Annotated in this window: 48 protein-coding genes (2 of these 48 running past the window's edge); 26 read left to right on the top strand and 22 right to left on the bottom strand. The window is 65.0% G+C overall.

What is annotated here, in order from left to right; all coding sequences use genetic code 11:
- Window positions 1-2,121, top strand: the 3' portion of a protein-coding gene (locus tag NKH95_RS18620) for an autotransporter domain-containing protein (RefSeq protein WP_352892419.1). The gene continues 1,446 nt to the left of window position 1, outside the view; the window shows 2,121 of its 3,567 coding nt (coding positions 1,447-3,567); its start codon lies off the left edge, out of view; its stop codon occupies window positions 2,119-2,121.
- A gap of 112 nt (window positions 2,122-2,233) precedes the next feature.
- Here NKH95_RS18620 and NKH95_RS18615 read toward each other — a convergent pair whose 3' ends face one another.
- The 7 genes from NKH95_RS18615 to NKH95_RS18585 form a co-directional block, all read right to left on the bottom strand.
- Complete coding sequence (locus NKH95_RS18615) at window positions 2,234-3,115, bottom strand: EamA family transporter (protein ID WP_031213978.1); 882 nt, start codon at window positions 3,113-3,115, stop codon at window positions 2,234-2,236.
- A 215-nt stretch (window positions 3,116-3,330) separates the two neighbouring features.
- The gene (locus NKH95_RS18610; RefSeq protein ID WP_352892414.1) at window positions 3,331-4,413 is read right to left on the bottom strand and encodes a sensor histidine kinase; all 1,083 of its coding nucleotides are present in this window, start codon (window positions 4,411-4,413) and stop codon (window positions 3,331-3,333) included.
- A 158-nt stretch (window positions 4,414-4,571) separates the two neighbouring features.
- Window positions 4,572-6,062, bottom strand: coding sequence for an efflux transporter outer membrane subunit (locus NKH95_RS18605; protein ID WP_352892412.1), 1,491 nt, complete (start codon window positions 6,060-6,062; stop codon window positions 4,572-4,574).
- Between the two features lie 12 nt (window positions 6,063-6,074).
- Window positions 6,075-9,218: an efflux RND transporter permease subunit gene (locus NKH95_RS18600; protein WP_352892409.1), complete on the bottom strand. Its 3,144-nt coding sequence runs from the start codon at window positions 9,216-9,218 to the stop codon at window positions 6,075-6,077.
- 3 nt (window positions 9,219-9,221) lie between these two features.
- On the bottom strand, window positions 9,222-10,493 hold the full coding sequence (locus NKH95_RS18595) for an efflux RND transporter periplasmic adaptor subunit (protein ID WP_502895259.1): 1,272 nt from the start codon (window positions 10,491-10,493) through the stop codon (window positions 9,222-9,224).
- A gap of 242 nt (window positions 10,494-10,735) precedes the next feature.
- Window positions 10,736-10,984 (bottom strand): hypothetical protein, encoded by a 249-nt coding sequence (locus NKH95_RS18590; protein ID WP_352674162.1) that lies wholly within the window; start codon window positions 10,982-10,984, stop codon window positions 10,736-10,738.
- A gap of 140 nt (window positions 10,985-11,124) precedes the next feature.
- Window positions 11,125-11,844, bottom strand: coding sequence for a hypothetical protein (locus NKH95_RS18585; protein WP_352892287.1), 720 nt, complete (start codon window positions 11,842-11,844; stop codon window positions 11,125-11,127).
- Between the two features lie 210 nt (window positions 11,845-12,054).
- Between NKH95_RS18585 and NKH95_RS18580 the strand changes: the two genes are divergently transcribed.
- From NKH95_RS18580 to NKH95_RS18555, 6 genes are all read left to right on the top strand, one after another.
- Window positions 12,055-12,783, top strand: coding sequence for a response regulator (locus NKH95_RS18580; RefSeq protein WP_352793275.1), 729 nt, complete (start codon window positions 12,055-12,057; stop codon window positions 12,781-12,783).
- Complete coding sequence (locus tag NKH95_RS18575) at window positions 12,780-14,021, top strand: ATP-binding protein (RefSeq protein WP_352441812.1); 1,242 nt, start codon at window positions 12,780-12,782, stop codon at window positions 14,019-14,021. Before NKH95_RS18580 ends, NKH95_RS18575 begins: the two co-directional genes overlap by 4 nt.
- A gap of 559 nt (window positions 14,022-14,580) precedes the next feature.
- The gene (locus NKH95_RS18570; RefSeq protein WP_352892405.1) at window positions 14,581-15,747 is read left to right on the top strand and encodes an acyltransferase family protein; all 1,167 of its coding nucleotides are present in this window, start codon (window positions 14,581-14,583) and stop codon (window positions 15,745-15,747) included.
- The gene (locus NKH95_RS18565) at window positions 15,744-16,850 is read left to right on the top strand and encodes a glycosyltransferase family 2 protein (protein WP_352554576.1); all 1,107 of its coding nucleotides are present in this window, start codon (window positions 15,744-15,746) and stop codon (window positions 16,848-16,850) included. Before NKH95_RS18570 ends, NKH95_RS18565 begins: the two co-directional genes overlap by 4 nt.
- Window positions 16,851-16,854: 4 nt before the next feature.
- A complete protein-coding gene (locus NKH95_RS18560; RefSeq protein ID WP_352892401.1) occupies window positions 16,855-17,889 on the top strand; it encodes a glycosyltransferase family 2 protein in 1,035 nt (344 codons plus the stop codon).
- A 9-nt stretch (window positions 17,890-17,898) separates the two neighbouring features.
- Entirely contained in the window at window positions 17,899-19,683 is a 1,785-nt protein-coding gene (locus tag NKH95_RS18555) for an ABC transporter ATP-binding protein (protein ID WP_352774038.1), read from the top strand.
- Window positions 19,684-19,964: 281 nt separating this feature from the next.
- Here the strand turns inward: NKH95_RS18555 and NKH95_RS18550 are convergent, their stop codons facing one another.
- The 6 genes from NKH95_RS18550 to NKH95_RS18525 form a co-directional block, all read right to left on the bottom strand.
- Window positions 19,965-21,431 (bottom strand): coiled-coil domain-containing protein, encoded by a 1,467-nt coding sequence (locus NKH95_RS18550; RefSeq protein WP_352892399.1) that lies wholly within the window; start codon window positions 21,429-21,431, stop codon window positions 19,965-19,967.
- Window positions 21,432-21,757: 326 nt separating this feature from the next.
- Window positions 21,758-23,962 carry a sensor domain-containing diguanylate cyclase gene (locus tag NKH95_RS18545; protein WP_352892396.1) on the bottom strand — a complete coding sequence of 735 codons (2,205 nt, stop codon included), beginning with the start codon at window positions 23,960-23,962 and terminating at the stop codon, window positions 21,758-21,760.
- A 295-nt stretch (window positions 23,963-24,257) separates the two neighbouring features.
- Window positions 24,258-24,530, bottom strand: a complete 273-nt coding sequence (gene minE / locus NKH95_RS18540) for a cell division topological specificity factor MinE (protein ID WP_023813379.1) — start codon at window positions 24,528-24,530, stop codon at window positions 24,258-24,260.
- Entirely contained in the window at window positions 24,527-25,342 is an 816-nt protein-coding gene (minD, locus tag NKH95_RS18535; protein WP_013530671.1) for a septum site-determining protein MinD, read from the bottom strand. Before minD ends, minE begins: the two co-directional genes overlap by 4 nt.
- 73 nt (window positions 25,343-25,415) lie before the next feature.
- Entirely contained in the window at window positions 25,416-26,231 is an 816-nt protein-coding gene (gene minC / locus NKH95_RS18530) for a septum site-determining protein MinC (RefSeq protein ID WP_352892394.1), read from the bottom strand.
- Between the two features lie 230 nt (window positions 26,232-26,461).
- Complete coding sequence (locus NKH95_RS18525; protein ID WP_352611126.1) at window positions 26,462-27,355, bottom strand: LysR family transcriptional regulator; 894 nt, start codon at window positions 27,353-27,355, stop codon at window positions 26,462-26,464.
- A 141-nt stretch (window positions 27,356-27,496) separates the two neighbouring features.
- On the opposite strand from NKH95_RS18525, the gene NKH95_RS18520 reads away from it, so the two are divergent.
- The 6 genes from NKH95_RS18520 to NKH95_RS18495 are packed head-to-tail and all read left to right on the top strand — an operon-like array spanning window position 27,497 to window position 32,335.
- Window positions 27,497-28,696, top strand: a complete 1,200-nt coding sequence (locus tag NKH95_RS18520) for an MFS transporter (protein WP_502895258.1) — start codon at window positions 27,497-27,499, stop codon at window positions 28,694-28,696.
- Complete coding sequence (locus NKH95_RS18515; protein WP_352722087.1) at window positions 28,693-29,163, top strand: cyclophilin-like fold protein; 471 nt, start codon at window positions 28,693-28,695, stop codon at window positions 29,161-29,163. The genes NKH95_RS18520 and NKH95_RS18515 overlap by 4 nt, the downstream gene beginning before the upstream one ends.
- Window positions 29,164-29,182: 19 nt before the next feature.
- Window positions 29,183-29,578, top strand: coding sequence for a (R)-mandelonitrile lyase (locus tag NKH95_RS18510; protein ID WP_127296953.1), 396 nt, complete (start codon window positions 29,183-29,185; stop codon window positions 29,576-29,578).
- 25 nt (window positions 29,579-29,603) lie between these two features.
- Complete coding sequence (locus NKH95_RS18505) at window positions 29,604-30,620, top strand: zinc-dependent alcohol dehydrogenase family protein (protein WP_127296952.1); 1,017 nt, start codon at window positions 29,604-29,606, stop codon at window positions 30,618-30,620.
- 60 nt (window positions 30,621-30,680) lie between these two features.
- Window positions 30,681-31,115 (top strand): lipocalin-like domain-containing protein, encoded by a 435-nt coding sequence (locus NKH95_RS18500; RefSeq protein WP_206535327.1) that lies wholly within the window; start codon window positions 30,681-30,683, stop codon window positions 31,113-31,115.
- A 29-nt stretch (window positions 31,116-31,144) separates the two neighbouring features.
- Window positions 31,145-32,335 (top strand): arabinose transporter, encoded by a 1,191-nt coding sequence (locus NKH95_RS18495; RefSeq protein ID WP_352892383.1) that lies wholly within the window; start codon window positions 31,145-31,147, stop codon window positions 32,333-32,335.
- A 464-nt stretch (window positions 32,336-32,799) separates the two neighbouring features.
- Here the strand turns inward: NKH95_RS18495 and NKH95_RS18490 are convergent, their stop codons facing one another.
- Window positions 32,800-33,147, bottom strand: coding sequence for a DUF2934 domain-containing protein (locus NKH95_RS18490; protein ID WP_352611119.1), 348 nt, complete (start codon window positions 33,145-33,147; stop codon window positions 32,800-32,802).
- A gap of 95 nt (window positions 33,148-33,242) precedes the next feature.
- Complete coding sequence (locus NKH95_RS18485) at window positions 33,243-33,851, bottom strand: BA14K family protein (RefSeq protein ID WP_352892382.1); 609 nt, start codon at window positions 33,849-33,851, stop codon at window positions 33,243-33,245.
- Between the two features lie 259 nt (window positions 33,852-34,110).
- Between NKH95_RS18485 and NKH95_RS18480 the strand changes: the two genes are divergently transcribed.
- The 3 genes from NKH95_RS18480 (at window position 34,111) to NKH95_RS18470 (ending at window position 39,370) form a co-directional block, all read left to right on the top strand.
- Window positions 34,111-38,229, top strand: a complete 4,119-nt coding sequence (locus NKH95_RS18480; protein ID WP_352892381.1) for a Pls/PosA family non-ribosomal peptide synthetase — start codon at window positions 34,111-34,113, stop codon at window positions 38,227-38,229.
- A gap of 89 nt (window positions 38,230-38,318) precedes the next feature.
- A complete protein-coding gene (locus NKH95_RS18475; RefSeq protein WP_502895266.1) occupies window positions 38,319-38,729 on the top strand; it encodes a GNAT family N-acetyltransferase in 411 nt (136 codons plus the stop codon).
- Entirely contained in the window at window positions 38,729-39,370 is a 642-nt protein-coding gene (locus NKH95_RS18470) for a 4'-phosphopantetheinyl transferase family protein (RefSeq protein ID WP_352892379.1), read from the top strand. The genes NKH95_RS18475 and NKH95_RS18470 overlap by 1 nt, the downstream gene beginning before the upstream one ends.
- Before the next feature lie 9 nt (window positions 39,371-39,379).
- Here the strand turns inward: NKH95_RS18470 and NKH95_RS18465 are convergent, their stop codons facing one another.
- Window positions 39,380-40,486, bottom strand: coding sequence for a KamA family radical SAM protein (locus NKH95_RS18465; protein ID WP_352892376.1), 1,107 nt, complete (start codon window positions 40,484-40,486; stop codon window positions 39,380-39,382).
- A gap of 366 nt (window positions 40,487-40,852) precedes the next feature.
- On the opposite strand from NKH95_RS18465, the gene NKH95_RS18460 reads away from it, so the two are divergent.
- Window positions 40,853-42,514 (top strand): acyl-CoA synthetase, encoded by a 1,662-nt coding sequence (locus NKH95_RS18460; RefSeq protein WP_352892374.1) that lies wholly within the window; start codon window positions 40,853-40,855, stop codon window positions 42,512-42,514.
- Between the two features lie 296 nt (window positions 42,515-42,810).
- Here NKH95_RS18460 and NKH95_RS18455 read toward each other — a convergent pair whose 3' ends face one another.
- Together NKH95_RS18455 and NKH95_RS18450 are read right to left on the bottom strand one after the other, a co-directional pair.
- Window positions 42,811-43,701 (bottom strand): NmrA family NAD(P)-binding protein, encoded by an 891-nt coding sequence (locus tag NKH95_RS18455; protein ID WP_352892372.1) that lies wholly within the window; start codon window positions 43,699-43,701, stop codon window positions 42,811-42,813.
- Window positions 43,698-43,880: a YjiS-like domain-containing protein gene (locus NKH95_RS18450; RefSeq protein ID WP_352556332.1), complete on the bottom strand. Its 183-nt coding sequence runs from the start codon at window positions 43,878-43,880 to the stop codon at window positions 43,698-43,700. Before NKH95_RS18450 ends, NKH95_RS18455 begins: the two co-directional genes overlap by 4 nt.
- Window positions 43,881-43,940: 60 nt before the next feature.
- Here NKH95_RS18450 and NKH95_RS18445 point away from each other — a divergent pair, with 60 nt between their 5' ends.
- On the top strand, window positions 43,941-44,075 hold the full coding sequence (locus tag NKH95_RS18445; RefSeq protein WP_352556334.1) for a hypothetical protein: 135 nt from the start codon (window positions 43,941-43,943) through the stop codon (window positions 44,073-44,075).
- A 20-nt stretch (window positions 44,076-44,095) separates the two neighbouring features.
- Window positions 44,096-45,007, top strand: coding sequence for a transcriptional regulator GcvA (gene gcvA / locus NKH95_RS18440; protein ID WP_352892370.1), 912 nt, complete (start codon window positions 44,096-44,098; stop codon window positions 45,005-45,007).
- Between the two features lie 265 nt (window positions 45,008-45,272).
- On the opposite strand, the gene NKH95_RS18435 is transcribed toward gcvA, so the two are convergent.
- The gene (locus NKH95_RS18435) at window positions 45,273-45,485 is read right to left on the bottom strand and encodes a tautomerase family protein (protein WP_023813355.1); all 213 of its coding nucleotides are present in this window, start codon (window positions 45,483-45,485) and stop codon (window positions 45,273-45,275) included.
- A gap of 54 nt (window positions 45,486-45,539) precedes the next feature.
- A complete protein-coding gene (locus tag NKH95_RS18430) occupies window positions 45,540-46,298 on the bottom strand; it encodes an SDR family oxidoreductase (RefSeq protein ID WP_352892369.1) in 759 nt (252 codons plus the stop codon).
- Between the two features lie 100 nt (window positions 46,299-46,398).
- Here NKH95_RS18430 and NKH95_RS18425 point away from each other — a divergent pair, with 100 nt between their 5' ends.
- Window positions 46,399-47,292, top strand: coding sequence for a LysR family transcriptional regulator (locus NKH95_RS18425; protein ID WP_352441830.1), 894 nt, complete (start codon window positions 46,399-46,401; stop codon window positions 47,290-47,292).
- A 23-nt stretch (window positions 47,293-47,315) separates the two neighbouring features.
- Here the strand turns inward: NKH95_RS18425 and NKH95_RS18420 are convergent, their stop codons facing one another.
- Window positions 47,316-48,548 carry a flavin-dependent oxidoreductase gene (locus NKH95_RS18420; protein ID WP_352892367.1) on the bottom strand — a complete coding sequence of 411 codons (1,233 nt, stop codon included), beginning with the start codon at window positions 48,546-48,548 and terminating at the stop codon, window positions 47,316-47,318.
- Between the two features lie 75 nt (window positions 48,549-48,623).
- Window positions 48,624-48,800, bottom strand: coding sequence for a hypothetical protein (locus tag NKH95_RS18415; RefSeq protein ID WP_023813351.1), 177 nt, complete (start codon window positions 48,798-48,800; stop codon window positions 48,624-48,626).
- An 83-nt stretch (window positions 48,801-48,883) separates the two neighbouring features.
- Between NKH95_RS18415 and NKH95_RS18410 the strand changes: the two genes are divergently transcribed.
- The 6 genes from NKH95_RS18410 to NKH95_RS18385 all read left to right on the top strand — a co-directional run.
- On the top strand, window positions 48,884-49,900 hold the full coding sequence (locus NKH95_RS18410; protein WP_352892361.1) for a GlxA family transcriptional regulator: 1,017 nt from the start codon (window positions 48,884-48,886) through the stop codon (window positions 49,898-49,900).
- 194 nt (window positions 49,901-50,094) lie between these two features.
- Window positions 50,095-50,955: an FAD binding domain-containing protein gene (locus tag NKH95_RS18405; RefSeq protein ID WP_023813349.1), complete on the top strand. Its 861-nt coding sequence runs from the start codon at window positions 50,095-50,097 to the stop codon at window positions 50,953-50,955.
- On the top strand, window positions 50,955-51,431 hold the full coding sequence (locus tag NKH95_RS18400) for a (2Fe-2S)-binding protein (RefSeq protein ID WP_352773997.1): 477 nt from the start codon (window positions 50,955-50,957) through the stop codon (window positions 51,429-51,431). Before NKH95_RS18405 ends, NKH95_RS18400 begins: the two co-directional genes overlap by 1 nt.
- A gap of 1 nt (window position 51,432) precedes the next feature.
- Window positions 51,433-53,694 (top strand): xanthine dehydrogenase family protein molybdopterin-binding subunit, encoded by a 2,262-nt coding sequence (locus NKH95_RS18395; RefSeq protein ID WP_352892359.1) that lies wholly within the window; start codon window positions 51,433-51,435, stop codon window positions 53,692-53,694.
- 64 nt (window positions 53,695-53,758) lie between these two features.
- Window positions 53,759-54,004 carry a MoaD/ThiS family protein gene (locus tag NKH95_RS18390; protein ID WP_027035223.1) on the top strand — a complete coding sequence of 82 codons (246 nt, stop codon included), beginning with the start codon at window positions 53,759-53,761 and terminating at the stop codon, window positions 54,002-54,004.
- A gap of 972 nt (window positions 54,005-54,976) precedes the next feature.
- Window positions 54,977-57,272: the 5' portion of an autotransporter-associated beta strand repeat-containing protein gene (locus NKH95_RS18385; protein WP_352892357.1), read on the top strand. 245 nt of this gene lie beyond the right edge of the window; the window shows 2,296 of its 2,541 coding nt (coding positions 1-2,296); its start codon is at window positions 54,977-54,979; its stop codon lies beyond the right edge, outside the window.

Genomic DNA, 57,272 nt, shown 5'->3' with positions numbered 1-57,272 from the left:
AACGGCTCCATCGACGCCCGGTTCGGCATCGACGCCGAGAACTTCGGATCGGGCTCGACCACGGTGACCACGGTCGGTCCGGTCACCGCGACCAGCGGGAACGGCATCTATGCGCAGTCGGCCGGCGCCGCCGTCACCATAACGGCGGGCGACGTGGCGTCCACCGGCAACACGGCCATCATCGCCCGGCAGACCAAGGCAGCGGGCTCGGGTGCGGTCAACGTGACCGCGGGCGATGTCTCGGGGACGACCGGCATCCGCACCCTCAACAACGGCACGGGCGCGATCGGCATCATCACCAACGGCACGGTCGAAGGCGATATCGCCGCGATTTCGGCGCAATCGAACAGCGGCAATGCGATCGGCATCACCCTTTCCGGCGCGACGCACAACACCGCCCTGACGGCCGCGGCGCTGGCCATCACTACCTCTGATGGTGCCACGACAATTCTCAATGGCGGTGCACTGACCGGCCGGGTGGAGCTTGGCGGTTATGCCGACCTCCTGACCAACCACGCTACCTGGACAACCGGCGGCACCAGCCTGTTCGGCGCCGGCATCGACACCGTGACGAATACAGCCGCAGCCTCTCTCAGAACCGCCAGCAATGGCGCAACGCAGGAGACCACCACCTTCAGCGGGCTCGAGTTGCTGTCCAATGCCGGACGTCTCACCATGCAGGATGGCGGCGCCGGCGACCGCACGGAGCTTGCCGCCACTGTGGCTCTGGCGGCCGGTTCGACCTACGCCGTCGACATCAACGCCGCACTTCAGTCGGATCTCCTTCACACCACCGGCACTGCCACCATCACCGGCTCGACCCTGGCGGTGACGGCGCAAGGCATCACCGCCGGCCGCTACACCGTGCTGACCGCCGATCTGGGACTCACCGGCGAGTTCGCCTCTGTGACGGGGATCACCAGCACCGCGTTCCTGTCGGTGACGGATGCCTACGACTTGAACAATGCCTATCTCGATGTGCTGGTGTACGGCTTCACCGATATCGGGCTGACACCCAACCAAATCGCCACCGGCGGCGGCGCTGAAAGCCTCGGGGCCGGCAATCCTATCCATGACGCCCTTCTGGCGCTGCCGACAGCAGCTTCTGCACGCGCTGCTTTCGACCAGCTGTCTGGCGAAATCCACGCCTCGGCCAAGGGCATGCTGGTCGAGGACAGCCGCTTCGTTCGCGACGCAGCGACCAGCCGCATCCGCGCCGCTTTCGGCGATGTTGGCGCGGCCGCATTGCCGGTCATGGCTTATGGCGAAGGTGGCCCCGAAATGGTCGCGGCCGACACCGACCGTTTCGCCGTCTGGGGCCAGGCCTTTGGGTCGTGGGGCAATACCGACTCCGACGGCAACGCCGCCGCCTTCGATCGTTCGACCGGCGGCCTGCTGGCGGGCGCCGACACGCTGGTGGGCGGCTGGCGCGTCGGCCTGCTCGGCGGCTACAGCCATTCGAGCTTCGACGCCGACGATCGCAACTCTTCGGGCAAGAGCGACAACTATCATCTCGGCCTCTATGGCGGCACCAACTGGGGCGCCATCGCCTTCCGCACCGGTGCCGCCTACAGCTGGAGCAGCCTTTCGACCAAACGGTCGGTTGCTTTCAACGGCTTCACGGATGGGTTGTCGGCCGACTATGATGCCGGCACCGCGCAAATGTTCGGCGAACTCGCCTACCGGGCCGATGCCGGACAATTCAAGTTCGAGCCCTTCGCCAACCTCGCCTATGTCAGCGTCCATACCGATGGCTTCACCGAAGACGGTGGCGATGCGGCACTGACCAGCGCCGGCTCGAACACCGATGCGACCTTCACCACGCTGGGTCTGCGCGGTTCGACCGATTTCGCGCTCGGCGGCATGAACGCCACGGCGCGCGGCATGCTCGGCTGGCGCCACGCGTTCGGCGACGTCACGCCGACCTCCAGCTTCGCCTTCGCCGGCGGCGATCAATTCAGCATCGCCGGCGTGCCGATCGCCAGGGATGCGGCCGTCATCGAGGCCGGTCTCGACTTCAACATGTCGGCCAACGCGACGCTAGGCCTGTCCTATTCCGGCCAGTTCGGTGGCGGCGGTGTCGACCAGGGCGCCAAGGTCGATCTCGGCATCAAGTTCTGAACAGCAACGAAGCGCGCCGGCCGGACAAAGGCAACGCCCGAACGGCGGTCGGCGACGGGACCGGCTTTACGGCACGATTCCGCATATCCCTCCCACCCTACTCCGCCCCACTTTACTCCGGCGATGGAACCGGCGGCCGTGATGTCAGCGCCGTGCCGAAGGCGGCGACAACGACGGCTGCGATCCCGGCCAATTGCGTTGCGGTCAGGCTTTCATGCAGGAACAGGAAGCCGGCCAGTGCGCCCAGCCCCGGCTCCAGGCAGGTCAGCGTGCCGTAGATGCGCGCCGGCATGCGGGTCAGCGCCACCATCTCCAGGAAGAATGGCAACGCGCTGGAAAACAGGCCGACCAGCAGCGCGCTGACCAGGATCGACGGCGCCAGCAGCGCGGTTCCCGCCTGTGCCACGCCGAAGGGCAGCACCAGCACGGCGGCGATCGCCATGCCGTAGGCGGTGGTGCGAGTGCCAAGCTCCGCGCCGGCCTTCTGGGCCAGCACGATGTAGAGCGCCCAAAACCCGCCGGCCGCCAGCGCCAGCATCACCCCGATCGGATCAAGCGGCGCGAGGGAATGAACGAAGGGCGACAACAGCAGGATGCCGGCCACCGCCAGCGCGATCCAGGCAAAGTCGCTGGCGCGCCGCGAGCTCAAGGTCGCCACCAGAAGCGGGCCGGTAAACTCCAGCGCCACCGCGATGCCGAGTGGGATCCTGGCCAACGCTGCGTAGAACAGGAGGTTGAGCGCGGCGAGCGTCACCCCATAGGCGACCAGCCACGGCATGGTGGCACGCGAGGGCCGCATCTGCCAGGGCCGCAGCACCGCGATCAGCATCAGCGCACCGATGACCAGCCTGAGCGTCGTCGTGCCTTGCGCGCCGATCTGCGGGAACAGGCCCTTGGCGAAGGTGGCGCCGATCTGGATCGACACCATGGCGCCCATCAGTGCCGCGACCGGCAAGGGCGCCGCTTCGCGACTGGCAATCGGCGTCGATGTCACGTGATCCCATCCTCCATACCGCCGGGTCCAAACCCGACCGGCGGCATGGAGATAGGGCGAACCGGCCGGCCTGTCGTGAGGCAGCGGCAACTGGCTGCTAGGGCAAGGACTGCAGGCACGCTATGAGCCTCCCGGGCCGCGAAGCGTTCATTGCCGCGGCGGACAAGGAATAGCTGGAGATGATCCTGTAGGTGTGAGAGCGCAACGACAACGCTTTAGGCGGTGGCAGCCGAGCGCTTGAAGACGATGGTGACCCGCGTACCCTCGGCAGCGCTCGACCTCACGTCGAACTCCGCCCTAGCATTCTCGGTTAGCGAGCGGGCGATCAGCGCGCCGAGCTTGCCGCTCTTGGGCCAGGTCTCGCCGTCCGGCAGGCCGATGCCGTCATCGGCGATCACGATGCGGCAGCCATCACCGTCGACGATGCTGTGCAGCGTGATCGTGCCGCCATCGCGTCCCTGAAAGGCATGTTTGAGCGCATTGGTCAAAAGTTCGTTCACCACCAGCCCGGTCGGCATGGCGACATTGATCGACACCGGATAGGTGTCGACCTTCATGTCGAGGCGGATGCCCTCGACCGCATGCGAGTTCATCACCGCCGACGCGATCTGGCTGAGATAGACACCGAGATCGACCTCATCCTTGCCATCGTCCCCCGACAGCGTCTGGTAGAGGATCGCCAGCGCGTCGACGCGCCCTGCCAGCCTCTCGAAACGCTTCTGGTCCGGTTCGGCCGCATTGCGCGTCTCCATCCGGATCAGTGCGGTGATCATCTGCAGATTGTTCTTCACCCGGTGCTGCAGTTCGCGCAGCAGCGTGTCCTTCTCGCGGATGCGCTCATCGATCGATCGCGCATCTTCGGTTTCGCCATGGGCAGAGACGTCGACCAGCGCCACCAGCCGGAAGCAGGCCTTGCCATTGTCGTCCTCGATGACATTGGAATAGACGTCGACGATCGCCTGTTGGTCTTCCTTCCGCTCCAGCCGGAACGTGCCGATGAAATCGGTGTCCTCGACCACGGCCTCGAACAGCGGCCGGCCCTTCTGCTTGTGCAGGCCGGTGCCGGAAAGCGCCGCCCAGTGTTGCCGAGCGAGCGTCGCCGCCTTGAGGCCGGACAGTTTCTCGAATTCCGGATTGGCATAGACGACACGCTCCTTCGAACCCAGGTCGGAGACGGCAATGGCGATCGGCACCTGGTCGAGGAACTTCTTGAACTGTTCGCTTTCCAGCGCGCTGGCAAGGTCCGGCGTTTCGAGCAGCTGCCCGACCGCTTCGGCCTTCTGTGTATCAGATGTCATCTGCGGCGCCTGTGCTGTGTAATCACCATCAATAACAGCGATACGATCACGCCGCCATCGCCAAAGCACGAGGCGGCATTTCACGCGCCGCCACGAGCGGTGTGTCGCACAATCTCGAAATCTGCGTAGCCGCGTCGAAATACTTGACCGAGGCCCGCTCAGGAGGCCGGCTTCGACGCCAGCCTTGGCGCGGTCCTGACGTCGACGATCTCAGGCTTGGCACTGTCCACCGCGCCGTCCCAACCGCCGCCGAACGCCTTGTTGAGGGCGATGTAGTTGGTCGCCAGCAGGACGCGGCTTTGCAGCAGCGAGTCCTCGGCCGAGTAGAGAGAGCGCTGGGCGTCGAGCACATCGAGAAGGCTTGTCTCGCCGGCCTTGTAGAGCGTGCCTTCGAGACTTGCCGCCTCGCCATAGGACCTCGCCGACGAGGCGAGCTTGCCGATCCGGATGCGCTCCTGCGACAACAGCACCAGCGCATTCTCGACATCCTCGAGCGCCGTCAGCACCGAAGACCGATATGCGATGAAATATTGATCGCGCTGCGCCTTGGCGACCTCGACGGCGGCCTGCAATTGGCCGGCATTGAACACCGGCACGCTGAGCGTCGGCCCGAACGACCAGCCAATCGACGAATTCTTGCCGAGATCGCCAAGCTTCAGCGCCGCCGTGCTGATGTCTCCCGTCAGGCTGACCGAGGGATAGCGGGCGGCCTCTGCCTGGCCGATCTTGGCGGTGTATTGCGCATATTGGCGCTCCGCCATGCGCAAATCGGGCCGCGACAGCAGGATATCGGCGGGAATTCCGGTGGGCATCGGCAGGCGTGGTGCAGGGATCGGGGCGACCCGCTTCAGCCGCTCGCTGAGCGAGGCAGGCGGCCGGCCGGCCAGCACCGCGAGACGATGCACGGCCTGGGCATAGCTTGCCTCCAGCGTCGGCACCGCGGCTTCGGTGCTCGCTGCCTGCCCCATCGCCTTGGCGACATCGGCGGCGGTCGCCGTGCCCGCCTGCGCCATGGTGCGGGTAAGTTCGGCGGTCTGCCTTTGCGACGCGGCCGAGCGCCGGGCGAGCGCGATGCGGGCCTGGTAGCCGCGCGCCTGGGTATAATAGGAAGCGACATCGCCGACCAGGGTGAGAAGCGTCGAGCGCAGTTCCTCCTGCGAGGCGTCCAGCCCGTAACGCGCGGCCTCGACGCCCCTGCGGTTGGCGCCGAACAGGTCGAGTTCCCAGCTGGCGTCAAAGCCGGCCTGATACTCGCTGTAGGTGGCATCAGAGCCAGACGTGGCTTCTGACGACTTGTTGCGGGAGACCGAGCCGGAGCCCTCGGCCGACGGCAGCAACGTGCCTGCACTCTGGCGATAGCTGGCGCGCGCCTCGCGGATCCTGGCCTTGGCGGTGGCGACATCGAGATTGCCGGCAACCGCTTCCTCGACAAGCGTGTTCAACTCGGGATCGCGCAGCCGCTGCCACCATTTCGACAGTTGCGCCGGCTGGGCAGGCTTTGTCGGCTTCTGGCCGCTCCAGCTTGCAGGCATCGCCAATATCGGCGTCTGATAATCCGGACCGACGACGCATCCCGCGAGCAGGACAGTGGTAAGCATAGGCGCAAGGAGCCGCCTCGCGGCCACCGAGCCACGTTCCAAGCCTGTCATGTGAAGTTTTCCTTATTGCTGGTTGGCCGTCACCGGCGTCTCGCCCGTATCTGGTTTGGCCGCCCTGCCCTTGAAGATGCGTCGCACCGTGACGAACAATAGCGGTACCAGGAACACGCCGATGACCGTCGCCGCGATCATGCCGCCCATCACGCCGATGCCGACGGAGTTCTGCGCGCCCGAGCCCGCACCGCTGGCGATCGCCAGCGGCAGCACGCCGAGGATGAAGGCCAGCGACGTCATCAGGATCGGCCGCAGCCGCTGTCGCGCCGCCTCCAGCGTCGCCTCGACAAGCCCCATCCCGGCGGTCTGCCGCTCGATGGCGAACTCGACGATCAGGATGGCGTTCTTGGCGGCTAGACCGATCGTGGTCAGCAGGCCGACTTTGAAATAGACGTCGTTGGACTGGCCGAACAGGCTTGCCGCCAGCAGCGCGCCGAAGATGCCGATCGGCACCGACAGCATGACCGCGAACGGGATCGACCAGCTCTCATAAAGTGCTGCCAGGCAAAGGAACACCACAAGGGCCGAGATCGCATAGAGCGACAGTGCCTGGTTGCCGGAAAGCTTCTCCTGGTGCGACAGCCCTGTCCATTCGTGGGAATAGCCAGCGGGCAGTTGCGCGACAAGCTTGTCGATCTCGTCCATGGCGGCACCCGAGCTGATGCCCGTGGCCGCCGCGCCCTGGATCTCGACCGCCGCCGAACCATTGTAGCGTTCGAGCCTGGGCGAACCGAATGTCCAATGGCTGGAGGCAAAGGCCGAGAACGGCACCATCGCCCCGCTGGCGTTGCGGACCTGCCATTTGTCCAGGTCTTCCGGCTGCATGCGGAAGTTCGGGTCCGACTGCAGATAGACCGGTTTCACCCGCCCGCGATCGATGAAGTCGTTGACGTAGTCGCTGCCCCAGGCGGTGGAAAGCGTGTTGTTGATGTCGGCCAGGCTGACGCCCAGCGCGCTGGCCTTTTCCTGGTCGATGTCGACCGAGAATTGCGGCTGGTCTTCCTGCCCGTTGGGCCTTGTGTTGGCGAGCACCTTGCTCTGCCCGGCCAGGGCCAGAAGCTGGTTGCGCGTCTGGATCAGCGCGTCATGGCCGGCGCCGTTGACGTCCTGCAGGTAGAAGTCGAAGCCGTTGGTGTTGCCGAACCCCTGGATGGCGGGAGGCGCAAGCGCAAAGACCTGAGCATCCCTGATCTTCGAAAACGCGCCCATCGCCCGGCCGGCGATTGCCTGCGCGGCCGAAGCCGGCGATTTGCGCAGGTCGAAATCCTTCAGCCGCACGAAAGCGATGCCGACATTCTGCCCTGCGCCGCCGAAGCCGAAGCCGGAGGCGGTGAACACCCCGTCGACAACGTCCTTCTCCTGGTTGAGATAATGGTCGGTCACCTCTGCCAGGACGCGCTCCGTGCGATCCTGCGTCGCGCCGACCGGCAGCTGCACGCTGGTGATCAGGATGCCCTGGTCCTCTTCCGGCAGGAACGAACTCGGCAGCCGGGCAAACATCCAGCCCACGGCAACGACGATGGCCAGGAACACGACGAGGAAGCGCCAGGACCGGTTGATGATGCCGTGCGAGCCGTCGCGATAGGCAAGCGTGCCGCGATCGAAGACGCGGTTGAACCAGCCGAACGGACCGGTCTGCGTCGCATGGTCCTTGGGCGGCCGCAGGATCGTGGCGCAAAGTGCGGGCGTCAGCACCAGTGCGACCAGCACGGACAGCACCATCGCCGAGACGATGGTCACCGAGAATTGCCGGTAGATGATGCCGGTCGAACCGCCGAAGAAAGCCATCGGCACGAACACGGCCGAAAGCACGGTGGCGATGCCGATCAGCGCGCCGGTGATTTCGTGCATCGACTTGCGCGTCGCCTCTTTCGGCGGCAGGCCCTCTTCCTGCATCACGCGTTCGACATTCTCGACCACGACGATGGCGTCGTCGACCAGCAGGCCGATCGCCAGCACCATGGCGAACATGGTCAGCGTGTTGACGGAATAGCCGAACAGCGACAGCACGCCGAACGTGCCGAGCAGCACCACCGGCACGGCAATCGTCGGGATGATGGTGGCGCGCAAATTCTGCAGGAAGATGAACATCACCAGGAACACCAGCACGATCGCTTCGGCCAGCGTCTTGACCACCTCCTCGATCGACAGCCGCACGAAAGGCGAAGTGTCGTAGGGATAGACGACCTCGACGCCTTGCGGGAAGGTCGAGCTCAGCCGGGCGATCGTCGAGCGCACCGCCTCGGCGGTGTTGATGGCATTGGCGCCGGTCGCCAAATTGACGGCGACGCCCGCCGCCGGCTTGCCGTTGTAATTGGCCTGCGTCGTATAGCTTTCGGCGCCGAGTTCGACGGTGGCGACGTCGTTGAGGCGTACCAGCGAGCCGTCCGTCTGGCTCTTCAGGATGATGTTGCGGAACTGTTCGGCGGTCTGCAGCCGGCTCTTGGCCGTCACGGTGGCATTGAGCTGCTGGCCCTTGCGCGCCGGCAGGCCGCCGAGCTGGCCGGCCGAAACCTGCGTGTTCTGCGCCTCGATCGCCGAGGCCACGTCGCTCGGCATCAAGGCGTATTTGGCGAGCTTGTCGGGGTCGAGCCAGATGCGCATGGCATAGCCGGAGCCGAACAGCTGCGTCGAGCCGACACCCTCGACGCGCTTCAGCGTGTCGTTGACGGTGGCATCGACATAGTCGGCGAGATCGGTAGAGTTCATCTTGCCGTCGGTCGACACGAAGCCGATGACCATCAGGAAGCCGGTCGAGGATTTGGAGACGGTGATGCCATTGCTCTGCACCACCTGCGGCAGCTGCGACTGCACCAGCTGCAGCTTGTTCTGCGTCTGCACCTGGGCGGTGTCGGGATCGGCTGCGGTGGTGAAGGTCAGCGTGATCGAGGCCGAACCGGTCGAGGTCGACGTCGCCGTCATGTAGTCCAGATTGTCGATGCCGGTCATGCCCTGCTCGATGACCTTGGTCACCGAGTTCTCGACCGTCTGCGCGTCGGCGCCCGGATAGGTGGCGCTGATGTTGACCGTGGTCGGCGCGATCTGCGGATATTGCGAGATCGGCAGCGAGGTGAGCGCCAGAAGTCCGCCCAGCATGATCACGATGGCGATCACCCAGGCGAAGATCGGCCGGTTGATGAAGAATACGGACATCGCTCAGTTCCCGGTTGCGGCGGCAGGCGCCGGTTTGGCAGCGTTGGACGCGGCCGGCGCGGCGGAAGTGCCCTGCCCGCGGTCCTTGACCTCGCCTGTCGTCTCGTCGATCGTCACTTCGACGCCCGTCGCGTCGCCGCCGGGGCGCACCAGCTGCATGCCCTCGACGATGACGCGGTCGCCGTCGCCGACACCCGAATCCACCAGCCAGTTGTTGCCGACGCTGTTGCGCACTGCGAGCACGCGCGTCTCGACCTTGCCCTGCGCATTGATGACCATGGCGGTCGCCTCACCCTTGGTGTTGCGGCTGACGGCGCGCTGCGGCACCAGGAAACTGTTCTGGGCGACGCCCTCCTCGACCAGCGCGCGCACATACATGCCGGGCAAAAGCAGGCGGTCGGGATTGGGGAATTCGGCCCTGAGCGCGAAGGTGCCGGTGGTCTGGTCGACATTCGCGCCGGCGAATTCCAGCTTGCCGGTCTGCGTGTAGATGGTGCCGTTCTCAAGCTTCAGCTTGACGCTGACATTGGGGCCGCTGAACTTCAGCCGCCCTTCCGAGATCGCCTGGCGCAGGTTGAGCAGGTTGGTGCTCGACTGTGTGACGTCGACATTGATCGGATCGAGGGCACGGATGGTGGTCAGCACAGTGTCCTGGTTGGCGGTCACCAGCGCACCCGGCGTCAGCGTGGACTTGTCGATGCGGCCGGCGATCGGCGCGGTGATCGAGGTCCGGTCGAGGCTGATGCGCGCCGTCTCGGCACTGGCCTTGGCCGAGGCGACATCGGCTTGCGCCTGCGCCAGCGTGGCGGCGGCATCGTCATAATCCTGTTTGGAAACAACGTTCTGCTTCAACAGACCGGCATAACGGTCGAACTTGGCCTGTGCGGTGGGCACCGCCGCTTGCGCCTTCTGCTGTGCGGCGACCGCGCTGTCATACGACGCTTTGTAGCTCGCCGGATCGATGAGGTAGAGCGGCTGTCCAGCCGCCACCTCGCTGCCCTCCTTGAACAGGCGCTGCTGGATGATGCCGTTCACTTGCGGGCGCACCTCGGCAACCAGCGAGGCCGCCGTGCGTCCCGACAGCTCGGCGGTGATCGCCACCGATTGCGGATGCAAGGTGACGACACCGACTTCCGGTTTGCCGGGCGCGCCCATGCCGGCGGGGGCGCTGCCCTCCTGCGAGCAGGCCGCCAGCAGAAGAGTGGCGGCGAACATCGCGGCCCAGGGCGCCAGACGGCGCGCCGAAAAACGAGGCTGGCTAGACTTGGAAATCATGGCCTGGATCTTTCCCTGGAGTTGCGTACGCGCTGGCAATGGACCGCTTGGTCGAGGGCATGCCGATCCATATGATGATAGGCCGCACCCGTCGGCGGGCGGCGACGAGCAATGCTTCGAAGCGGCTCATGTCGCGCTCCTTCTCGTCGGCCGGAGCTGCTCGAAGGTCGAGTAGCTGGCCGCGATGCCCACCAACATCATTATGCCGATCAGCGAGGACATGCCAAGCGCCTTGCCGGAGTTCACGCGATCTTGCGGTCATGATGTCCATGGTTGTCGAGCGACTGCGAGAGCGGAAGCGACAGTCGCCAGGCGGCGAAGCGCAGGCGGATCGCGCCCTTCAGCGTGTCGGCCGGCAGAGCCAGTGGCAGGCCGCGTCCGGACAGCGGAAGACCGCGTCCGGACAGCGGAAGACCGCGTCCGGCATGGTCGAGTGACAATCTCGGGCTGGCGGACGCGAGCAGCCGCAGCAGTATCATGGCTTCCCACATTGTCGTGCTTCCGTTTGATTTGAACTGGGCATGATTTGAAAAACAGGGATGGCGAAGATACGCCCGCCATCCCTGAAAGAGACCGGCCGGCCCGAGAACGGGTTGGGTACCGGGCCGGCCGGCGCAGCCGGTCAGAGTTCTCAGCCGTTCCCGGGCTGGGGCGGCGGACTGCCATCGTTGGGCAGACCTCGGGGGCCGGCTGCATCATCCGGCGGACCGCCCCAGGGACCGGGGGGTGGTCCGTGGGGACGTTCCGCCGAAGCGAGGATTTCGAGCTGTTCGGGCGTCAGCTTGGCGCGCAGTGCCGCGATCGCGTCTTTCAGCTTGCCGGCCGAAACCGCGCGGGCCGTGACGTCGTCGGCCAGTTTTTCCTGGAAGGCGAAGGGATCGCGCTTGCCGTCAGGGCCGGCTGAGTCGGAGCCCTTCGCTTCAGGACCGCCGGAGCTATCAGGACCACCGGGCCGCCCATGATCGGGCCGTGGCGGCGCCAGCACGGCCTGCAGCGCGCTGGTGTAGTCGCGCCAGGCGTCGAGCTGCTCGGAGCGGATGCCGACGCGGATCTCGAGCGCGGCCAGCCGGGCGGCCAGCATGAATTCCGGCGGCGGACCCATGCGGCGGGGGCCAAAGCCTTCTGGTCCAAAACCTCGCGGGCCAAAACCCTGCGGACCATGCCGCATCGGCCCGTGCGGGCCGGGTCCGGCCATCGGGCCATGATCGGGTCCATCCTGCATTGCCCCACTCTGCTGGGCCATGACCGGTGGCGGCTCGCCGGGGGCGGCACCCGGATCGCGCTGTGCCGCCAGCACGGGGTGAATTGCGGCGACGGAAAACAGGCCGAGCGCAAGAAGTCTGCTTCGCATGACGGTGTTCCTTTCTCTCATGCTTCGGACAAATGAGAGGATAGGAAGCGTGTTTGTCCGCTTCGCGTCGGCGTATTGCCGAAGGTTTCCGCAAGAGGGCAATTTGTAACTGAATGTTTCCCACGGCCTGCCGGAAACATTCAGTTGCAATTTTCCGTGCCGCTTGGACGCGGCTCTCCCTATAATCGCGGCCAAGGCAAGGGCACGGTCATGCAGTCACAACCCCATATCCTCGTCGTCGACGACGACCGCGAGATCAGGACGCTTCTCCAGCGCTATCTCGACAGCCAGGGCTTTCGTGTCACAGCTGCGGCGGACCGGCGCGAATGCGAGCAGAGGCTGGGCGCGGGACAGTTCGACCTGATCGTGCTCGACGTCATGCTGCCGGACGGCTCGGGGCTCGATATCTGCCGGGCCTTGCGTGACCGCAAGCCGCATATCCCGGTCATCCTGCTGACGGCGCTGAAAGAAGATGTCGACCGCATCATCGGCCTGGAACTCGGCGCCGACGACTATCTCGGCAAGCCGTTCAACCCGCGTGAACTCATTGCCCGCATCCGTGCGGTGCTCAGGCGCTCGGCGCCCGAGGAGGCGCCCGCCTCCCCGCGCGCGCGTACCTACCGCTTCGCCGGCTACAGGCTGGAGCCGGACACTCGCAAGGTGACGGATGCACAAGGCGTGGCCGTCGACCTTACGGGCGCCGAGTTCGACCTCTTGCAGGTGTTTCTCGACCGCCCCGGCCGGCTTTTATCGCGCGACCAGCTTCTCGACCTGACGCAAGGCCGCGAGCGCGACCCGCTCGAGCGTTCGGTCGATGTGCTGGTGAGCCGGCTGCGCCGCAAATTTTCCGACACCGGCGACGGGCCGCTGTTCAAGACCGTGCGCAATGGCGGCTACCAACTCACCGCGCGCGTCGACACCGTGGAGAGCCACTCGTGAACTCGCTGCGTCGCCGTCTCATCCTGCTGCTGGTCGCCTCGATCGTCGGCGTCGTCGGCCTGGCGACGGCCGCCGTCATCAGCGTGCGCGGCGGCGGACCGCCGCCGGAACTGACCGTGCCCTGGATTGCCCAACAGATGGAACTGGTGGTGCGGCTTTTGCCGGGGCCGATCCCCGACGTCCTGCGGGTGCAATTCGCCGACCATCCGGCGGGCGGCAAGGTGGCTCGTGCGGAAACGGCGATGCTCAATGACATCCTGCACCGCCGTGGCCTCGACTTTCCGGCGGTCGTCAACGAGAAGACGGACGAACCCGGCCAGATCGCATCGATGCACCTGCCTGACCGCCGCTGGGCGATCATGGAGGTGCCGCATCTCAAGCCGCCAAGGCGCGAATGGCTGGTCTTGGCCGGCTGGATCTCGCTGATCGTCGCCGGCGCCACGGCGGTGTCGGTCTATTTCACCTCGGTGCTGATCCGCCCGCTCGAGATGCTGGAGGCCGCCGTCTCCAAGATCGGATCGGACGGCGTGCTGGCAGCGGTGCCGGAAGTGGGCTCGGCCGAGGTCAAGGCCACCGCGCATGCGCTGAACCAGCTCTCGTCGCGGCTGCGGACCGCCATGGAAAGCCGAATGCGGCTGGTCGCCGCCGCCGGCCATGATCTGCGAACGCCGATGACGCGCATGCGGCTGCGCGCCGAATTCCTCGACGACGAACGCGACAAATGGCTTCACGACCTCGACGAACTCGACCGCATCGCCGATAGCGCCATCCGCTTGGTGCGCGAAGAAGTGAACCAGGACGCCGTCGAACCGGTCGACCTGGCAAAGACGGTGCGCGATATCGAAGCCGAGATGGTATCGCTCGGCCATGCCGTCTCGATCGGGCACCTGGACAAGGTTTGCGTGCGGGCCGGCGCGCTTGGCCTGCGCCGAGCCTTGCGCAACCTGATCGTCAACGCCGCCACCCATGGCAAGGCGTGCCGCATCGACCTGGCCGCAGCCGACAATCGCGCCGTGCTGACCATATCTGACCATGGCCCGGGCATACCCACGGAACTCCTGAACAAGGCGTTCGAGCCCTTCTTCCGCGTCGACCCCGGCCGCCTGCAATCCGTCCCCGGAGCCGGTCTTGGCCTCGCCATCGCCAAGGAAATCATCGAGCGCTACGGCGGCATCGTGACGCTGCAAAACCGCCGGGGCGGCGGGCTGGAACAGACGGTGGTGTTCGAGGCAGTGTGAGGGGCGTTACGTGCGAGTTCCCGTTGGACGGAATGCCTGCCTCGGGAGCAGTGAGCCTTACGGCAAGAAAAAGACGGCGACGATGCTGCACCGCGCAAAGCCAATGGTTCCAGCCCATTTCTCGGCGTAACCAGAGCCAATCCACTCGGCAAAAAACACAGACTCCGAAATTTCGCCTGGTTTAACAAAAGATTAGGCCTATCTTATTGCGTCAGCCTACGACGTCCTCCCAATCAGCCGAAGCAGGAATCTTTAGCGCTTGCTCACATAAGTATTTCATCCCGGTAGATTTTTTGTGTTGCGCCGCACAATAGGGTGGCCGAACCATTCCTTTGGGGTTCGTTTGCGACTGGACATACGCTGTGGAGGATTCCGGCACGTTGACCAACTTGTGCTGTTCGTCCGTCGATTTCGAGCCCGGCCCGATCGGACTCGCCGCGATCGGACCCGCAAAGCGAAGGTTTGACGGTGCCGGTGCCCTGGCGGATCTCGTCCGCCTGGTGCCCGAAACGACCGGCTGGCGGATACGTCGCGGACATCAATGCCGCGGAAGCCGCTGATGGGAAGCGCCCGTGACATCCAACTTGATGCGTTGAGAGCCATCGCCGTAACGATGGTGTTGTATTCCCATTTCTTCGCGGAGGGACCTTCGTTCTGGGGCCATATCGGCGTGCGGCTGTTTTTCGTGCTGAGCGGCTTCCTGATCACGCGCCTGCTGCTGGAGGCGCGTTCGGCCACCGAATTCGAAACCGGCCCCGCGCTGCGCTCCTTCTACATCAGGCGGATGTTGCGGATATTCCCGCCCTATTTTGCCGTCCTGGGTTTCGTCTGGCTGGTTGACCTGGATCAATCCAGAGGATCGCTGGTCTGGCATGCGCTTTATCTGTCGAACTTCTGGTATGCGCAGCACAATAACTGGAACCCTTGGGTGCTGGGCCATTTCTGGAGCCTGAGCATCGAGGAGCAGTTCTATCTTGCCTGGCCGCTGGTCGTCCTGCTGGCCCCACGCCGCCGCTTCGAGGCCATCTGCATCGCCGTCATCGCACTGTCGCTGGCCTATCGCTTCTATTGGCCGATCACTGCCACGCCGGCGCTGGCGCGCGACCTGCTGCCGCCGGCATCCATGGACGCGCTGGCTTCGGGCGCGCTGCTTGCCTGCTGGCATTTTAGGGGCGCCGGCCTGCCGCACTGGATGCGGCTGGGCTGGCCTGCCTTCGCCGCCGCATTCCTGGCGATTGAGTGGTTAGTCCCAGAGCCCGCCGATCCGACATTGGAATGGGCCCGCTGGGTGCTGCGAGAAGTCCTGCCCCTGGTGCCACTGATGGTCATCGTAGCCGCCTGTTCGCGCGGCCTTGGCGGCATCCTGGGCAGGCTTGCCGAACTGCCGCCGCTGCTTGGCCTCGGCCGCATCAGCTACGGCGTCTATCTCTATCATCCGATATTGCTGTCGCTCGCCGTCAAGGCGCAGCCCTGGATTCCGCTCAACGTCTCTGAGCAAGGGCCAGGGCGATTCCTGGTCGCGGGCGCCGCCACGATTGTCGCGGCCTGGATTTCCTGGGTGGTTTTCGAGAGGCCGCTCAACAGCCTCAAGCGCCACTTTCCCTATGTCGCGCGCACCCGCCCCGCACAGGGCAGCCATGGCGGCTGGCTCGCGACGGCGGCCGTCGGACCGCCGGATGACCGCACACCGGCGCTCGAACTCCAGCGCACGGATACAAGACGATGACCGCCGCGCCGCTCGTCTCCGTCCTGTTGCCGGTCTACAATGCCGGCCCCTATCTCGCCGCCGCGCTGGGAAGCATCCTGCGGCAGGATTACGGCCGCCTGGAGATCATCGCGATCGATGACGGTTCGACCGACAATTCGCTCGAGATACTCGAGCGCTGCCAAAAGGCCGACAGCCGCATTTCGATCGTCTCGCGTGAAAACCGCGGCCTTGTCGCGACGCTCAACGAAGGGCTGGCGCTCGCCCGGGGCGAACTGGTCGCGCGGATGGACGCCGACGACGTCGCCTATCCCTGGCGTTTGTCGCGCCAGGTGGCGCTGTTCGAGCGGCGGCCCGAACTGGGCTTCTGCGGCGCCGGCGTCGACATGTTGATCCGCGGCCGCATCGCCATCGGCAGGCCGGATCCGGTGTTCCAGTTCGGCCGCATCCCTGTATTGGCGATGTTCTTCACGATCTTCATGCACCCGACGGTCGTCTACAACAGGAAGGTCATCGACGACGGCGTTCTCCACTACGACCAGACCTACAGGCACGCCGAGGACTTCGATCTTTTCAGGCGGCTGGCCAGCCGCTACCCGGCAGCCATGATGCCCGAAAACCTGGTCGTCTACCGCGTCCATGAGGCAAGCGTGACCAGCCGGCACGTCAAGGAGATGCGCAGGACGCATTTGCGCATCGTGGCCGAGAACCTCGAGCGCGAGGGCCTGGCGCAGGCCACGCGGGACCTGCGCGACATCGGCGATGCGGTCAGCCACGACACGGTCGCCCGTGCGGCCAGCTTCATCGTCGCGCTGGAGGAGGAAATCCGCTCGCTGCCGGCGGCGACGCGGCCGAGCTTCGAGGCTGGCGCGCTGAACCTGTTCTATTTCCTTTACCAGCTTGTGGCCGACGAAAAGCAGCCCGCGCTGACGCATGAATTGCTGACGCGGACCGCGAAATGGAATGCCATCCGGCGCCGCGAGCAATATGCGCTGCGGCCCGGCGCCTGGGCGCCCTGGCTCAGCCTTGCCTCGCTGTCGGCCGCCAGACAAGCCGATGCCATGGCATACTTCTTCAAATCCGCGCCCGCCGCGGCGGTTCTGGCGTCTCATCGGTTGAGTTAGGGGCATGATCGTCAAAGCCAACCAACCTCTGCAGCGCGATCGTTCGACGGCGCTTGGCCCTGCCCCGGCCGGTCCCCGCCCGGAACGAGCGGCGCCGGAAGTCAGCTTCATCATCTGCACGCGCAATCGCGTCGCCGTGCTCGATGCCTGTATCAAGTCGGTGCAAGCCGCGTGCTGCGCACATGCCGGCTTCGCCGCCGAACTCGTGGTCGTCGACAACGGTTCGAGCGACCGCACGGCCGAACGCCTGGCCAGCATCGCCGCTGCGTCGGACATTCCGTTCACGCCGGTCTGCGAGCCGCGCCCCGGACTGGCGGCCGCGCGCAACGCCGGGCTGCGGCGCGCGCGCGGCCGTGTGCTGGTCTTCGTCGACGATGACTGCGCGGTCCATCGCGACTATTTGCGCGATCTGGAGCGACACTATGCGTCCGGGGAACAATGGCTCATCCGGGGCGGACGTGTCGAGCTTGGCGATGCCAGGGATTTGCCGTTCACCATCAAGCGGTCGTGGGCGCGCGAGCGGCTGACGCCAGATGTTCATCCCGGCGGTTTCGTGCTGGGCTGCAACATGACGATGCACCGCGACGTCGCGGCCCGCATCGGCTATTTCGACGAACGCTTCGGCGCCGGCGGACCATTGCGGTCGGCCGAGGATACCGATTATCTCGTGCGCGCGATGCTGCTCGGCATCGCAGTCGAGTATGTGCCTGATATGACGATATTCCATCATCATGGCCGGCGGGATCGCAAAGCCATCGAAAAGCTCCACCGCGACTACAGCCTGGGCAATGGCGGGCTCTGCCTGAAGCATATTCGCCATGCGCCCTGGCTGCTTCGCCATTTCTACTGGGCCGCAAGAGGGGCTATCAGGGAATTGGCGGGAGGACCCGCCTTCGATCGTGAACTCAACCTGCCGCACTGGCCGATCGTCGCCATGAATTTGCTCGGCGCGGCCAGGTTCGCGGTTCTCCTTCTGGCCAGACGGCCGCGGGCCGAGCCAGTGCGGCAAGATCAGCAAGCCAATGCCCAGGCGAGGTGAAACGCTATAATGCCGATGCTGCCGCCAAGCCTGCCGATGCTGTTCCGGGCGTTCGGAAAGCGGCAACTGCGCCTGCTTCCGGCGGTGGTGGTACTCGGCCTGCTCAGCGCCGTCCTCGAAGGGTTCGGCATCGGCCTGATCATCCCGTTGCTGGGCATCATCATGGGACATGGGGATGCGGCCGGAATGGGCGGCTTCTCCGCTGTCCTCCAGCATGTCGGATCGGGCTTGAGCGAGCGCGACCGGCTGATCGTCATTTCGGTCGCCATCCTCGGCTCGATCATCCTGAAGAACGTCTTCGCCTTCGCCAACACGCTGCTGACGACCTTCATCTCCGGCAAGGCAAGCCATTCGATCCGCAGCGCCCTGTCGGAGCAGCTGTTGCGGGTCGGCTACCCATTCTTCCTGCGGCAAAGCCCCGGACGCCTGCTCAACATCATCTCCAACGAATCCTGGCGGGCCTCCGATGCGATCCAGATCATGCTGTCGGCCATCGTCAGCGCATCGGCCGCCATCATCCTGTTGGCTTTCCTGTTGCTGCTTTCGTGGCGCATGACGCTTCTGGTCACGCTCGGACTGGCGCTCGTCCAGATCGCGCACGCCATCCTCTCTGCCAATCTGAAGGAGCCCAGCCGCAGCGTCGCTTCGCGCAACGGCCACCTCGCCTCGCAGATGCTTCACCTTGTGCATGCCGGACGGCTGATCCGCATCTTCGGACAGGAGAACCGGGAAAAGGCGATATTCGACACGGCGTCGGATGCGGTTCGCCGCGCCTCCTTCGCGCTGCTCGTGCGCCAGGGAGCGCTGCCGCCGCTGACGGAGGTTCTCCACGCCATGCTGTTCCTGGCGGTGGTGATCGGCGCCTGGCTGGCGCAGGTGAGTTTCCCGCTGATCATCGCCTTCGTCATCCTGCTCTACAGGCTGCAGCCGCATATGCGGGCCCTGCAGGGGTCGTGGAGCCAGCTGCAGGGCCTGAGCGGATCGCTCGAAGAGGTGACATGGCTGCTGGATCCCGCCGGCAAGCCGCAACCGCCGCAAGGCGACGAGCCGTTCCACGGCCTGCGCCAGGGCATCAAGTTCGACGATGTGACATTCACCTATTCCGGTACGGACCGGCGCGAGGTCGTGCTGCATGCGGCGACATTCGAAATCCGCGGCGGCCGCTCGACGGCGCTGATCGGCCGCTCGGGCGCCGGCAAAACGACGATCGTCAATCTCCTGTGCCGCTTCGTCGAACCGGACACTGGCAGCATCCTCGTCGATGGATCGCCGCTCGACGGGATCGACGCCAGCCAGTGGCGACGGCACATCGCCCTGGCCAGTCAGGAACTGGAATTGGTCGATGGCAGCATTTTTGAAAACATAACCTACGGGCAGGATACGGCGACAGCCGGCGACGCCGAGGCCGCCGCAAGACTGGCCGAAGCGCACGAGTTCATCGAAAGGCTGCCTCAGGGCTACGAGACGCTGGTCGGCTACAGGGGCGTCAATCTGTCGGCGGGACAGAGGCAGCGGATCGCCTTGGCGAGAGCCCTGGTCCGCGATCCCGATCTCCTCATCCTGGACGAAGCCACCAATGCGGTGGACGGGCTGTCGGAAGCGGCCATCGTCGAGACCCTGAAGTCGAGAGCCGGCCGCCGCACGACTATCGTCATCAGCCACCACCACAGCACAATCTCGTTCTGCGACGACGTGGTCATCCTGAGCGGCGGCCGCGTGAAAAAGCAGGCCCCTTTCGGCGCCCTGGCCTCGCTCAGCATGGACGAGCTTTATCAGCACGAGCCGCTCGACTGAGGAGGCACCGGGCCGGCCGCGATCGTTTCCCGGGCGTGTTTGCAGCCTCCGGCCGGCGGGCCGTCGCAAAGGTTCGAATCAGAAGCTTGGGGAAGTGCCGCTGGCACCTTCCGTGATCGCACCAATGCCGTGCGGGACCGAGGCGCGCTACCTTGCCTGTGCGGCGGACCTGTCGATCCGCCTGGCCGGTGCCCCATTGGGCTTACTCTCCGGGTGAGGTGCCGGCCTCCCATGCACAAAAGACCTGAAGCGGGTCACCTGAAGCCCTTCAGCGCCACACTTCAGCTAGCGGCGCCGACATTCCTGCGCATGCGCCGCCTGCCCGTCGTCCGTGCTTTCTTCGCCATCGCCCCGGCTATCTCGACCACGCCGTCCTCGCGCGGCCTGCCATTGGTGGCCTTGTGGAGCCGCTCGTAGGGCAGCAGTTCCTTGATGCGGGCATTGAGCGATGCGATTTCAGCTTTGAGGTCCTCGCATTCCTGCCTCTGCACGTCGAACTGTATCTGTTCGGACGCCTGTTGCAGCGTCAGCTGAGAAAGGTTGGCGTTCACCTTGGAAAGACTCATCTTGTCGCTTTCGCTCTCCTGGGTCAGCGCGGACAATCTTTCATCGGCGATCTTCTTTTCGGCCAAGGCATCGTTCAGTTCGCTCTTGAGCCTGGCGATCTCGCCTGCGGCTTCGCTGTTTTCGGTCGAGGTTTGCTCCAGCCGCGATTGCAGGTTCTGGATCTCCGAGCTCAACCCGCTCATTTCCGCCTGGCTGCGAGCCAGCTCGGCTTCCTTGTCGCCTTCCATCATGCGTGCTGCTTCGTTCGTTTCCGACAGCTTCGCCTGTGCGGCCTCGAGCGACTTCTGGAGCCGCATCTCCTCTTTCTCGCTCTTGCCGAGCGCGGCCAGCAGCTCCGCCAGCCGCGCTGCTTCGCTGGCATGGATCGTCGAGAGCTCGTCGAGCCTGTGGCGCGCCTGCGATTCCCGCTTCAGCGCCTTGTCGAGTTCGATCGAGAGATTGACGTGCTTTTCGCGCAGCATCTTGCTTTCGCGCAAGCGCCTGTTGGCCTCGACCGTCCTGGCGGTCAGCCGCTTGGCGATGTCGCCGAACTCCGCTTCACGTTTGGCGCTCGCATTGGCTGTCTCCACCAGTTCCAGCCTTACCGCGGCAAGTGCCGCACGAAGCGTCTCCCGGTCCTGAACCAGGCTTGTCTCGCGCTGCTGCAGCGCTTCGAAAGCGCCGTCACGCTCGCGCAATTTTCTCGTCGCATCGTGCAGCTTCTCCGACAGCGCCCTCTGTTCGGCGGCCAGGGCGGCATTGGCAACCTCCAGCTCGTTGGCGCGCAGGATGTCGCTGTGCAGGATGTTGAGGAATTCACGCGTCAGATGGTGTGAGGTGCCGATCTCCGACAGCTTGTCGTTGATCTCCTCCAGATAGTCCCTGGCGTCATGGAAGAGACCTTCGAAGGCGCTCAATGCAGCCAGCCGGGTCTGTGTATGGGCCGTCAGTCGTGGCGCGGTTTCGGAACTGTCCGCATCGCCCGCAGCGTCGGCCTTCCTGGCGTTGTCGTCATTTGCCGCGTCGGCCTGGGGTGGCCCGTCATCGGCTGCCGCCTGGGCATCCGGCACATCGTCGCTCTCCGACGGCACCAGGTCGTTGGCGTCGAGACTTGCATCCAGCGCGTCCGCCAAATCGATCTGCAGGTCCTGGATCGCTTTATCCACGTCTTCAGCACGCTTGATCAGGCCTCTGAAGTTCATCACCAAACTCCCCTTACGCATACCTCGCTTCGAACTTAACAAATTGCTAATATATCCTTACATCCGCTGCTTGCGCAGGGGAAGCCCCGTCGGCACAAAGGTAAATTTGGGACATTTGGGGGTTGAAATAGCCCGAACAACCAATGCCGCAGCCGAAAAGAGCCGGATCCTCTGACAGTGTGGAGGTCTGAAGGACGGCAAGACCGCGGCCGCTCAGGAAGAGCCCGCGCGCGAGACCTCGAGGGCAGAGAGAACTTGCCTGATCCCTCTTGGCAGGCGCAGGATGACTATCGCGGGCCGGGCCGAGTGCTCTACCCCAAACGGTCTCAGCTGCTTTTCGGGGCTGGTACCAACTGGATCGGAGGTCGCTCGCCGGACGCGTTGCCCAGCGCGATGGCGACGCGGTCGCGCCCACTACCCTTGGCCTCGTAGAGCGCGTGATCCGCGGCGTTGGTCAATTCGGCCCAGCCCACGCCATGCTCGGGGTAGGCGGCGACACCGAACGAGGCTGTGACGGTGCCCAGCGTTCGGCCGCGATGCGTCAAATGAAGCTTCCTGATTGCCTGGCGCAGCGCTTCCGCCCGCTCGGCACCTTCCTGGACCGAGCTTCCCGGCATGACCAGGGCAAACTCCTCGCCGCCGTAGCGCGACACGACATCGCTATCCCTGGCGTGCTCGATCAAGGTGGCGGCGACCTGCTTCAGGACGAGATCGCCGGCTTCGTGGCCGAACGTATCGTTGAACTGCTTGAAATGGTCGACATCGAGCATGATGATCACCAGCGGCTGGCCCGAGCGCTCCATCCGGCGCAGTTCGCGGCTGCTCGTCTCCTCGAGATATCGCCGGTTGAACAGACTGGTGTTCGGATCGCGGATCGACTGCTGCCGCAACGTCTCGCGCAGGCGCAGATTGGCCAGGGCGAGCGCCAGCGTGTCGACGACACCTCGCAGGATCTGCTGTCTTTCAGTCAGCCATTGTGGCTTCTCGGCCGCATTCGGCTCGCACAGATGAAGGATGCCCAGCGTCTCGCCTTGGGCCGCCAGAGGCATGCAGACATAGCCCTTCTTGCCGTTCTCGGTGATATGCGCGCAGCGCGGCGTGAGCATGCCGGGGCCAGCGACATGTTCCTGGCCGCGCCTGAGCGCCCAGCAGTCTTCCGGCGCGAATTGCGTGGCGCTCGAGCGGACGTCGCCCCAATGCGCCATCTCTTCCACCAGGTTGCGCGACGCGCTGGTCAAGTGGACGGTTCCGCTCAAGCCACCGAGGAACTCGGCCATGGCCGTGCCGACCACCGAGAACGCTTCCGGGAAGGTGACGCAGGCCTGCAGCAGTTCGCCAAGCTTCACCAGACGAGTCGTGGTTTCGGACTTGTCGTGCAGTTCGCGGTTGAGGAGCGCCAGCTGATCGGCACGCTCGTTGACCACTCCTTCCGCGCGGCGCAGCTCGCTGATGTCGTTGAGCGTGAGGACCAGGCCGCCTTCGGATCTGCTGAGCGGACTGCAACTGGCGATGACCGGCAGATGCGAGCCGTCGGATCTGGTCAGGCGCACTTCGCCCTGGTGTTGCCGGCCCGTGGCTAACGCCATTTCGATGGGAGAAGCGCCAGCGGCGAACGCACCGCCTCTGGGGTCGCGAACCGTCAGCACCGAATCCCATTGCTGCCCGACGATCTTGTCGGCGCGCCGCCCGATCATCGTTGCCGCCGCTGGATTGGCGCTGGCGACGCGGCCGTCGCCGTTCAGAACCGCGATGCCTTCGGCAGCCGTTTCGACGATGTCCTCGACATGCGCACGCGCCGATGCAAGCTGGTCCGCCATCGTGTTGAAGCCATGGGCCAGCTGCCCGAATTCATCGTTGCGGGCGTGGCTGATGCGCGTCATGGCGTTGCCTTTCGCCAGCGCTTCCATGCCGCGCATCATGTCCCCGAGGCCAGAGCTGAAACGACGGAGCAGCAGCCATGCGAAGCCGACCGCGACCAGCACGGCGGCCGTCGCGCTGAGGCCAACCAGCCAGAGCAGGCTGTTGGTGCTTTGTTCGGCGGCCTGCAGAACGGGGTCATATTCCAGCAGCACGGCGCCGATGATCGTATCCTCGGGACTTTCGATCGGAACGGCCAGTATGGCGTTCACTTCCTCCGGGTCGACAAATCTGCGCGGAATGCCGTCCGCCAAGGTCTGGCCTATTTCGTTGCCGGGGTCGTGACCGAATTTGTCGCCGACCTGGTGCTCTTCGTCGGCGGCATGGGCAAGGATGGTCTTGTTGTTGTCGAGGACCAGGAAATCCCGGTGCAGGCGGCGGTGCTGGTGCTCCATGAATTGCTTGAGCGCCTCGGGCCGCTCGAGCAGCGAAGGCGTCCCATCGGATGATTTGAAAACGATGGTGTCGGCCAATTCCCGCGCGACGTTGGTCGCTTCGGTCAACCCCAACGATTTGGTCGCCGCTATCTGCGTAAAGATCGCAACGCCGCCGACCAGCCCGATCAGGGCCGCGGCGGCCACCATGGAGAGAATGATCTGGCTCTTGATACGCATGTCATGGCTCCGCCGAGAACGACAGCATTGCGCATGTCAAATCGAGCCAGCATCTCATTTCCGGCTTTTTATTACCAAATGCTTATCAACGTCCTAATGATGGCAGGCGATGCCGCTCCACACGCGGAGGGAGCGGACTGGGCTCCCCACCTCCCCCTTGTGGGGAGGTCGGACCGCAGGTCCGGGTGGGGGTGCTGGCGCCAACCCCCACCCCGATCCGCTTTGCGGATCGACTTGCCGGGGCGAGCCACCGGTCTCGCCCGTCCTTCGGCCCCCCACAAGGGGGAAGGTAAAGTCACCCCGCCATGGCCATCGGCACGGCGCTTTTGTTGGGGATCTGGATGTCGATTTCCAGCGTCGACATGGTCTCGCCGCGGTCCATCGAGACCTGCAGATAGTCCTGGTCGATCTGCACATGCTTGGCGATAACGGCCATGATCTCCTCGCGCAGGATGGAGACGAGGTCGGGCTGGCTGCGGTTGCGGCGCTCATAGGCAAGCAGCACTTGCAGCCGCTCGCGCGCCACCGGCGCGCTGGAGCGCCGCTTGAAGATGTCGAGCAGGTTCATGCCGCCCTCCTTCCCAAAAGACGATCGAGGAAACCCTTGCGTTCGAAGGGCACGATGACAGGCAATTCCTCGCCCTCGAGCCGCCTGGCGGCGTCGATATAGGCCTTGGCAGCAGAATTGAGCGGCTCCGACAACGTCACCGGCGAGCCGAGGTTGGAGGCGCGCAGCACATCCTGGCTTTCCGGAATGATGCCGAGCAGCGGCACCGACAGGATTTCCAGCACGTCGTCGATGGACAGCATCTCGCCGCGCGACGCACGCGCCGCGTCATAGCGTGTGACCAGCACATGCTTGGCGATCTGCTCGCCCTGTTCCGCCCGCAAAGTGCGGGCATCGAGCAGGCCGATGATGCGATCGGAATCGCGCACGGAGCTGACTTCCGGATTGGTGACGATGACCGCCTCGTCGGCAAAGCGCATGGCGAGCTGCGCGCCGCGCTCGATGCCGGCCGGGCTGTCGCAGAACACGTAGTCGAACACCGAGCGCAGCTTGTCGATGACTTCGCCGACGCCCTCTTCGGTCAGCGCATCCTTGTCGCGCGTCTGCGAGGCCGGCAGCAGGAACAGCGTCTCCACCCGCTTGTCGCGGATCAGCGCCTGCGAGAGCTTGGCCTGGCCCTGGATGACGTTGACGAGGTCGAACACCACGCGCCGCTCGGCGCCCATGATCAGGTCGAGGTTGCGCAGGCCGACGTCGAAGTCGACAAGCGCCACCTTCTTGCCGGTCTTGGCGACCGCGGCACCAAGGGCCGCCGTCGAGGTCGTCTTGCCGACGCCCCCCTTGCCCGAGGTGACCACCACTACCTTGCCCATTGAAAAGCCTCCGTTGTTGTTCATTTGTTGTTCTTGGCCAGCCGGCTCGGCCGCCCCAATATCGAAACGAATGTCAGCTCAGCGTCGAAACGCGCAGGCTCTCGCCGTCGAGAAACGCCTGCACCGGCTTGCCGCGCGAAACACCTTCCATCTCCTCGGCGGTGACGTACCAGCCGTCGACCGCCAAAAGCTCGGCCTCGTTCTTGCGGCAGAAGATGCGCGCGCCCCTGTTGCCCAGCGCACCCGCCGAAGCGCGCCCGCGCAGCGTGCCATAGACATGGATCGAGCCCGCCGCGATGATCTCCGAGCCGGACGCGACCGAGCCGAGCACGATGACATCGCCATGCGGATGCACGATCGCCTGGCCGGAGCGGATCGGCGCCTTGATCATCAGCGTGCCGGATGCTTCCTGCGCAACCTGCGGCTCGCCATCGTCCGCCTTGCTTGCGCCAGCCTTGCCGTCGCCGGCCTTGCCCGCGCTGCCCGCATCGGCGTGCTGTTCAGGCGCCTTGCCCTCGGCCTTGTCGAAACCCTCCGCCCGCGCCTCGCGGGGCAGCAACCCATCCGTCGTCGCCTCCTTGGCGCCAACCAGCACCGGCGGCAGGTTGGGCTCGAGTGCGGTGTGGCCGTCGAGCTCGATGGCGTAGATGCGGATGCCGCGATGGCCAAGCACGCCGACCAGCGATTCGATCGCGGCGACATCAGGCTTCAAGGTGTTGAGATCAAGCACCACCGGGCGGCCGGCAAAATAGCCGGGCGAGTTGCCGATCCAGTGATCCAGCCCCTCCAGCCACACGTCCAAAGGCGCCTCCGGCGTCAGCGTGAAAGCGACGAAGGAGCGGGCGCGAAAGCGAATGGATTTGGCCTCGAGGGGAGCGGCAAAAGTCACGGCTGGCGAATCCTTACTGAGAGGTAAACGCTAGCGGGAGGATGGTTAATGAAAGGTTAATGGGAGGGGGATGAGGGCCAATTTGCGAGAAGTTGGAAGGTCAGCCAACGCCAAGGCAGTGACAGTCGATCCGTTTCCTTTCACTCAATGCGCTGCGGGTTTTTGAGGCAGCAGCGCGCCACGAAAGCTTTGCGCGCGGGACCCCATTTGCCAATGCACAGTCTTGGGGGTCAGATGCGATGACGAAGCGCGTCGACGATCATCGCCATCGCAGGCGAGAGCTGTCGCCTGCTCGGGTAGTACAGGTGATAGCCAGCAAATGGCGGACTCCAATCGTCAAGCACGAGCCTAAGGCATCCCGTGGCGATATGGTGGCTGACGAGGTTTTCCGGGACATAGGCGATCCCGAAACCGCTTATCGCAGCCTCGATCATGGGGATGGACGAATTGAAGGTGAGCTGGCCTTCCACCCGCACACGAAGGTCGCGGCCTTGCTTGGCGAATTCCCAGGCATATAATCCGCCGAACGTCGCCTGCCGCATATTGATGCAGTCATGATCGACCAGGTCCTGGGGCGCGGTCGGAACCGGATGGCGGGAAAAGTACTCCGGCGAAGCCACGGCCACGAGCCTCCAATCCGGCCCGATCCTAACCGCGATCATATCCCTGTCGATGCTCTCACCTAGCCGCACGCCCGCGTCGAAGCGCTCCTCCACAATGTTCTTCATGCCGTTGTCGCTGTAGAGTTCGACGCACACGTCAGGATAGTCGCTGAGCAAGGGCTGCAGCTTCGGCCAGACGGTCGTCTGGAGCGCATGGTCGGACAGCGTGATACGGACCGTTCCGGAGGGCTTGTCGCGAAAGGCCACCAGACTTGCAAGGTCGGCTTCGATTTCCTCGAAGCGGGGAACAAGAGACTGGAAAAGTCGCTCGCCGGCCTCGGTTGGTGCGACGCTCCGCGTCGTACGTGTCAGCAGACGGACGCCAAGACGAGCTTCAAGCTCCTTGATTGTCGAACTCAGGGTCGACTGCGAGGTTCCGAGCTTGGCCGCCGCCTTGGTGAAGCTGCGCTCCCGCGCGACCGCCACGAACCATAGCAGATCCTTCATGCCGTCGCGCTGCATAGGGCACCTTCCGTTGGGCATTTATATCACGAACAGATAAGTCCATGCGGATTACTTAGCCTAATAAAATGGGTTCCTCTGCAATATCTTCTGGCATCGCGACAGGGATTGGCGGCTGATCCACCCGGTCGCCTTGCAAGGATGCCAATTGTGGAAACGACGTACGACACAAGGCTTGTTGAAGACCGCGCCGCATGGGGCGCGGTGTTGTCGATGGCGCTGTGTGTTTTCGTGCTCATCGCGTCTGAATTCATGCCGGTCAGCCTGCTGTCGCCGCTAGCGTCCGATCTCGGCATCACCGAGGGCCACGCGGGACAGGCGATCTCGATTTCGGGCGTTTTCGCTGTCGTGACCAGCCTGCTGGTCGCCGGTCTCACGCGCCGCATCGACCGCCGACTGGTCGTGACTGGCTTCACCCTCCTCCTCATCGTGTCCGGTTTGGCTGTGACCTTCGCGCCGAACTACGCGTTCCTCATGGTCGGCCGGGCACTGCTCGGCATCGCGATCGGCGGGTTCTGGTCGATGTCGACCGCGATCGTCATGCGCCTCGTGCCGCAAGACATGGTTCCGAAGGGTCTCGCCATGCTAAACGCGGGCAATGCCATTGCGGCCACCATCGCGGCGCCGCTGGGCAGCTTTCTTGGCGCCTATGTCGGCTGGCGCGGCGCTTTCTTCCTCGTCGTGCCGTTTGGGCTCCTGGCGCTGGCCTGGCAGTGGACCAGCCTGCCGGCGCTGCCCCCGCGCCGGAGGAAGCGTCCTGGCAATCCGCTGGCGCTGCTCGGTCGTCTTTCAGTCGCCATCGGCATGGCGTCGATCATGATGCTGTTCATGGGCCAGTTCGCGCTCTTCACCTATCTTCGGCCCTTCCTCGAGAGCGTCACCCGGCTCGACATCGCTGCCCTCTCGGCGGTCCTGCTGGCGATGGGGCTGGCGGGGGTGCTCGGCACATGGTGCGTCGGCCGGCTTTTGCGCACGCGCCTGTTCAGCATCCTCATCGCTATCCCGCTGGTCATGGCCGCGCTGGCCGCTGCACTCATCGCTTTCGGTGCACTCCCGGGTCCCACAACACTGCTGCTGGTTGCCTGGGGCTTCTTCGGCACGGCCGCGCCCGTTGGCTGGGGCACGTGGCTCAGCCGAACGCTGCCGGACGACGCAGAGGCCGGCGGCGGGTTGCAGGTAGCCGTCATCCAGCTCGCCATCACCGGCGGCGCCGCAATCGGCGGCACGCTCTTCGATACAGTCGGCTGGTGGGGAGCGTTCACTCTAGGCGCAGTGCTGCTCAGCGGATCGGCGCTCGCCGCCCTTGCCGCATCGCATATGACCCGGAAGTCTTTGCCATGACCATCGAGCGTGCGCCGCTCAGCCGCCGGACATTGCTCGGCGCCGCGCTCGCGGTCGCGGCCCTGCCTCGCGCAGCCGCCAGCCAAGAAGGCAAAGCCTCGATCAGCCAGGAGCCAACCGACATGAAGATCAGGATGGCCTTCAACGGCCGCATCATGACCGCCACGCTCTACGACAATCCCTCAGCGCGCGACTTCTTCTCCATGCTGCCGCTCGACCTCAAGATCGAGGACTACGCGCATAACGAGAAGATCGCCTATCTGCCGCGCAAGCTGACTGAGGAGGGAAGTGGCCCGTTCGCCAACGAGCAGCCCTACGACCTGTGCTATTTCATGCCCTGGGGCAATCTGGCCATGTTCCACGCCGACTATCGCCATCCCGGGCTGATCAGGATCGGCCGCTTCGATGAGGGCGAGCAGGCCCTGCACATTCGCGGCGAGTTCCCGCTTCGCATCGAACGCATTTGAGGACGCAAAGGAGATCACCATGGACATTCTTCGCGCTGGCACGAGGCCTTCCGGCAAGGGACCACCTGACTGGTTCACCGGAACGGTGCGGATCGATCCACTCTTCAATCCCTTCGATGCCGGGCGAGTCCAAGGCGCACAGGTGACCTTCGAGCCTGGCGCCCGCACCGCCTGGCACACGCATCCGCTCGGCCAGACGCTGATCGTCGTCTCCGGCCTTGGCCGCGTGCAGCGCGAGGGCGGTCCGGTCGAGGAAATCCGTGCCGGCGACGTCGTCTGGTTCGCGCCCGGCGAGAAGCACTGGCACGGCGCGTCGCCTCTGACCGCCATGACCCACATTGCCCTCCAGGAGGTCAAGGACGGCAAGGTCGTGGACTGGCTGGAACATGTCAGCGACGCCGACTACGGCGCTTGATTCTCTCCACTCGAAAGGAACCAAAATGATCGCAACCATTCTTCACAAACCGGGCGACATCCGCTGCGAGGAAATCGCCGATCCGAAAATCATGCGGCCGACGGACGCAATCATCAAGCTCTCGGCAAGCTGCATCTGCGGCTCGGACCTGTGGCCCTATCGCGGGCTGCAGCCGGTCGACGGCCCGATGCACATGGGCCACGAATATTGTGGTATCGTCGTCGAGGTCGGCGCAGAGGTGCGCACGGTCCGTCCCGGCCAGTTCGTCGTCGGGTCGTTCTGCCTTTCCGACAATACCTGCCCGCATTGCCGCTTCGGCTTCCAGTCGTCTTGTGTGCAGCGCGAATTCATGTCGGGCGCGCAGGCGCCTTACGCTCGCGTGCCGTTGGCGGATGGCACACTGGTCGCCACCGCCGAGGTGCCGCCGGCCGAACTCATCCCTGACTTGCTGGCTGTGTCCGATGTGCTCGGCACCGGCTGGTATGCGGCCGACGCGGCCGAGGTCCGAGAAGGATCGACGGTGGTGGTGGTCGGCGACGGTGCGGTCGGCCTGATGGGCGTGCTTGCGGCCAAGGAGATGGGCGCCGAGCGCATCATCGCCATGAGCCGGCACGCCAGCCGCCAAAAGCTCGCCCGCGAGTTTGGCGCCACCGACATTGTGGCCGAGCGTGGCGAGGAAGGCGTCACGCGCATCAAGGAACTCACCAAGGGCGTCGGCGCGGACTCCGTGCTGGAATGCGTCGGCACGGGAGAATCCTTCGACCAGGCGCTGGCCTGCTCTCGTCCCGGCGGCACCATCGGCTATGTCGGCGTGCCGCATGGCGTGAGCTTCGACGGCCAAAAACTATTCTTCGGCCAAAAGCGCATGATGGGCGGCCCAGCGCCAGTGCGCCGCTTCCTGCCCGACCTGATGGACCGTGTACTGCGAGGCAGGATCAAGCCCGGCAAGGTCTTCGACCTCAAGCTGCCGTTGGCAGAGGTCGCTGAAGGCTACCGCGCCATGGACGAGCGGCGTGCCATCAAGGTCATGCTTTCCGTGTGAGCGAAGATTGGGCGGACGGCCTGTCCGCCCCCCGCCAAATCAGAAAAGGAACAACGACATATGACTATGAGATCGAAGATCGCCGCCCTTGCGCTTGCGCTTTCCGTCGCCACGCCGGCGTTCTCGCAAGAGTCCCCGATCATTGGCGCATGGCGCATGAGGTCGCTCGAGGCCGGTGCCGAGGGAAACCTCAAGCCAGTGCCGTATTCCGGCCAGGTCATCTTCACCGAGGCCGGCTCCCTCTCGGTGCAGGCCCAGAACCCCGACGCCAAGGCGCCGGACACGCCTTACACAGCGAATGGCTACGAAGCCTATTACGGGCCCGTCGCCATCAACGACCAGGACAAGACCTTCGTCATCACGATCGAGTCCTCCCTAGTCCGCAACCTTGTCGGGAAGAGCATGAAACGCAAATTCGAAGTCTCGGACAACAAACTGGTCCTCACGCCGGACAATCCGGCCGAAGGCTGGCGTGTGACCTACGAACGCTACTGATCTGAACTGTTGGGTTCAAGGTGTTGCCGATGGCCAAAGTGGCGGGGACTTCAGACCGAAATGGAGCGATGGCGGAACTGGTGCCAATCATGGCGGCTGTCTTCGCCGGCTTCCTTCTGATCGGCTTGGCGCTACCCGTCCTGCCGCTGCATCTTCATCAGCAACTCGGCTTCGGCCCCTTCGCGGTCGGACTGGTGACGGGCAGCCAGTTCGTCGCCTCGATGTTGTCGCGCATTGGGGCCGGAAACTATGCCGATGGGCGCGGCGGCAAGCGGGCCGTCGTCGTCGGCCTCATTGCCGCTGCCCTGGCGGGATTATTTTACCTCGGCTCACTGGCATTGCTCGACCGGCCGGTAGCGTCCGCATCGGCGCTCTTCGCCGGCCGGGCGGTATTGGGCGCGTCGGAGAGCTTCATCATCACCGGCGGCGTCGCCTGGGGCCTCTCCCTTGCGGGCGGACAGAACTCCGGAAAAGTCATAGCCTGGGTGGGCACGGCGATGTTTGCGGCGCTCGCGCTTGGAGCGCCGGTCGGATCTGCGCTTTATGCGGCGAGCGGTTTCACCGCGATCGCACTCGCGACCATCGTCCTGCCGCTTGCGACGCTGCTTGCCATCCTGCCGATGCGTGGCACCAGCACCGCCGCGAGCAGCGTGCCGCAGTCATGGACGAGCGTGGCTCAAGCGGTCTGGCTTCCCGGAGTGGGAGCAGCTTTCAGCAGCCTCGGCTATGGCGCGATCCTGGCCTTTGCCGCGTTGCTCTTTGCCGAACGGGGATGGCAGCCGATCTGGCTTCCCTTCACGGCTTATGCCGCGGCGCTGATCGTGGCAAGGCTGTGCTTCGGCCACCTGCCCGACAGGCTTGGGGGCGCACGCGTCGCTGTGATCTTCGTCGCCGTCGAGGCCGCAGGGCTGATGCTGATCTGGCTTGCGACCGGGCCTGTTGTCGCCGCAATTGGAGCGGGTCTCACTGGCCTTGGCTACTCGCTGGTCTATCCCGGTCTCGGTGCCGAGGCAGTAAGCCATCTTCCGTCGCGCAGCCGCGGCCTAGCCATGGGACTCTACACCGTCTTCCTCGACGTGGCGCTCGGCTTCGGCAGTCCAGCGCTCGGCTTGGTCGCCGCGTCGGCCGGGCTGCAATTCGTCTTCTTCGCCGTCGCGATGGCGACGCTTCCGGCTTTGGGCATCGCTCTGCTGCTGGGTCGCCGTAACGCTTCACGATAGGGCCGGGTATTCTGTGCTCGCGATGTTGCGCAACTACGATCACCTCGCGCTGGCAACGTTGAAAATTGGCGCAGCGCCAGCCAAAACGCAAAAAACCCGACTGTGCGGCGGGACACTGGCGCAAATCAGCACCATAGGCAGAAATGTAGCATAGCTGCCCTCACCCGTCAAGAAAAAATTCCTATCGACGTCAGCACCAGCTGCCCGCCGGACCCGTGCATTCCCGACCAACAGCCAGCGGCGCAATTGCGGTGGAGGCCAACATTTCAACGAAAGTAAATTCAGATCCAACTTGACGGAACATTAGCCATAGCTAATTGTTGATCTGTGCGGCAGGTGGTGCCCTCCATCGCCTGCCGAAGATCGGCCGTCCGATCGGCCCGCGTCCTCCGCCAGAGGCGCGGGCTTTCGGGCTGGGTGACCGGCCAGCCCTCGCAACGGTATTTCTGTCCTTCAGCCTCCGATCATTTCGCCAGTCCCTCATCGGGGTTTCGCCGCCTTTTGGCCTTGAGGCTGCGGGCGGCTTGCTCCACCGCGGCGCGGTCGTTGCCCAAGCGGTCGAGCAGTTCCTGTGCCTCGTCGCCCGATATGCCGGTGCGCACCGCCAGCGCCTCGACCTCCAGCACGTCGGTGCTGGCGACCTCGCCAGTCTCAGGCAGCGCATCGTCCGCCGTCAGCGGCAGGGCCGCCTCGCGGTCGATCTCCGCCTCGGCCTGGTGCCAGTGCCGTTCGGGGTCGCCCTGCATGCGGCCTTCCCGTTCCCAGATCTGGTAGGCGCGCTCACGAATTCTGTCGTCCCGGTCGTCGCTCATGGTCAGTCCTCCTTAGGTCAGGGTTGAACGTCGCGCCAATGCGAACGCTCCGGAAAATCCGCGCGATCGGATCGCCTGCCTGCGGCGCGCGGGCTCTACTGGCATTGCCGTCTCGGCCCGCCGGAGTATGGCTGGTAGGAGTTGTCTTCCGGGCGATAGGAGCGGTAGCGGCTGAAGCAGTAATCGACATGGTCGGCCGAAAGTGCTTCGCCGCCATCGTCGGCAGCGTAGACCCCCAGGCCGGCGCCGTTTTCGTCGCCATCGTCGGCAGTGGGCTGGACGAGCTGGCCGGCGGCTTCGAGATAGGGCGAGATGCAGGGGCGCAGCTGCCCGCTGTAGGAGAGATAGTTGTTGTCGTCCGCGTGGTAGGAGCGATAGCGGCTGGCGCACCAGGCGAGATGCGGAGGCGGCAATCCGGTCGTCTTGGGCGCGATGGCGCCGGTGACGGTGGGGTCGGGTGGTGTTTCCTGCGGTTTGGCGGGGATGTCGGGCGGCGCGGACTGTTTGGCCGGCAGGCGTTCGAGGCCCTGCCCGGCTTTGTTCACCGGCCGCGCCTTCTTGGTCCACAGCTCCGCCACGCTGACAGTAGCCGTTGCCTGGCGCGGCGGCTTCGCGGCAAGCAGCCAAGCGGCGAAGCCCAGTCCGCTGCCGAAGACCGCAAGGGTCAGCACGAAGCCGCAGACCAGTCCCAAAACCGCTTTCACCACACGCTCCTTAAGTCCCTGCTCATAGAATGCGGGGCCTCAAGGCTGGTTCCAGAAAAACGCCGGGTGCACGCCCTCGCGTGCCGCCGAGCGCGCCCGGCGAGAGCCGCCAAGGGAGGCTCAAAAGAGCGCCCAGACACAGTTCAGAAACAATATTCAACAGTTCGGAAAAACTGGCGAAAAGATCGGATGGCATAAGCATCCCACAACAACTGGAAAAATGGCCGTGCCGGGCGATGCCCGGCCTGGACGGGAAAGTATGGAAATGGATCACGGTGTCGACATCGCCGAACTGGACGCGGAACGATCGGGGCTGGAAAGCGGCCCGGCAGATGTCGATGCGCTGGTAAAAACGGCCCCCGCGACAGCCAGGCGCGGGCAAATCCTGACGGGCGCCGACTTTGCCCGGCACGGCCTCCCCGTCGAGCGGCTCGACACCGTCTTCGAACAGCTCGCCGAAATGTTTGCAGCGCTGCCGGCGGTGATCTCCGACGGGCGTGTCTGGACCTATCGTGAACTGGACAGCCGGGCCAACCAGTTCGCCCGCCTGCTGGTCAAGCGCGGCGTGCGACCGGGCCACCGCGTCGGGCTTCTCCTCGACCGCTCGGCGGAGACCTATGTCGCGCTGCTCGCGGTGATGAAGGCAGGTGCTGCCTTCGTGCCGCTGGCCACCGCTTTTCCCGAGGAGCGGATGGCGCTCATCATCGAAGACGCCGGCGTCAGCCTGATCGTCACCATCGCCGCCTATGCGTCGCGCGCCGGTCAGCTGCCGGTTCCGCATCTGCTGATCGACAGCGCGGCCGCCGAGATCTCCAAGCAATCCGACGCGCCGCTGAAGCCGAATGCGAAGACTTCGGACGACACCTGCTACATCCTCTACACCTCGGGCACCACAGGCAAGCCCAAGGGCGTGGTCATCAAGCACCAGAGTTTCGTCAATTTCATCCGCGTCGCCGCCGCCTCCTACGGCTACCGGCCGGGCGATCGCGTCTACCAGGGCATGACCATCGCCTTCGACTTTTCCTCCGAAGAGATCTGGGTGCCGTTCGTCGCCGGCGCCACGGTGGTGCCGGCACCGGGCCAGATGCCGCTGGTGGGCGAGGAGCTGGCCGATTTCCTGCGGCTCCATGACATCACCTGCATCGCCTGCAGCCCGACGCTGCTGTCGTCGATGACGTCGGATGTGCCCAGCCTGCGCACGCTGCTGGTCGGCGGCGAGGCCTGCCCGCACAATCTGGTGGTGCGCTGGTCGAAGCCGGGGCGGCAGATCCTCAACACCTATGGCCCGACCGAGGCGACCGTCACCGCCACCATGGGCGCGCTGACGCCGAACAGCCCCGTCACCATCGGCGCGCCGCTACCGACCTACTCGATCGTCATTCTCGACGCTTCGCTGCCGCAGCTTGCCGAGCCGGGCGAACTGGGCGAGATCGGCATTGCCGGCATCGGGCTCGCGGTCGGCTATCTCAACAGGCCCGACCTGACCGAACAGAAATTCATCGCCGATTTCGTCGGCCTGCCGAACAACCCGTCGAAGCGCATCTACCGGACGGGCGACCTTGGCCGCATCAACGACCAAAGCGAGATCGAGTATGCCGGCCGCATCGACACCCAGGTGAAGATCCGCGGCTACCGCATCGAGCTCGGCGAGATCGAGGCGGTGCTGCTCGACCAGCCCGAAATCGCCCAGGCCGCCGTCACCACCTGGGAGATCGAGCCCGGCCGCGTCGAACTCGTCGCCTATTACGCTCCAAAGGTCGGCCAACCGGCGATCTCGCGCGCGGACCTCGCCAGGACGATGAAGCGGCGCCTGCCCGACTACATGGTGCCCTCCTATCTGGAGGAACTGCCGGCCATCCCGATGACGGTTTCCAACAAGGTGGATTTGCGCCAGCTGCCGAAGCCGACAAGTGTGCGGCTTTCGGGCGATCGCGCCATGGTCGCGCCCGCCAATGACGACGAGCGTTTCCTGGCCGACGCACTGGCCGCCGTATTGAAATTCGAGGAAGTGTCCGTCGAGGACAATTTCTTCGACGATCTCGGCGCCAACTCGCTGCTGATGGCGCATTTCTGCGCGCGCCTGCGCACCAGGAAGGAATGGGCGACGGCGTCGATGCGCGACATCTATCTCCACCCGACCGTGGCGCGGCTCGCGCTGCATCTGGGCGTGGCGGACGAGATGACGACGGCCACCAACGAGCCCGTCCTCACCCGCCGGGCCTCGAATTTCGCCTACTGGACCTGCGGCGCCGCACAGCTTCTGTTCTACGCGCTCTACAGCTATGGCGCCCTGTGGGCGGTCAATGACGGCCTCAACTGGATGTATGACGCGCTCGACGATCCGCTGCAGCTGTACATCAGGTGCGTGGCGCTTTCGGCCGCCGTGTTCTTCGGCATGTCGGGCTTTGCCGTCATCGCCAAATGGGTGCTGGTGGGCCGCTGGAAGGCCGAGGCGTTTCCCATCTGGGGCGTGCGTTACTTCCGCTTCTGGGTGGTCAAGACGTTGATCCGCACCGCGCCGGTCGTGCTGTTCCGCGGCAGCCCGCTCTACAGCATCTATCTGCAGCTTCTCGGCACCAGGCTCGGCAAGAACGCCGTCATCGAATCGAAATCCGTGCCCGTCTGCACGGATCTCATCTCGATCGGCGCCAACACCATCCTGCGCAAGGAATCGATGATCCTCGGCTTCCGGGCGCAGTCCGGCTATATCCACACCGGGCCGCTGACCATCGGCCGCGATGCCTTCGTCGGCGTCGGCTCGACGCTCGACATCGACACGAGGATCGGCGATGGCGCCCAGCTCGGCCATTCGTCCTCGCTGCACCGCGGCCAAAGCATCCCCGACGGCGAACGCTGGCATGGCTCGCCGGCCGTGCCGACCACGGCCGACTATTGCAAGGTGCGCAATGTCGATCCTTCCAACATCCGGCGCTTCCTGTTCGAAGCGGTTCAGCTGATCGGGCTGTTTGCCATCGTCACTCCCTTGCCGCTGCTATTCCACAGCTATTGGGAAAACGTCGGCGACGACTACCAGGAAACCATCGGCGTCGTCGCGATCGGCACCACGGTCACGCTGTTCGGCTACATGGCCGCATCCTTCCTGGCGGCGACGCTGGTGCCGCGCCTGGTCAGCCTGCTGTTGAAGCCCGGCCGCACCTACACGCTGTACGGCTTCCGCTACTGGCTGCAGACTGTCGCCGAATTCTCGAGCAACTCCCGCGTGCTCGGCCTGCTGGCCGGCGACAGCTCGGCCATCGTGCACTACATGCGAGCCATCGGCTGGAACCTCAACAAGGTGGTGCAGACCGGCTCCAATTTCGGTTCCAACCAGCAGCACGAAAACCCGCTTCTGTGCGAGATCGGCACCGAGACCATGGTGTCGGACGGGCTGTTCATGATCAACATGCACAAATCCGCCTCCGCCTTCCGGCTCGAGCCGACGAGGATCGGCGAGCGCAACTATCTCGGCAACAACATCTACTATCCGCCGGACGGACGCACCGCCGACAACGTCCTGCTCGGCACCAAGGTGATGATCCCCATCGACGGGCCGCTGCGCGAGAATGTCGGGCTTCTGGGTTCGCCTGCCTTTGAAATCCCGCGCATGGTGAACCGCGACAAGGAACTCATCGCCGGCATCGACGAGGACGACCGGCGCCGGCGCATCCCGTTGAAGAACCGCCACAATCTGGTGACGATCCTGCTGTTCGTGGCAACGCAATGGGTCATGCTGTTCGCCACGCTGGCGATCTGGGACCGGGCGCTGAACTACTATACCGAATGGGCTGAAGTCGCACTGTTCGTCGCCGTGCTCCTGACCTCGGCGATCACCATTCCGTTCTACATCTTCGTGGAACGGGCGAGCCTTGGTTTCGGCCGGCTGAAGCCGCAGATGACGACGATCTACGACGTCACGTTCTGGCGCCACGAACGCCACTGGAAGCTGGCGGATTCGCCGATCGTGCGGCTGTTCGCCGGCACGCCGTTCCGGCCGATGATCCTGCGCATGCTGGGCGTCAAGATCGGCAGCCGTGTCTATGACGGCGGCAGCAACCTCACCGAACGCTCGCTGGTGGAGATCGGCGACGACGCGACCCTCAACGAAGGCTGCGTCATCCAGGCCCATTCGCTGGAGGAAGGCGCCTTCAAGTCCGACTTCATCCGCATCGGCAAGGGCTGCACGCTCGGACCTTCAGCCTTTGTCCATTACGGCGTCGTGATGGGCGAAGGCTCGGTGGTCGATGTCGACTCCTTCGTCATGAAGGGCGAAGAGCTGGAGGCCAACTCCATATGGCGGGGCAACCCGGCCAAGCTGCACCGCTTCGTCGAGCCGATCACCGACGATGGCTCCAAGGTATCGGCCAGGGCATCGGCTTGAAGAAGGGCATCGGCTTGAAGAAGGGCATCGGCTTGAACACCGGAGATATCCGTCTCGTTGCCGTGACCGAGGCCAACCGTGCCCAGGTCATGGCCCTGGAACTCGCGCTGGAGCAGAGGGATTTCGTCGCCGGCAATGCGGACTCGCTGGAAGAAGCCGGGACTGACGAAGACGCGAGGCCACGCGTCGTCATGGCTGGCGATCGTGTTGTCGGCTTCCTGATGTACGAGGCGCCGGAGGATGACGACGAGGCACGCATCTATCGCTTCATGATCGACCGCGCCGCTCAAGGCAAAGGCTACGGCAAGGCCGCACTGCTCGAAGTGCTGGTCGAAATACAGGGGCTCGGCCACATCAGGCACGTCTCGATCTGCTACGAACCGGAGAACGATGCGGCGCGAAATCTCTATCGCAGCGCCGGTTTCGTCGAAGAAGGGCTCGACGAGGACGGAGAAATGATCGCCGATCTCGCTTTGCCGGCCCGGACGCACGAGCCGTGATGCGGCTGCCCGAGGAAATCGCCTTGGCCGAAGCGATCGCCGCCATCGCACCATCGGGAGTCCGGATCGGATGCCGGATGATCCGCGACGGCGACGACGCCCATCTGCTGCCTGGGGAAGCGCATTCCATCCCCGCGCGTCAGCCTGGCATGCGGCGCGCCAGCGGCGCGGCCCGGTGGATCGCGCACGGACTGCTGGCGGAGCTTGGCGTTGGCGACGTCGCCATCTTGCGCTCGCCAACCGGCGCGCCGGTCTGGCCTGACGGAATAACCGGTTCGCTCGCGCACGACGACGACATGGCCGTGGCGGCGATTGCACCGATTGGCGATATCGCCTCGCTCGGCATCGACGTCGAGCCCGCGCAGCCTCTCCCGGATGACATTTTGGCGCTCGTGACAACACCCGCGGACCGCACGGACGCAGCCGACCGGCATCTTGCCGGCCGCATCCTCTTTGCCGCCAAGGAAGCCGTCTACAAGGCCGTCTATCCGCTCGATCGCGAGGTGCTGGGCTATGAGGACATCACCATCGACCTGAACGCAGGCTGCGCGACGACGAAGACGGGCCGCAAGGCCAGCCTCGCCTATTGCGTTGCCCCGCGCGTGGTGGTGCTGGCATTTGTCGAGAAAAACGCGCGGTAGCGCGCAGCCCTATTCGCCAACGATCTCCCTATATCCCCTCACCTCGCCATCGAGCCCGCGCAGCCGCCAGTTCTCGCCGTCCCGTCCCTCGACATGGCAAGGCCCGATCGGCACCTTGCCGCCGCCCTCCGGCAGGTCGAGCACATAGACGGGGTTGCAGATGCCCGACAGCCGCGCGCGCAGCGCTTCGGTCAGCGCCTGTCCCTGCGCAATCGTCGTGCGCCGGTGCGCCATGCCGCGCGCGAGGTCGCCATGGTGCAGGTAGTAGGGTTTGACGCCGAGGCGGTACATCAGCTCGCGGCAGAGTTCTTCCAGCGCCTCGATGCTGTCGTTGACGCCCTTGAGCAGAACGCTCTGGTTCAGCAGCACGAAGCCGGCTTGCCGAAGCGTGCGGCAGGCGGCCTCGGTTGCGTCGGTGATCTCGCGCGCGTGGTTGAAATGGGTGACGACAGTGACCATCAGCCGGCCCTGCAGCGCCGCGACGAGCCCTGATGTAATGCGCGACGGCAGCACCACCGGCACGCGCGTATGGATGCGCAGCAGCCGCACATGCGCAATGGCTTCGATGCGCGCGAAGATTTCAGCCAGTACCTTGTCGGGCAGCGACAGCGGATCGCCGCCGGTCAGGATCACCTCACGGATTTCGGGGTGATCCGCGATGTAGGCCAGCGCCGGCTCCAACGCCTCGCGGGTATAACCCCTGCCGATCGAGGTCAGCGATTCCTTGCGGAAGCAGAACCGGCAATAGACCGCGCATTGATAGGTCGGGAACAGCAGCACCCGGTCGGCATGGCGATGCGTCAATCGCGGCACCGGGCTGAAGTCGTGGTCGGCGATCGGATCGTCGAGTTCCCCTTCCACCTCCTCCAGTTCCTCAGGCGACGGGATGACCTGCGCCCGGATCGGATCGGCCGGGTCGTTCCAGTCGATCAGGTCGAGATAGGCTTTGGGCGCGCGCACCTTGTGGTTCGCGGCCGCCGCTTGCGCCGCCGCGCGCTCAGCTGGCGACAGCGGCAGGGAGGCGAGATCGCGGACGTGGCGGACACCGGCGCGGATTTCTGCCTGCCAGGCGGTGTCGGGGGCGGGTGCATCTTGGAGGTCGGTGTCTGAGGTCATCGGGTTTCTCGGGTGGTATGCTTGGGGCGGACCTATCGGGCGGATGGCTGGTGAGGTCAACAGCCCCATTTGCTACGGCCGCGATCCTTCACACCCCCCTCTGTCCTGCTGGACATCTCCCCCGCAAGGGGGGAGATTGGATGTCGCCATCACTTTCGCCAACCGTCAACGTCGCAAGACAAGCGCCGCGATTGAGGCGCCGATCTCCCCCCTTGCGGGGGAGATGTCCGGCAGGACAGAGGGGGGTGTTCAAGCGCCAACCTGCCCCGCCACCAACTTTCGCCGCATCGACCAGAGCCACGATTTCGGGCATCTATAACCGACAGCGCCGCATGGGGAGATGCGGCGCCGCCAGGGAGGACTGCCATGACCCAAACAACGCCGGCGCCGCTGCCGCGCTACATCGATGCCGTTGCGCGCTTTCGCCTCTCGGATGAAATCGCCCTGCTTGGGGGCGATCCCGCGACGGGCATCAACGCCTGCATCGAATGCTGCGATCGCCATACCGGCCAGAACCGGCTGGCGCTGCGCGCCATCTCCGTCGGTGGCGAGCTGCGGGAGTTCAGCTTCGACGATCTCAAGGAGATGTCGGCGCGCGTCGGCAACATGCTGAAAGCGGCCGGCGTCGGCTCCGGCGACATCGTCGCCGGCATGCTGCCGCGCATTCCCGAACTGGTGGCGCTCATCCTCGGCACCTGGCGCATCGGTGCGGTCTACCAGCCGCTGTTCACCGCCTTTGGCCCCAAGGCCATCGACCACCGGCTGAAGACCAGCGGCGCGAAGCTCGTCGTCACCAACATTGCCAATCGCGGCAAACTCGACCAGGTGGAGGATTGCCCTCGGGTTGCAACCATCCTTGCCCCAGGCGAAGCCCTGCCGGCCGGCGACATCGATTTCCGCGCCGACTTCGCCGCCGCCTCGCCTGACTGCCAGCCGGTGATGCGCAAGGGCGACGATTTGTTCATGATGATGTCGACCTCGGGCACGACAGGTTTCCCCAAGGGCGTTCCGGTGCCGCTCAGCGCGCTGCTGGCCTTCGGCGCCTATATGCGCGATGCCATCGGGCTGCGGCCCGCCGACGTCTTCTGGAACATCGCCGATCCCGGCTGGGCCTACGGCCTCTATTACGCCATAACAGGCCCGCTGCTGCTTGGCATCGCCACGACCTTCAACGAGGGCGCCTTCACCGCCAGGAGCACCTACGACATCATCGAGCGCCTCGGCGTCACCAGCCTTGCCGGCTCGCCCACCGCCTTCCGCCTGCTGCTGGCCGAAGGACCCGAGGCCGCCGCCCGCGTCAAGGGCCGCCTGCGTGTGGTGAGCAGCGCCGGCGAGCCGCTCAACCCGGAGGTGATCCGCTGGTTCGACGCTCATCTCGCCGCCCCCATCCACGACCATTACGGCCAGACCGAGAACGGCATGATGGTCAACAACCATCATGGCCTGTCGCACCCGGTGCGCCACGGCTCGGCCGGCTTCGCCATGCCGGGCTACCGCATCGTCGTGCTCGACGAGGCCAGCCACGAACTTGGCCCCAACCAGCCCGGCATTCTCGCCATCGACATCGCCAATTCGCCGCTGCGCTGGTTCGGCGGCTATCATCAGGCCGAAACCCTTGCCATAGCGGGTGGCTATTACCGCACCGGCGACACGGTCGAGTTCGAGCCCGACGGTTCGATCTCCTTCATCGGCCGCGCCGACGACGTCATCACCTCGGCCGGCTACCGCATCGGCCCGTTCGACGTCGAAAGCGCGCTGCTCGAGCATCCGGCGGTCAACGAGGCAGCGGTCGTCGGCGTGCCCGATCCGCAGCGCACCGAAATCGTCAAGGCCTTCGTCGTTCTGGCGCCCGCCTTTCGAGGCAGCGAGGCGCTGGCCGAGGAACTGGCGCAGCATGTCCGCAAGCGCCTCTCGGCCCACGCCTATCCGCGCGAAGTCGAGTTCGTCAGCGAGTTGCCGAAGACGCCGAGCGGCAAGATCCAGCGGTTCCTGCTGAGGAAGGCCGAGGTGGAGAAGCGGAAGGAGTGACACGGCCGATCTCCCCACTTGTGGCAGGGCTATCGCATATGGATTCTTGCGAAGAAGAACCCCCACCCTAACCCTCCCCACAAGGGGGAGGGAATGCTGCCGCGTGCCTTTAATTCTTGTTGGCGCCGAAAAGACAGGCGATGCTTCTGGGTCAGCGCCAACGGAAGTCTCCCTTCCCCTTTTGGGGAGGGGTTAGGGGTGGGGGTCCGTGCCGGGCAGACATCTCAGGAATTCCATATGCGATAGCCCTGCCACAAGTGGGGGAGATCGGCAGTTGCAACGCCGCGCTTCTGCTCCTACCGCCCAGCGGTGCCCGCCATCGCCACAAAGGCGCTCTCGATGGTCTCGAACGTCAGCTCCGGATAGAGCGCGCCGGCTTCCGGCGTGGCCGTTTCGAGCGCCGTCTCACCGCGTATCCAAAACGCCCGCAGCAGTCCGAGCCAGGGGGCTGATGCGATCATCGCCTCAAGCTCCGCCGCACTCTGGGGCACGATGCGCGGCGAGCGGCCGCTGACCCGGCGCCACAGATCGATCATTTCGTTCTGGGTGATCTCGTTCTGGGCGATGCGGATCTCGCTGCGGATGGCACTGGGGTCGTTCAACGCGCGCAAGGTGACGGCGGCGATGTCCTTCTCGCTGACAAACGTCGCCGGCACATTGCCGTCGCCATAAAGCGTCACCTCTTCGGGCGGCAAGGGCGACGAGCCGAAGCGCATCAGGTCGCCCAGCGTCGTCACCCAGGTCGAGAAGAAGCCGTTGGTGTAGATCACCGTATAGGGCAGATCCGCTTGCCTGATCGCGTCGAACACGGCTCGCTTGAGGTCGAGCGGCGGAACCGAGCCCGGTGCAGCGGCGGCAAAGTCGAGGCCGAAGCCGGCGGAAGGTACATAGCGGGAGACGCCGGCATCCCTGAGCGCCCGCACCAACGTCATCTCGCTGGCCGAATCCACATGCACCGAGCTGATGACTCGATCCACCGCACCGGCGGCGCGGACAAGGCTGCCATAGTCGTCGAGATCGCCGACATGGATTTTGGCGCCGAGCTCCTTCAGCGAATGCAGCCGTTCTTCGTTACCGGCTGTTGCCGGACGAACCAGAACGTGCAGGCGATCGCCATTGCCTGCGCTGGCCTTCGCCATCTCGCCACCCAGCAGCCCCGTCGCGCCGATGATCAGGGTGCTGGTCATATCGCCCTCCCATTGCGCAGGATGGAACCGTCCCAGTCGCGCTCGAAGCCGATGTCGTGCAAGCGATGGTTCGAGAAGCGTGAAACTCGGCGCAGCATGCGCCGGCGCTCGACGACTGCAGCGGTTCTGAGTGCAAGACCGCTCATCGCGGCGCCGATGGATTCGAAGGTCGGGTTCATTGTCCGTCTCCTGTATTTGCCTAGGCGCAAGCGTGCCGACGCCGTCCGCGGAGGACGAGCATGACGATTGCTCACACTGTTCTGGTCGTTCAGCGCAGCGGTGAGATGGAAAAACCGATCTGGATGCGCTGCTACGTCAGTAGATTGGACATTTATGGGCTGGACGACAAACTACTCTTTGTGCAGGATTTGTGAGTAACGCTCACAGGTGGACCATGCCGCGCAGACTGCCGCCGCTCACTGCCCTGCCCGCCTTCGAGGCCGCCGCCAGGCATCTGAGTTTCTCCAAGGCTGCGGGCGAACTCAACGTCACCCATGGTGCGGTCAGCCGCGCCATCCGCAACATTGAGGACAGGCTGGGGATCCAGCTTTTCGATCGGGGGACGAGGTCCGTGCGCCTGACGCCGGTGGGCGCGGCCTATGCATCGGAAGTCAGGACGGCGCTGGACCAAATCGCCGCCGCCACCATCGCCGCCACGCCCGACCGCACGACAGGCATCCTGAATGTCAGCACATCGGACGGTTTTGCCGGCCGCTGGCTGGTGCCGAGGCTGCATCGTTTCCACCGCGCCAACGCCGATATCGACGTGCGGCTGTCGACCTCGGGCGTGCTTTCCGATTTCGTCAGCGACGGCATCGACATCGCCATCCGCTACGGCAAGGGCGGCTATGCCGGAGTGACAGCGGAATTTCTCGCCGATGAAGAGGTCTTCCCCGTCTGCAGCCCGGAACTGCTGCAAGGCGAACATCCGCTGCGCTTGCCGGCGGATCTCAGGCATCACAAATTGATCCATGATGCCTTTCGCATCGACTGGGCGACATGGCTGCAACATGCCGGCGTGGCAGATGTCGATCCGAAGCGCGGCGTGCGCTTCGATTCCGCCACCTTCGCCGTCGAGGCCGCGGTGCATGGCGAAGGCGTGCTGCTGGGCCGAAGCGCGCTGGTCTCGGCCGACCTCGCCGCCGGGCGGCTGGTTCGTCCCTTCGACCGCGCGCTGAAATCCGCCTCGCGCTACTACGTCGTCTACCGCGACGGCGCGCTGCGTCAGAAGAAGATCAGGGCGTGCCGCGACTGGCTGTTTGCCGAAATGGCGACTGACTGGATTGGCGCGACGAAGGGCGATTGAAGCGGAGGTCTACGCTTGCAAACCCAAGCGCTGCAGCGCCGCGCAGACCCCCCACCCCGCTGCTTCGCATCGACCCTCCCCACAAGGGGGAGGGTGAGGAAGGCGCCCTGCCCGCCTGCCTTTTTTGGAAATGCGGAAAAGCTGGGCTCCCTACCTCCCCCTTGTGGGGAGGTCGGACCGGAGGTCCGGGTGGGGGTTCTGGCGCAAACTTTACTAGACTGGAGTTCCTCGCCTCACGAAGTCGGGAGAGGAGGTCGGCCCGGCACTACTCCTTTGCGCGAAAAACTTCCGGCACGACGAACACTTCGTCGGCCCGGCCATAGCCGCCGTCGGCGACCTCCTCCACCAGCACCATCGTGAAGGGGCGCGCACCCTCGCCGAAAAAGTCGACGAACATGGCTGTCGTTCGATGGATGAGGTCTTCCTTCTGCGCCCTGGAGAGCGCCGCTTGCGGTAGCTTGATGTTGGCGAATGGCATGATCTTTTCCTTTCTGTGGAGTTTCAGGTTCGGGGTGGAGCGGTCGGCGACGGCTCAGACGACGCCGCCATTGGCGCGGATGATTTGCCCGTTGACCCAAGCGCTGTCCGGACCGGCCAGAAACGAGACCAGCCCGGCAATGTCGTCGGGCTGACCGAGCCGGCCGAGCGGGATCATCTTGCCGATGGCCTCGATCTGCGCCTCGCTCTTGCCGTCCGTGAACAGCGCGGTCTCGATCGGTCCGGGCGCCACCGCGTTGACAGTGACACGGCGCGCGCCGAGCTCCTTGGCCAGGATGTGGGTCATCGCCTCGACACCCGCCTTGGTGGCGGCGTAGACGCCGTAGCCCGGCTGGTAGAGGCCGACGACGCTGCTGGAAAAATTGACGATGCGGCCGCCGTCGCGAAGCCGGCGCGCGCCTTCCCGCATGCCGCGGAACACGCCGCCGAGATTGATCGCGATCTGCGTGTCGAACGAAGCATCGTCGGTCTGCGCCATCGGCGACATCTTCATGACGCCGGCATTGTTGACGAGGATGTCGATGCCGCCGAACGCCTTCTCGCCGGCGTCGAACAGCGCTGCGATCCCATTCGGATCGGCGATATCGGCCTGAACGGCGATCGCCTTGCCGCCGCCGGCTTCGATGCTGCGCACAAGCTCTTCGGCCTCGGCGCGGCCCCGTGCATAGTTGACGACGACGGCGACGCCGTCGCGGGCGAGCCGCTGTGCGATGGCGGCGCCGATGCCTTTGGAGGCGCCGGTCACGATCGCGGTTCTGGTTTGGCCACCCGTATCTGTTTGATTGGATGTCATGGAAGTCTCTCCGTGTTGGTGACACGGATATAGGCCGGCCCGCTTTCCGGATAATCAGCCACCTATTGACATCGCTATTCGGAAACTGCGAACAAAGGCCATGGATCGACTGGACACGATGCGGCTCTTCGTTCGCGTTCTGGAGCGGCGCAGCTTCACCGCTGCCGCAGCCGATCTCGGCCTGCCGCGTTCAACGGCGACGGAAGCCATCCGGCGACTGGAAGAGCATCTCGGCGCGCGGCTTCTGGAACGAACGACGCGGCAGGTGAACGCCACCCAGGACGGCGAAGCCTACTATCGGCGCTGCCTGTCGATCCTGGCCGAAATCGAGGATGCCGAAGCCGCCTTCCGCAATGCGGAGCCCTTCGGGCTGCTGCGCATCGACGCCAGCACGCTGCTCACCCGCACATTCCTGTTGCCGCGCCTGCCGGAGTTCCTCGACCGCTATGCCAGAATCGACCTGCAGATCGGCCAAAGCGACCGGCTGGTCGATCTCGTGCGTGAAGGCGTCGACTGTGTCATCCGCGTCGGCGAGCTACCCGACAGCGGCATGATCATGCGGCGGCTGGCTGTCATCCGCGAGATCACCTGCGCCAGCCCTGGCTATCTCGAACGCCACGGCACGCCCGCCTCCCCCGATGCGCTCGACGGTCACCAGGCGGTGGGCTTTGTTTCGTCGCGCACTGGCGAGACCCTTCCGTTCGAATTCACCGTCGCCGGCAATATCCGTGAGGTGCGGCTGCCCGGCCGCGTCGCCGCCAACAATTCCGACACCGCCGCCGACCTGGCGCGGCTTGGCCTCGGCCTCATCCAGGCGCCGCGCTATCGCTTCGAAAAGGATCTGGCGGATGGGACACTCGTCGAGGTGCTGGCCGACTATCCGCCCTCGCCAACGCCGCTGTCGGCGCTCTACCCGCAGAACCGTCAGCTCTCGCCACGCCTGCGCGTCTTCCTCGACTGGGCCTCGCGCATCTTCGCCGAGGCCGATCTCTAGGGCGCAAAAACGCCCGCTCCCGGTCAATTCGGTTTTGCAAACCCGGCCAGGGACGCATAGCCGCGTACCACGCTCTTGCGTTCTTCGCGCGAAGCGACGGCGTCGATGTCATCAAAGCCATGCGGCGCCCGGGCCTCGACCAAGTCTATGACCGCTTCCGGCCCGCCTTGCCGATTGGCCAGCACGATGGCCGATGTGGCCGGCCGCCGCTCCCCATCATATCGCGCGAGCGCGGCTTCGACGGTTGGTCCCGCGGCCAGATGCATCGCGAGGCAGCCGGCGTCGAGTATTGCCTGGCTGGCTCCGTTCGACCCGACCGGATACATGGGATGCGCCGCATCGCCGAGCAGCGTCACCCGCCCGAACGACCATCGCGGCAGCGGGTCGCGGTCGCAGTTCGGATATTCGTAGAAGCCATCCGTTGCCTGGATGATCGAGGCAGGGTCGACAAAATCAAGCTGAAACCGGTCGCGCACGAAGGGCAGCACATCGTCGATCACGCCCGGGCGGCTCCAGTCGCCGGGACGCAGCGGTGATGTGCCGCTATCACCGGTATTGGCCATCACCGCCCAGTTCGTCAGCCTGGTCTCCGGCTCTTGGCGATCCGGCTCGATCGGATAATACACGAACTTGGCGAAATTGCCGCCGGCAACCGCCATGGTGCGCCCGTCGCGCCAGACCGGCCATGGCGTGGCGCCGCGCCACAGCATCGTGCCGTTCCAGATCGGCGGCCCTTCTTCGGGATAGAGCACGGCCCTGACGGTGGAATGGATCCCGTTAGCGCCTATGAGCAGGTCGCCATGCGCCTCGCCTCGCGAGCCGTCATGCCGGCGGAAATGCGCCACGACCCCGCCTTCGCTCTGCTCGAAGGCATCGACAAGGCTTGCCGTATTGATGATGTCGCCGCCAAGCCTGCTCACCACGGCCCTGTGGATCAGCCCCAGCAGTCTGCCGCGATGAATGCTGATTTGCGGAACCTCATAGCCGGCATCGATGCCGCGCAATTCCTGCCATACGATCTGGCCGAAGCGGTTGGTGTAGACAAGCTCGCGTGTCCTCACCCCCTCCGCGTCGAGCGCCGGCATCAGCCCAAGCCCGGCCAACTCCTTGACAGCGTGCGGGAGCATGTTGATGCCGACGCCAAGTTCGCGGATGTCGTCGGCCCGCTCGAACAGTTCGACCTCGATGCCTGCCTCATGCAGGAACAGAGCAGTGGTGAGGCCGCCGATGCCGGCCCCGGCGATCAATGCTTTCATCAGTCACTCCCTTGCTGTGAAAAATCGGTGCTCGGAAGACGGCCACACACCCGCCGTCGCTTCAGCACGGCATCGTCACCGCGATGCGCCCGACCCGGGATATTCGAGTTGCATGGCGACGAAGTCGGCCGTGCGGGCACCGTGGCTGGCGCTAGCAAGCGCCCTGTGGGCCAGTTGGCGTAGCAATCCGTGCTCCGCCACGACAAGGCCGGCGGCACCGGCACTGCTCCACAACGCAAGTCGCCAACTCATGGGGTCCGATCTCCAGATGGCTTGACGACGAGGGTACGGCGTTACGTTTCGTCCGAAATGACATAAATCGGGCGAATACTGCCATGCGCAGGCAAGTTGCCGTCGTCGTTCACCCCGGTTTCCAGCTTCTGGATGCGGCCGGGCCGACTACAGTCTTCGAGATTGCGGAGCGCTGCCGCCCGGACAACTATGAGCTGGTTTTGCTGGCGCCCGGCGGCGGCGACGTTGAAAGCTCTTCGGGTCTGAAGCTCCTCACCAGGCCTCTGCGCGACGGCCCTTTCGACACCGTTATCGTATCGGGCGGCGAAATCATCCGCTCCATGGAGGCGATGGACGAGATCGTCGCCTGGTTGAGGCGCGCCTCGGCGCGGCGCATCAGCAGCGTCTGCACGGGCGCGTACCTGCTGGCAAAGGCGGGATTGCTCGACGGCCGCCGCGCGACCACGCACTGGGCCAGCAGCGACGACTTCCACCGCCGCTACCCGAAGGTCAGGCTGGATGCCGAGCGTATTTTCATCAGGGATGGCGACATCTGGACGTCGGCCGGCATCTCGGCCGGAATAGACCTGGCGCTCGCCCTCGTCGAAGATGACCTTGGCGCTGAGGTGGCGCGCCGCACCGCGCAGCAGATCGTCGTGCACCAGCGCCGGCCGGGCGGCCAGTCGCAATTCTCGGCCTTCGTCGAGCTGGGCGGGCGAACCGGGCGCTTTGCCGCGCTGATCGAATGGGTGCGGGCAAACCTGGCCGAACCGCTGACCGTCGAATGCCTGGCCGATCACGCGGCCATGAGTCCCCGCAACTTCGCCCGCGCCTTCACCGCCGAGACCGGCGTCACGCCGGCAAAAGCCGTAGAGCGCATGCGCCTTGAGACGGCCCGAACGGCGATCGAGACCAGCCATCTCCCGCTTGAGCGCATCGCCGAAACCGCCGGTTTTGGCGATCCCGGCCGCATGCGGCGCGCCTTCCTGCGTACCCTTGGCCAGCCGCCGCAGGCGTTTCGGGCGGTTGCCGAACACAGGGGCTTCAGCCGGGGCGGCCAGGCAGCGGCTCTGCCCGGCCTAAAGGCCGTTCCGGGTCCAATGGCGGACAAAAGCGAATGAGCGCACTTGATCCACAACCGAAGTTTCACGAAACTCGTCTCAAAGCCGGTTGCTGCCATTCAGTGCGCCACTTTCGGTCTGTTGGACTGGATATTGCGGCGCCTGGCCTAATCGCCGCAGATGAGGAACCGGATAGCCATTATGAGGAGACTGTTTATAACGGTCGCTGAAATCGCGATGACCAAGGGGAGACGATGCGCTACATACGTCCGCTTTCAATAGAAGATGCCGTTGGCCAGTTGGCCGGGTCGGCTGGTACGGCCGCCATCCTCGCGGGAGGCAGCGACCTCCTGGTCAGGATGAAGGGCGGCTTTGCCGAACCAGAGCTGATCGTCGACATCAAGGCGATCGATGGCTTGAGCGAGATCCGGGAAACGGCTGAAGGCTTCAGCATCGGCGCGGCGGTTCCCTGCGCCGTCCTGGGGGAGAACACCGCGCTCAGGAAGGCATGGCCCGGTGTCGTCGAGGCGGCCAAGCTGATCGGATCGAAGCAGGTGCAGGGACGCTGCACCATCGTGGGCAATCTCTGCAACGCATCGCCGGCCGCCGACAGCGTGCCGGCGCTGGTTGCCGCCGGCGCCAAGGCGGTGGTCGTCGGGCCGGCGGGCCGGCGCACGATCCCCGTGCAGAGCGTGCCGACCGCGCCGGGCAAGACGTCACTCGCCAAAGGCGAGATCATCGAGGCGATCCTGCTCGACAGCCAAGCGCCGCGCTCGGGCGATGCCTATCTGCGTTTCATTCCACGCACCGAAATGGACATCGCGGTGGTCAGCGCCGGCGTGAACCTGACGCTCGATGAGCACGGTGTGGTCAAATCGGCCCGCGTGGCGCTGGGCGCCGTGGCGGCGACGGTGCTTCTGGTCGAAGAGGCGGCGGAGGTGCTCATCGGCTCCAAGCTGGACGAAGCGACGCTGGAGCGGCTCGCCAAGGTCTGCGCGGGGGCCTGTCGGCCCATCGACGACAAGCGCGGCACCATCGAATTCAGAAGAAAAGTTGCGGGCGTGCTGGCCAAGCGGGCCGCCACGACCGCCTATGCACGTGCGGGAGGCAAATGATGGCTGGTGTAGCAGTTTCAACCACAATCAACGGCGACAACGTCGAGTTCCTGTGCCAGCCGGACGAGACGCTGCTCGACGTCCTGCGCGATCGGCTGGGGCTGACGGGCGCCAAGGAAGGCTGCGGCACCGGCGACTGCGGCGCCTGCAGCATCATCCTCGACGACCGGCTGGTGTGCTCGTGTCTGGTGCTCGGCGCCGAGGCTGAAGGCCGGCGCGTCGAGACCATCGAGGGCATGGCCCATGGCGACACGCTGCACCCGCTGCAGCAGAAGTTCCTCGAGCATGCGGCGCTGCAATGCGGCATCTGCACGCCGGGTTTCCTGATCGCGGCCAAGGACCTCCTGGCCAAGAACCCCGACCCGACCGAGGAAGAAATCCGCTTCGGCCTCGCCGGGAACCTCTGCCGCTGCACCGGCTACGACAAGATCGTGCGCGCCGTCCAGGACGCGGCCATCGTGATGAAGGGAGCCTGAGATGAATTTCGATCCACGTTTTTCCGGACGTAAATTCGCCTCCGTCGGCACGCGTCCGATCCGTCCCGACGGCATCGACAAGGTGACGGGCCGCGCGCGCTACGGCGCCGACTTCAACATGGCCGGCCAGCTGATCGGGCGTGTTCTCAGAAGCCCGCACGCCCACGCCAGGATCGTCAAGATCGACATTTCGAAGGCGGAAAAGCTCGCCGGCGTGAAGGCGGTGATCACCGCGGCCGACCTGCCGGACCTCACCGATGGCGATGCCGCCATGTACGACGTCCTCGACAACTGCATGGCGCGCACGAAAGCGCTCTATGACGGCCACGCGGTGGCTGCGGTCGCTGCGATCGACGCCCGCACCGCCAGGCAGGCGCTGAAGCTCATCGAGGTCGAGTACGAGCTGCTGCCGCATGTCACCGATGTCGACGAGGCGGCGAAGCACACGGCGCCCTTGATCAATGATGCCATCTTCACCGAGGGTCTTGAGGAAAAGCCGGTCAAACCCTCCAACGTCACCAAGCGCAGCCAGTTTGGCCATGGCGATGTCCATCAGGGTTTCGGCCACGCCGACTTCATCGTCGAGCGCTCCTTCAAGACCGAGCAGACGCACCAGGGCTATATCGAGCCGCATGCCTGCGTGGCGAATTTCAGCTCCGACGGCACCGCCGACCTTTGGGTGTGCACGCAGGGCCATTTCGTCTACCGCCAGCACTGCGCCCAGCTACTTGGCATGGAAGCCTCGAAACTGCGCGTCACCTCCTCGGAGATCGGCGGCGGTTTCGGCGGCAAGACCCATGTCTGGGCCGAGCCGGTGGCGCTGGCGCTGTCGCGCAAGGCCGGCCGGCCGGTGAAGCTGGTGATGACCCGCGACGAGGTGTTCCGCGCCTCGGGCCCGACCAGTGCCACCTCGATCGACGTCAAGATCGGCGCCCGCAAGGACGGCACGATCACCGCCGCCGAAGCGACGCTGCGCTACAGCTGCGGCCCGTATGCCGGCTCCTGGGCCGAGATCGGCGCGATGACGGCCTTCGCCTGCTACAAGCTCGATAACGTCAAGACGGTCGGCTACGAAGTGCTGGTCAACAGGCCGAAGACCGCGGCCTATCGCGCGCCCTCGGCGCCGATGGCGGCGTTCGCGGTGGAAAGTGCTGTCGACGAGCTGGCCAAGAAGATCGGCATGGACCCGGTCGACTTCCGCATCAGGAACGCCGCCCAGGAAGGCACAAGATCCTCCTACGGCCCGGTCTACGGCCCGATCGGCATCGGCCCGACGCTCGAGGCGGTGAAGGGCCATCCGCACATGAAGGCGCCGCTGGGCAAAAACCAGGGCCGTGGCATGGCTTGCGGCTTCTGGTTCAACTTCGGCGGCCAGACCTGCACCGACCTCAACATCGGCATGGACGGCTCGGTCTCGCTTGCCGTCGGCACGGTCGATGTCGGTGGTTCGCGCGCGTCGCTGTCGCTGGTGGCGGCGGAGGAACTCGGCATCGACTATTCCCAGGTCAAGGCGATCGTCGCCGACACGTCCAGCCTCGGCTACAACGACATGACGGACGGCAGCCGCGGCACCTTCTCGTCTTCCATGGCAACGATCTCGGCCGCCCGCAACGCGATTCTGATCCTGCGCGAGCGCGCCGCGCAGATGTGGGACATTTCCGTCGACGACGTGGTCTGGGAACAAGGCCATGCGATCGCCAAGGGCGAGAAGCACGGCAATCTCGGCAAGCTGTCGCTGAAGGAGATCGCGGTCGAGTCGGGCAAGACCGGCGGACCGATCGCCGGCCACAGCGAGCTCGTCGCCGATGGCGCCGGCGTCTCCTTCGCCACCCATATCTGCGATATCGAGGTCGATCCCGAGACCGGCGCCGCCAGGGTCATCCGCTACACGGTCGTGCAGGACGCCGGCAAGGCGGTGCACCCGACCTATGTCGAGGGACAGTACCAGGGCGGTGCGGCGCAAGGCATCGGCTGGGCGCTCAACGAGGAGTATATCTACGGCAAGGACGGACGGCTGCAGAACGCCGGCTTCCTCGACTACCGCATCCCGGTCTGCTCCGACCTGCCGATGATCGACACGCAGATCTTGGAGATTCCCAACCCCAACCACCCCTACGGGGTGCGCGGCGTCGGCGAGACGTCCATCGTGCCGCCGCTGGCGGCGATCGCCAATGCGGTGTCGAACGCCGCGGGCGTGCGCATGACGCACATCCCGATGTCGCCGCCGCGCATCCTGGCGGCGATCGAGGCGGCTAGAGCATGATGCCGAAAAGTGCGAGGCGGTTTTCGGATAACATCATGCTCCATCCCGAATAGGGGTCTCGCGAATGGTCGAAGTAACGCTCTGGGGCTCGCTCGCCGCGACCGCCGGAGGCAACAGCAAGGTCGAGATCGAGGCCAAGGACATAAGGGAACTGTTCAGGAAGCTGGCGGAACAGTATCCCGGCCTTGAGCCCTGGATCGACAAAGGAATCGCGGTTGCGATCGACGGGACGATCTATCGCGATACGTGGTCGAAGAAGCTGCCGGAGGGGGCGGAGATTTTTTTGTTGCCGAGGCTGGCGGGGGGGTGAGCGGATAGCTGGCGGGGCAAAAGTGCACTGTCACCGTAATTCTACGAAGCGCTATTGCGTCCGACCGGGAGGAAGTCTGCTTCGCGCCTCATGTCGGTCATCGAACAGACTGTAGCCGCATCCCAGTAGCTGACATCGCTGAGGCCCCCGCGGCGACAGGGGTATGGCGTGAGGGGGAAATCCCGGTCCAGTGATGACGCTCTGTCCACCCGGCTTGCGCTGGGCAGCCTTCGAGCTCACTCGATGGGATCGGCTGAGGGCCAGGAGCTCCGAAAATTTCCCTGCAGACTATGCGGCGAGATTGTTCTCGCGATTCCGTAAGGTCTCTTTGATAAGCTAGATCTAATATCGACGTATTATCTGTCACTCAAACGTCGCAGACTTGATTTTACTGCTCACCGTTAGCTTCTTGGTAGCTCTCATGACTATAAACGTCTTGCGGGCGAATAGCTTTCATGCTGCCTTCGGCGCACTCAGGAATCAGGGAGCATAGGCATGGCGGAGCGGATTTTGGCGCGCGACGGGATTTGGGTTTTGCGTCTCGCGCGCTTGCAGCAGGACGTGTCGCTTCGCTGCAGCGCTTCCGCCCTTGCAATTCTTACGGTCACCCTTGCGCTGAGCGCCGCGCCGGCTTGGGCCGATGGCGGCAATGGCGCCGGTGTGAATGCTGGACAAGGTGGGGTTGACGGTGCACTAGCGGGCGCCACGGGTCAGAGTATCCCCAATGGGGCGGCTGCCGGTGGCGGTGGCGGTGGCATTGACCTCACGACGGGCAACGGTGCGGCTGGGGGATCGGGATCGTTAACTACCACAGCCAGTAATCCTAATGGCGTTGCCGGTGCGACTGGTGCTACGGGTCTGGTCATCTCCACAGACGGTACTATTTCCACCAGCATCAGCGGCGGGGCGGGCGCATCAGGCTCACCTGGTGCGATCGGCGTCGTCAGGAGCGGCGGCGGTGGCGGTGGCGGAGTGGGCGTCAGTGCGACGGCCGACGTTACCGTCACTGGTACAGGATCGGTAAGTGGTGGCACTGGCGGCCGAGGCGGGAACAATGGCCAAAGCGGCAGCGGTGGTGGCGGCGTCGGCATATTCTCGTCCGCAAACGTGTTTGTAGAGGCGGGCGGCAGGGTTACCGGCGGCACGAGTCTCTCCACAGTTGGGGTCCAATCAGGTGGTGGCGGCGGCGCGGCTGCCATCGTCCTGATCGGCGGCGGGACAATCCAGAACAGCGGGAATTTGCTCGGGGGCGCCGGCGGAAGAACTGTTCTCGGCGGCGGTGGGGACGGTGGCGCCGCTGTTCTGCTGCTTTCAGGTGGAACCGTCATCAACAATCAAGGTGCGACGATCATTGGCGGCAGTGGCGGCCAGGGCTCCTTGGCAGGCGGCGATGGCGCAGCGGGGATCAAGGGCGCCAACATCGCGGTTATCAATGCGGGCACGATCAGCGGCGGCGCCGTCGGCGCCGGTGGTGGAACTCCGATCACCGGCAAGGCTATCGAGTTCACAGGCGGAGTTAATTCTCTGGAGCTTCAAGCGAGCTCGGTAATCGGCGGCAATGTGGTTGCATTCAGCACTGCCGACACTTTCAAGCTGGGCGGCGACAGCAGCGCCAGTTTTGATGTGTCCAAGATCGGCGCTGGCGCCAAATACGACGGCTTCGGATTGTATGAAAAGACAGGAAGCAGCACCTGGACACTGACGGGGACGACGACCGCCCTTACGCCCTGGACTTTGAGCAGCGGGGCCCTGCAAATTTCGAATGACAACAATCTGGGCGCCGCCTCCGGCGGGTTGACCTTCAGTGGCGGCACACTGCAGACGACCGCCGACATCACCAGCGGCCGGACAATCGCCCTGACAGGAGGCGGAACGTTTCTGACTGATGTCGGCACGATCCTCACGCTCAGCAATGTCATCTCCGGAGCAGGCGGTCTCACGAAAGCAGGCGGCGGGACGATGGTTTTGTCGGGCGCCAACACTTACACCGGCGGCACTGTCATCAATAACGGCACGCTCCAAGTCGGCGAGGGCGGCAGCATTGTCGGCAATGTCCTCAACGACAGCACGCTGGCATTCAACCGCTCAGATGCATTGATCGTCGGTGGTGCGATCTCAGGCAGCGGCGCGGTGGTTCAGCAGGGCTCGGGCGGCACGACACTGACCGGCCTGAACAGCTACAGCGGCGGCACGGTGATCACCGGCGGCACGTTGACCGGTCAAGCCTCGAGCCTCGGCACCGGCGGAATCCTCAACGACGGAGCGCTCGTCTTCGACCAGCCGACCGACGCCACCTTTGCCGGCTCCATGGATGGCAGCGGCTCCCTTACCAAGCAGGGTCTTGGCAATCTGAGCCTTACGGGAACCAGCACTCTCAGCGGCCCGACGACGGTCGAGGCCGGCAAGCTTGTCGTCGAGGGTTCGCTCGGCAGCTCGCAGACGACGGTCAACAGCGGTGCGACGCTGGGCGGCTCCGGCTCGATCGGCGGCGCGGTCATCATCGCCGATGGCGGCATGCTGGCGCCGGGGTCCAGCCCTGGCACCCTCACGGTCGGATCGCTCAGCCTGAGCTCCGGCTCGATCCTTGATTATGAGCTTGGCCAAGCCGGCATTGTCGGCGGCGGCGTCAATGACCTGATTGAGGTGACCGGAAACCTGACGCTGGACGGCAGCCTCGACATTACCGATGTCGGCGGCTTCGGCCCCGGTGTCTACCGGCTGATCAATTATGGCGGCGCGCTGACCGACAACGGCCTCGAGTTGGGCAATCTGCCGGCCGGCGTAACGACAGCCGACCTGACGGTGCAGACCTCGGTCGCCAACCAGGTCAATCTGGTCAGCAGCGCCGGCAATGACCTGTTGTTCTGGGACGGTGACGCGGCCGGGAATGCCAACAACAATCTGGTCGACGGTGGCAACGGCACCTGGACGGCGACGAGCCCGAACTGGACGACGAGCACCGGCTTGGTGACAGGCGCGATGAAGCCGCAGCCCGGTTTCGCCATCTTCCAGACACTTGGCGGTACCGTCAGCGCCGACGACAGCGCTGGCGAGCTTGCGGTCACCGGAATGCAGTTCGCCGCCGACGGCTATCGCATCGAGGGAGACGCCATCACGCTTGCCGGCGCTGGCGGCGAGAGCATCATTCGGGTCGGCGACGGCACCTTGGCCGGAGCAGGCTATACCGCCACCATCGCCTCCGTGCTGACCGGGGCGAGCAGCCTGACCAAGACCGATGCCGGCACGCTGGTGCTGTCGGGCGCCAACA

It is taken from the genome of Mesorhizobium sp. M0848, assembly GCF_040319805.1.
Lineage (GTDB): Bacteria > Pseudomonadota > Alphaproteobacteria > Rhizobiales > Rhizobiaceae > Mesorhizobium.
The sequence above is the reverse complement of the archived record's forward strand: the minus strand, read 5'-3'. Positions and strand labels throughout refer to the sequence as shown.

What these genes read in the sequence shown, in the direction of transcription:
- NKH95_RS18610 (WP_352892414.1), bottom strand. Translation starts at nt 4,413, where the DNA reads ATGACATCTGATACACAGAAGGCCGAAGCGGTCGGGCAGCTGCTCGAA.
- NKH95_RS18605 (WP_352892412.1), bottom strand. Translation starts at nt 6,062, where the DNA reads ATGACAGGCTTGGAACGTGGCTCGGTGGCCGCGAGGCGGCTCCTTGCG.
- NKH95_RS18600 (WP_352892409.1), bottom strand. Translation starts at nt 9,218, where the DNA reads ATGTCCGTATTCTTCATCAACCGGCCGATCTTCGCCTGGGTGATCGCC.
- NKH95_RS18595 (WP_502895259.1), bottom strand. Translation starts at nt 10,493, where the DNA reads ATGATTTCCAAGTCTAGCCAGCCTCGTTTTTCGGCGCGCCGTCTGGCG.
- NKH95_RS18590 (WP_352674162.1), bottom strand. Translation starts at nt 10,984, where the DNA reads ATGTGGGAAGCCATGATACTGCTGCGGCTGCTCGCGTCCGCCAGCCCG.
- NKH95_RS18585 (WP_352892287.1), bottom strand. Translation starts at nt 11,844, where the DNA reads ATGCGAAGCAGACTTCTTGCGCTCGGCCTGTTTTCCGTCGCCGCAATT.
- NKH95_RS18580 (WP_352793275.1), top strand. Translation starts at nt 12,055, where the DNA reads ATGCAGTCACAACCCCATATCCTCGTCGTCGACGACGACCGCGAGATC.
- NKH95_RS18570 (WP_352892405.1), top strand. Translation starts at nt 14,581, where the DNA reads ATGGGAAGCGCCCGTGACATCCAACTTGATGCGTTGAGAGCCATCGCC.
- NKH95_RS18565 (WP_352554576.1), top strand. Translation starts at nt 15,744, where the DNA reads ATGACCGCCGCGCCGCTCGTCTCCGTCCTGTTGCCGGTCTACAATGCC.
- NKH95_RS18560 (WP_352892401.1), top strand. Translation starts at nt 16,855, where the DNA reads ATGATCGTCAAAGCCAACCAACCTCTGCAGCGCGATCGTTCGACGGCG.
- NKH95_RS18555 (WP_352774038.1), top strand. Translation starts at nt 17,899, where the DNA reads ATGCCGATGCTGCCGCCAAGCCTGCCGATGCTGTTCCGGGCGTTCGGA.
- NKH95_RS18550 (WP_352892399.1), bottom strand. Translation starts at nt 21,431, where the DNA reads ATGAACTTCAGAGGCCTGATCAAGCGTGCTGAAGACGTGGATAAAGCG.
- NKH95_RS18545 (WP_352892396.1), bottom strand. Translation starts at nt 23,962, where the DNA reads ATGCGTATCAAGAGCCAGATCATTCTCTCCATGGTGGCCGCCGCGGCC.
- minE (WP_023813379.1), bottom strand. Translation starts at nt 24,530, where the DNA reads ATGAACCTGCTCGACATCTTCAAGCGGCGCTCCAGCGCGCCGGTGGCG.
- minD (WP_013530671.1), bottom strand. Translation starts at nt 25,342, where the DNA reads ATGGGCAAGGTAGTGGTGGTCACCTCGGGCAAGGGGGGCGTCGGCAAG.
- NKH95_RS18525 (WP_352611126.1), bottom strand. Translation starts at nt 27,355, where the DNA reads ATGCAGCGCGACGGCATGAAGGATCTGCTATGGTTCGTGGCGGTCGCG.
- NKH95_RS18520 (WP_502895258.1), top strand. Translation starts at nt 27,497, where the DNA reads ATGCCAATTGTGGAAACGACGTACGACACAAGGCTTGTTGAAGACCGC.
- NKH95_RS18515 (WP_352722087.1), top strand. Translation starts at nt 28,693, where the DNA reads ATGACCATCGAGCGTGCGCCGCTCAGCCGCCGGACATTGCTCGGCGCC.
- NKH95_RS18510 (WP_127296953.1), top strand. Translation starts at nt 29,183, where the DNA reads ATGGACATTCTTCGCGCTGGCACGAGGCCTTCCGGCAAGGGACCACCT.
- NKH95_RS18505 (WP_127296952.1), top strand. Translation starts at nt 29,604, where the DNA reads ATGATCGCAACCATTCTTCACAAACCGGGCGACATCCGCTGCGAGGAA.
- NKH95_RS18500 (WP_206535327.1), top strand. Translation starts at nt 30,681, where the DNA reads ATGACTATGAGATCGAAGATCGCCGCCCTTGCGCTTGCGCTTTCCGTC.
- NKH95_RS18495 (WP_352892383.1), top strand. Translation starts at nt 31,145, where the DNA reads ATGGCCAAAGTGGCGGGGACTTCAGACCGAAATGGAGCGATGGCGGAA.
- NKH95_RS18490 (WP_352611119.1), bottom strand. Translation starts at nt 33,147, where the DNA reads ATGAGCGACGACCGGGACGACAGAATTCGTGAGCGCGCCTACCAGATC.
- NKH95_RS18480 (WP_352892381.1), top strand. Translation starts at nt 34,111, where the DNA reads ATGGAAATGGATCACGGTGTCGACATCGCCGAACTGGACGCGGAACGA.
- NKH95_RS18475 (WP_502895266.1), top strand. Translation starts at nt 38,319, where the DNA reads ATGGCCCTGGAACTCGCGCTGGAGCAGAGGGATTTCGTCGCCGGCAAT.
- NKH95_RS18470 (WP_352892379.1), top strand. Translation starts at nt 38,729, where the DNA reads ATGCGGCTGCCCGAGGAAATCGCCTTGGCCGAAGCGATCGCCGCCATC.
- NKH95_RS18465 (WP_352892376.1), bottom strand. Translation starts at nt 40,486, where the DNA reads ATGACCTCAGACACCGACCTCCAAGATGCACCCGCCCCCGACACCGCC.
- NKH95_RS18460 (WP_352892374.1), top strand. Translation starts at nt 40,853, where the DNA reads ATGACCCAAACAACGCCGGCGCCGCTGCCGCGCTACATCGATGCCGTT.
- NKH95_RS18455 (WP_352892372.1), bottom strand. Translation starts at nt 43,701, where the DNA reads ATGACCAGCACCCTGATCATCGGCGCGACGGGGCTGCTGGGTGGCGAG.
- NKH95_RS18450 (WP_352556332.1), bottom strand. Translation starts at nt 43,880, where the DNA reads ATGAACCCGACCTTCGAATCCATCGGCGCCGCGATGAGCGGTCTTGCA.
- NKH95_RS18445 (WP_352556334.1), top strand. Translation starts at nt 43,941, where the DNA reads ATGACGATTGCTCACACTGTTCTGGTCGTTCAGCGCAGCGGTGAGATG.
- gcvA (WP_352892370.1), top strand. Translation starts at nt 44,096, where the DNA reads ATGCCGCGCAGACTGCCGCCGCTCACTGCCCTGCCCGCCTTCGAGGCC.
- NKH95_RS18435 (WP_023813355.1), bottom strand. Translation starts at nt 45,485, where the DNA reads ATGCCATTCGCCAACATCAAGCTACCGCAAGCGGCGCTCTCCAGGGCG.
- NKH95_RS18430 (WP_352892369.1), bottom strand. Translation starts at nt 46,298, where the DNA reads ATGACATCCAATCAAACAGATACGGGTGGCCAAACCAGAACCGCGATC.
- NKH95_RS18425 (WP_352441830.1), top strand. Translation starts at nt 46,399, where the DNA reads ATGGATCGACTGGACACGATGCGGCTCTTCGTTCGCGTTCTGGAGCGG.
- NKH95_RS18420 (WP_352892367.1), bottom strand. Translation starts at nt 48,548, where the DNA reads ATGAAAGCATTGATCGCCGGGGCCGGCATCGGCGGCCTCACCACTGCT.
- NKH95_RS18415 (WP_023813351.1), bottom strand. Translation starts at nt 48,800, where the DNA reads ATGAGTTGGCGACTTGCGTTGTGGAGCAGTGCCGGTGCCGCCGGCCTT.
- NKH95_RS18410 (WP_352892361.1), top strand. Translation starts at nt 48,884, where the DNA reads ATGCGCAGGCAAGTTGCCGTCGTCGTTCACCCCGGTTTCCAGCTTCTG.
- NKH95_RS18405 (WP_023813349.1), top strand. Translation starts at nt 50,095, where the DNA reads ATGCGCTACATACGTCCGCTTTCAATAGAAGATGCCGTTGGCCAGTTG.
- NKH95_RS18400 (WP_352773997.1), top strand. Translation starts at nt 50,955, where the DNA reads ATGGCTGGTGTAGCAGTTTCAACCACAATCAACGGCGACAACGTCGAG.
- NKH95_RS18395 (WP_352892359.1), top strand. Translation starts at nt 51,433, where the DNA reads ATGAATTTCGATCCACGTTTTTCCGGACGTAAATTCGCCTCCGTCGGC.
- NKH95_RS18390 (WP_027035223.1), top strand. Translation starts at nt 53,759, where the DNA reads ATGGTCGAAGTAACGCTCTGGGGCTCGCTCGCCGCGACCGCCGGAGGC.